The organism is Planococcus sp. ISL-110 (assembly GCF_018613575.1).
Taxonomy (GTDB): Bacteria; Bacillota; Bacilli; order Bacillales_A; family Planococcaceae; genus Planococcus.
This window is the reverse complement of the sequence record NZ_JAGGPX010000019.1, coordinates 1-52956: the sequence shown is the minus strand read 5'-3', so window position 1 is coordinate 52956 and position 52956 is coordinate 1. Positions and strand designations below refer to the sequence as shown.

The window sequence follows — 52956 nt, the reverse complement described above, 5'->3', positions numbered from 1 at the left end:
GCAGGTTGCCCACGTGTTACTCACCCGTCCGCCGCTAAACCAAATGGAGCAAGCTCCAATGGTTCCGCTCGACTTGCATGTATTAGGCACGCCGCCAGCGTTCGTCCTGAGCCAGGATCAAACTCTCCATTATAGAGAACATTTGACTGCTCTTAACTTGCTGGCGTATCGCCGTCCGAAGACGCGCGATTCGCTTTGATCTGCATAACGCTGATCAGTAAGTTGTGCGCGGGCCGCGTTCAACGGCCGTTGCTGTTTGTTGACGTTTTGCTGTTCAGTTTTCAAGGTTCAATTTGTCATACTATCATCTTCAATAGCGACTTTTCAATATTACCAGCTTCCTTTTAAGAAGTCAATAACTATTTCACTTCGATGTTCTTCGCATCTTTTATTATGAAAAACGCGACAAGAAATAGTATAGCATCTTCTCAAATTAGATACAAGCTCTTTTTATAAAAAAACCGATTTAAAGGACAAACCCCTTTAAATCGGTATTCTCTAAAGATACCTTATTCTTTTGGACGCATTTGTGGGAATAACAAAACATCTCTAATAGATGAGGAATTCGTTAACAACATAACTAAACGGTCAATACCGATTCCTAATCCTCCTGTTGGCGGTAATCCGTATTCCAATGCTTCAATAAAGTCTTCGTCCATTTCGTGAGCTTCATCATTTCCTTCGGCCTTCTCAATCAACTGAGCTTCAAAACGCTGCCTCTGATCAATCGGATCATTTAACTCCGTAAATGCATTGGCATGTTCCCGACGAACGATAAACAGTTCAAAGCGATCAGTAAACCGCTCGTCTTCAGGATTCTTCTTAGCTAAAGGAGAAATTTCAACTGGGTGTCCATAAATGAACGTTGGTTGAACTAATTGCTCTTCCACTATTTGTTCGAAGAACTCATTTAAAATATGTCCGGCTTCCATAGTAGGTTTCACATCAATGTTACGTTCTTTTGCTAAAGCATGCGCTTCTTCTTTTGTCATCAGCTTCCAGAAATCAATACCAGTATATTCTTTTACGGCATCAGCCATATGTAGTCGTTTCCAGCCTACCGCTAAGTCAATTTCATCTTCTCCGTATTGTACAGTGGTTGTGCCAAGGACTTCCTGCGCTATGTGTGCTACTAAGTTTTCAGTAAGCGCCATGATGTCATTATAATCTGCATAGGCTTCATACAGTTCCAGCATAGTGAATTCAGGGTTGTGGCGAGTCGATATCCCTTCATTGCGGAAGACGCGGCCGATTTCATAAACTTTCTCTAGGCCACCGACAATCAAACGCTTCAAATGAAGTTCAATTGCAATACGGATATACAACTCCATATCCAATGCATTGTGATGTGTAATAAACGGTTTTGCAGTGGCTCCGCCTGCAATTGAATGAAGCATCGGTGTTTCGACTTCTAAAAATCCTGCGTTATCCAAGTAACGGCGCATCGATTGAATGATCCGGCTGCGCAGAATGAATGTCTCTTTGCTGGCGTCGCTTGTCAACAAATCTAAATACCGTTGGCGATAACGCTGCTCTACGTCTTTTAAGCCATGGAACTTTTCAGGCAATGGACGCAACGCCTTTGTGAGAAACACCACTTCTTTTGCTTTAACCGAAAGTTCCCCTACGTTGGTTTTAAAAACCGTCCCTTTAATCCCGAGAATATCTCCCAAATCGACTGTATTATAAAATTCATAAGCCTCTTCGCCAATCGTATCTTTTCGGACATAGATTTGAATCTGTCCTTTAAGATCCTGGATGTGGGCAAAGCCTGCTTTTCCTTTTCCACGCTTCGTCATAACCCGTCCTGCAATAACGACTTCATAAGGAGTTTCTTCAAGTTCTTCTTTCGAAAGATCTCCATATTGCTCGATAATTTCCTGCGAAAGGTGTGTTCGTTCAAAGCGGCCGCCGAACGGATCCATTCCGTGGTCACGGAACGCTTGCATTTTTTCGCGTCTCACCAATAATTGGTCATTTAATTCTTCTGACATGTCCTACACTCCCTTTATCTATAAAAAGCCAATCTCATTCACGTATTTCTCTATTGTACACAATTTCTTACCACACTACATAAAAAAGCAGCCACAAATTTGTGACAGCTTGAGGTTGATAGCCGTTAGTGCGTGTCTTGGAGAAATTCTTTCATACTGCCATATGATCTCCATAAGCGAACGCCAATTGTTTCCAAAGCACCTGGGACTTCAAGATCTGGATTTACTTCTAGCAACGGAACCACAACAAAAGCCCGTTCATACATCCTAGGATGCGGAACAATAAGCTTCTCTGTTTTCAAATTGTCTTGATTGTATAGCAAAATATCAAGATCAATTGTCCGCGGGCCCCATCTGATGAGGCGCTTGCGATTTAAATTCTGTTCGATTTCCTGGCAGGTATCCAGTAACGCCAATGCCTCCAGTTCCGTTTCGAGCTGGACGACCATATTCAGGAAAGGGTCCTGATCTGTAAAGCCCACAGGATCTGTTTCATAGAGAGAAGAGATTCCGGTGACAGTGATGGCAGGATGTTCCGTCAGCTGTGAGACTGCCTGCTGCAGCATATCGAAACGGTCCCCCATGTTAGAGCCAAGTGATAAATAACTTTGGTTCATGCGAATGTTCCTCGCGTCAATTCAATAGCCACGGATTTGTAATGACCAGGGATCGGCGGATCTGGTTTGATCAGCTGCACACGGATTCCTTGCACCAAAGGAAAATCGGAAAGAATTCGGCCGGCCACACTTTCAGCTACAGCTTCCACCAACTTTTTCGGTTCGCCTTCTACGATCGACCGGCAGGCTTCGTAGACTTCTCCGTAATGCACCGTATGTTCCAGAGCATCCGTCTCTCCAGCCAGCTGCAAATCCACCGCCAATGAAACCGTCAGCCGAAATCGCTGGCCCAGCTTCGTTTCCTCAGGAAATACTCCATGGTAGCCATAAAATTCCATATCGTTCACGTGAATAAAATCCATTACTTTTCCTCCTTATATGGGCGCTTGCCTGTCAATGCATCCATCATGCGGACCGCGCGTACGGTTTCTTTTACATCATGAACCCGCACGATATGACAACCCTGGTTGACGCCGTAGCAAACCGTTGCAAGTGAACCTTCCAGGCGCTCATCGACAGTAGCGTCTAAAATCTTTCCGATAAAGGATTTTCTTGATGTACCAAGAAGAACCGGATAGCCTAATTCCGCCATCTGCCCAATCAATTGCATCGCTTCGAGATTTTGTGCTACGGATTTTGCAAATCCGACGCCCGGATCAAGCCAAATATTTTCTTGGCGTACGCCGGCATTCAAGGAAATTCTGATGCTATCAGTAAGGTCCTGCATCATATCCTCCTGAAAATTTGAGTATGACGCTTTGTTACGGTTATGCATCAAGATAATCGGCACATTCCACTTGGCTGCCACATCCGCAATTGCTGGATCGTATTTAGCCCCCCAAATATCATTGATAATATGGGCCCCTATAGCAATAGCTGCATCGGCTACCTGCGATTTATAAGTATCCACGGAAACCAGCACATCAAAATGCTGCCGCAAAGCTTCAATCACGGGAACGATTCTCCCGATTTCTTCATCGTCCGAGATCTGCACATAGCCGGGACGCGTAGACTCTCCCCCCACATCGATGATATCCGCACCATCCGAAATCATCTGTCGAGCATGAAATAACGCCTGTTCCACCCCATTATACTTGCCTCCATCAGAAAAAGAATCCGGCGTGACATTCAATATGCCCATGACCAGCGTTTTATCTTCAAAATTGATTTTCATGAAAATTCACCGTCCAAACTTTAAATAAATATCTATTTCCTGGGAAATAAAAGTGCGCCTTCATCTTACCGCAATTGACCCGTTTTGTTCCATAAAAAAAGAGCAGCCGCAAGGCATACTCTTCTTGGTGTTTAGTTGGATTCGTCGAATTGGTAAAGCGGTGTACTCAAATAGCGTTCTCCGTTGGACGGAATAATCGCCAGTACTTTTTTGCCTTTGCCAAGCTTTTTAGCAACTTGGAGAGCTGCATAAATCGCAGCACCTGAAGATACGCCTCCAAGAATGCCTTCTTCACGCGCGGCCTGTCGTGCTGTTGCATAGGATTGATCGTTGGTAACCTGGATAATTTCGCTGTAAATCTCGGTATTCAATACAGCAGGTACAAACCCTGCTCCAATGCCCTGGATTTTATGCGGTCCCGGCTTGCCTCCTGATAGGACAGGTGAGTCAGTAGGCTCTACTGCCACGATATGAATGCCAGGATACTTCTCCTTCAATACTTGGCCAGCGCCCGTAATCGTTCCGCCTGTACCGATTCCTGAAATAAACGCGTCCAATTGATCACCCATCGTTTCAACGATTTCCGGACCCGTCGTCAAACGATGTACTTCCGGGTTCGCTTCGTTATTGAACTGCTGAGGCATGAACCAGCCATTTTCAGCGGCTTTTTTCTCCGCAGTCTTGATGGCGCCATTAGGTCCGTTCATTCCATCTGCACCTGGCGTTAAAATCAATTCCGCTCCGTATGCGCGCAATAAGTTTCGGCGCTCCATACTCATTGTTTCAGGCATGACCAAAACCGATTTATAGCCTTTGGCTGCTGCAATCATCGCCAAACCAATTCCTGTGTTGCCGCTTGTCGGCTCAATGATGGTATCGCCTTCTTTTAGGTCTCCAGACTTTTCAGCCGCTTCGATCATGGCAAGTGCAATACGGTCTTTCACGCTGCTACCCGGATTGAAGTATTCCAATTTCAAATAAACATCCGCATCTTCAGGACCTGTCAACCGATTTAATTTCACAATCGGTGTTTGCCCAATCAATTCAGTAATCGAATTTCCTACACGTGCCATTTTTCAACACTCCTAATCCCTAGTGATTTTGTCGACTTTAGTAAAGCTAATGGTATCAATAATGAGGATCCTTTGTCAAATTGTATGAATTCATAAAAAATAGACGTTTCGTTACCGAAACGTCTATTGGGAACTTATTCTCCATAAAACCATTCAGCATCGAATTCCTGCCAAAATGCTTCCGGAGTGACCGCTTGCGGCAATTGTTTAAGAGCCAGTTCACGGTTGATATGGTCTGCTACGTCATCAAATGTAAATGTCTGGCCACTCACTTTTTCCGCGACGGAAATAATAGCGGTTCTACCATCTTCTAGCGCCAGCGGAATCGACCAGTCGCCGACTTCAACTCCTGCCACTGTCCTAGCGATATTAGCATCTACGCCGGGCTCACCGCTGGAAATATAGCCAATATCTCCACCGAGGTTGCCGGTCGCACTGTCGATCGAACGTTCGCGGGCAGTTGCCTCGAACGAAGAGCCTTTTTCAAGTTCGTCAATGGTTTCTTCCGCTTCTGCTGCTGAGTTCAGCACGATCATACGTGTCCGATAAGAGTCTTTTATATCATAGAGTGATTCGTTATCATCATAGAACGCCTTGATTTTACTATCTTCGATGACAATATCCTTAGTCAGTACTTTTTCAAGAATCAATTGGGCTTCTACTTTTTCACGCTGGCGTGTTTCATCTGCCGCGTATAATGTCGTTTCTGTAGTGTCTTGCGAAGAACGAAGCAGCGCCAGTTCCAAATCGATTTCTTTGTCGCTCACTTCAATCCCATAATCCTTTGCCGCTGTTGCCATCACTTTTTCATTGACCAGTTCGAGGAGCGCTTCGCGCCCATGCTGTTCTTCCATCGCAGCCAGCCACTCTTCCCGTGTGATGTCTTCTCCGCTGACAGAGGCAACTTCTTCTGCATTTCCCGCGTCGTTCGGAATCAGCCACGCAATAAACCATAGTAAGTTAGCCAGCAGTAAGATTCCAATGACTAATAGTACTGGCTTGGTCTTTAAATGCCTTTTCGGCTTGCCTATACCTGCCGGTGGCACAGGTCGCCGGTTGTTATGACTGGAGCTCATTGATAAACGACTCAAGTTCCTCTTTAGAATACTGATACGTCTGCAGGCAGAAATGGCATTGCGCTTCTGCCATCCCATCTTCATCGATCATGTCTTGAATCTCTTTTTTCCCAAGCCCCAGAATAGCTGTAGCAAAACGGTCTTTGGAACAATTGCATTCGAAATTTACCGGCATTTTATCAAGAATCTGGACATTTCCTTCTCCGAGTACCGCTTCAAGAATTTCTTCAGGCGACAGTCCGCGCTGAATCATTTTGGAAACAGGTTCGATATTGGACAGGCGCTCTTCGATTTTCGTGATGGTTTCATCATCTGTATCCGGCATCAATTGAATGATAAAGCCGCCAGCTGCCAAAATCGAGTTGTCTGTATCCACTAGAACGCCAAGTCCAACTGAAGAAGGAACCTGCTCGGATACTGCGAAATAATAAGTGAAGTCTTCAGCGATCTCTCCGGATACGATCGGCGTCTGGCCGGTGAAATTATCACGCATACCTAAGTCTTTGACAACCGACATCATACCGTCAGTGCCGACTGCACGGCTGACGTCCAATTTCCCTTGCTTATTCAAATCAAAATGAACCTGAGGGTTGGAGGCATATCCGCGGACGCCACCTTTTCCATTGCTGTCCACCAGCAAAGCACCAATTGGTCCGCCGCCTTCGAATTTAATCGTTACTTTATCGTCACCTTTCAGCATGGCGCCAAGCATGACGCCACCTGTCATGGCACGCCCTAAAGCTGCTGACGCTGTTGGCCACATCATATGCCGACGCTGCGCTTCCCCTACTGTTTTCGTGCTGTCTACTGCAAATGCACGGACACTCCCATTGAAACCGAGGCCGCGAACTAAATAATCTGACACATTTATCGTTCCTTTCTTTACGCTTGGTTGCGTTTGTAAATTAAATACAGTCCTTTTAAGGTCAAAAAAGGATCTACGTAATCAATAACTGTCGATTCGCGGGCAATCACAGAAGCCATGCCTCCAGTCGCAATGACTGTCGGCGTTTCCTTGCTCTGCTTTTTCATCCGCGCCACAATTCCTTCTGCCTGGCCTACATAACCGTAGACAATACCAGATTGCATCGCGGAAATGGTGTTTTTGCCAACCACCTGATCTGGTGTAGTGATTTCGATCCTTGGCAATTTCGAGGCTCTGGCATACAGTGCTTCTGTTGAAATGTTGATGCCTGGGGCGATGGCGCCTCCCATGTATTGCTGCTTTTCATCAATATAACAAAAAGTATTAGCAGTGCCAAAGTCCACGATGATCAAAGGAGAACCGTACTCATGAATCGCCGCGACTGCGTTGACAATACGGTCTGCACCCACTTCCCGGGGATTATCGTACTTGATATTGAGCCCGGTTTTGACACCAGGTCCGACAATCATCGGTTTTACTTGGAAATATTTTTGGCACATCCGTTCAAGTGCAGACATGATGGGCGGAACGACAGAAGACATAATGACACCATTTATGGAAGAAAAACTTAATTCGGCATCGTTCAAAAATGCTTTGATTTGCATCCCGTATTCATCTTCTGTTTTGTGGCGGAGAGTTTCCATGCGCCAATGATGTATTAACTGATCCTGGCTGTATACGCCCAGGACAATATTCGTATTTCCAGCATCCAATACTAAAATCATAATTTGCCCTCACTTATTGACGAATTTCCAACACATCATACCATAATTTTAGGAAAGCAAAAAGCTGGTTGCTTCTTCCCTCTTAAGGGAATGGGCAACCAGCTCATTATTTTGCTTATTTGCGTTTTTCTTCAATCGGATCTCCTACTGGAGTTGCTTCGCCTTCTTCTGATGGCAGGTCTCCCGCCGAAGGATCAGCTGGTGCTCCTATTGCATCTGGAACATCACTGTCTTTTTTCAAATCAGGTGCGTCTTCGTCTCCAAAGTCACCGTTCAATGTATCATACGAACGTTCAGGAAGCGTTCCATGTTCTTTCAAGTGAAGAATCTGGGCAGCATCCAAAGTTTCAACTTCAAGCAATGTATTTGCAATCAATTTCAGAAGGTTCTGGTGTTTAGTCAGAATCTCTTTCGTACGGATATACTGCTCTTTGATGATGCGTTGGACTTCCTGATCGATTTCAAAGGCAATCGCATCGGAATAGTTTTGCTCTGAGTTAAAGTCGCGGCCTAGGAAAACATTTCCGCCTTGCGCCGTACCGAATTGGACAGGTCCAATCTTATCACTCATCCCGTATTCCGTTACCATGCTGCGGGCAATAGCTGTTGCACGCTGGAAATCGTTATGGGCGCCGGTCGATACTTCACCAAATGAAAGATCTTCAGCCACACGTCCACCGAGTAATCCAGCAATTTTATCAAGCAATTCCGGTTTCGTCATAAAGTAGCGATCTTCTCTCGGCAGCATGACAGCATAGCCGCCAGCTTGGCCGCGAGGAACGATGGTTACTTTATGGACAATATCTGCATCATCTAATATTAAACCGATAACGGTATGGCCAGATTCGTGGAAAGCCACGATATTTCGTTCTTTTTTCGAAATGACACGATTTTTCTTAGCAGGACCCGCAATAACACGGTCAGATGCTTCATCAAGATCTGACATGTCGATTTTGAGTTTACTGCGACGGGCTGCAACAAGTGCCGCTTCGTTCAATAAGTTCTCCAAATCGGCGCCCGAGAATCCAGGTGTCCGCTGAGCGATGGCTTTCAAATCAACATTTTCGTCAAGTGGTTTATTGCGTGCATGTACTTTAAGCACTTCTTCACGGCCTTTAACATCCGGACGACCTACAGTAATCTGACGGTCAAAACGTCCTGGACGAAGCAAAGCGGGATCCAGAATATCCGGACGGTTAGTTGCTGCAATAATAATGACGCCTTCGTTTGCACCAAAGCCATCCATCTCAACCAATAGTTGGTTCAGTGTCTGCTCACGCTCATCGTGTCCACCGCCGAGACCGGCGCCACGCTGGCGGCCGACTGCGTCAATTTCATCGATGAAAATGATACAAGGTGCGTTTTTCTTGGCATTTTCAAACAAATCACGAACTCGGGAAGCCCCGACACCGACAAACATTTCAACAAAATCAGAACCACTGATTGAGAAGAAAGGAACGCCTGCTTCACCGGCAACAGCACGTGCCAATAAGGTTTTACCGGTACCCGGAGGTCCAACAAGTAAAATCCCTTTTGGAATGCGAGCGCCAATGTCTGCAAATCTGCGCGGATCTTTCAGGAAATCAACAACTTCTACAAGTTCCTGTTTCTCTTCATCTGCTCCAGCTACATCACCAAAGCGAACTTTTTGTTTTTGATCATCGTACAGCTTCGCTTTACTTTTACCGAAGTTCATCACACGGCCGCCTCCGCCGCCTTGTGACTGGTTAAGTAAGAAGAAGAAAAGGATGAAGATGATGATGAACGGAATGATGCCTGTGAAAAATGAAACCCAACCACTTGTTTGTGGAGCTTTCAAAAATTCAACCTGCACATCCTGCGAGCTGGCAACTTCATCAATTTGAGTTGTCAATGCTTCGTTTTCAAGAGGAATGTTCGTTACAAAAGACTGGTCTTCTTCATAGCCTTGCATTTTGCCTGTAACTTCGTAAACCATTGCCTCTGGCTGGATGGTTACTTCCGTAATTTCACCATTTTCCAGTGATTCTAAAAATTCGTTATATCCTATATTTTCAGTCGGCTGGTTGCTATTGTTGAAAGTTCCCAGAATCCCGATAATAACTAGGAAAATCAGTAAATAAAATATGGTGTATCGAAATATCCGATTCATCCCGCGCCTCCTCATAAAGTTGCCCTAAAACTATACTAAATACTACCATAGGAACATTTAAGCATACAACGAAAAGGCCTTATTCCCGCTGATAAATCCATAGACTGTGAACGATCGTTGTCTATTCTTCTTCCCCGCTGTAAACCGAAGGCTTCAGAATCCCGATATACGGCAAATTCCGGTATCTTTCTGCATAATCCAGTCCGTAGCCCACGACAAATGCATCCGGCACGATAAAACCGACATAATCAGCTTTCAGGTCCACTTTGCGTCCTGTCGGCTTGTCCAGCAACGTCACAATCTTGATCGATTTAGCTTTCCGGTATTTGAACAGATCCACTAAATAGCTGAGCGTCAACCCACTGTCGATGATGTCTTCGATGATCAGCAGGTCGCGCCCTTCGACACTGGCGTTCAAATCTTTGATGATTTTAACTTCTCCTGAAGAAACCGTGGCATTGCCATAGCTTGAAACATCCATGAAATCCATTTCAACAAAGCCATCAACGCGTTTCATCAAATCTCCCATGAAAGGCATAGCGCCTTTTAATACCCCGATAGCCAAGGGATATTTGCCTTTATAATCCTCTGTTAAGGTCGTTCCCAATTCACGTGCTTTTTCCTGGAGCCGTTCTTCACTGATCAATATTTCTTTAATGTCGTTCTGTAGCATGGTGGACCTCCTAATAATCCTTGTTTTGCACTCTATAAAAATTGTTCAATTAGTACCCAATTGTCTCCGTCGCGTTTTTGTAGACTGACCCTAGCAGATGGACGCAGGCCTGGCACTAATAAAAGTTCGTTTTTGTCAGTGGTGATGACAGGCCAACTCTCTCTCATAGGCACAGGGATTTTTTCATCAATCATCAAACGCGCCAATTTCTTCGGCTGAACCATTCCAGCAAGCTGAATCCGGTCACCTGGTTTTCTGCCCCTTAAAAAGAAACGTGAATCTTCTGGCGCATGAAAGTGCCAGACTAAAGCACCTTCATTTTTTTCCACCCCCGCTAAAGGGATCACTTTGTAACGGCGTCCATAGTAAATTGGCGTCCATTCAGCCCCCATGATGACAGGCGCTGTTGCAGCAATTGGTTCCGGCGATTGGCGATTAAGAGAAACCATGTCGTATTGGCGGGTCGCTATATAATTTTGCGGCAAATGTAAAAAAACGGTACCGGAAGAACTTTGCATCATTTCCTGCATTTGTTCTACCAGCTGTCTCGTTACTGGAACTTGCTTCGGATTATATAGATAGTTTAATAGTAGTAGAACCATTCTTTTTTGTAAAGCACGCGCTTCAACTCTGAAACTTTTGGCAGACAAAACAATTCCTTGCTCTTTCCTTTGGATCAGGTGCCGCAATTTCTCCTCAGCCAATTCTTGCAGAAATTGCTGATCCTGCTGCATATCTTCAGCCAAATCCACGAAATTTCGTGAGACCTCTCTGTTTTCGTCTTTGAGCAGCGGCAAAACCCGCTGGCGCAGCCGGTTTCGTGTATAAGCCGCTTCTCCGTTGCTTGAATCTTCCTGATGGGGAATTTTATGCAAATTGGCGTATGCTGCAATTTGTTCCTTATCCACCGCCAACTGGGGCCGGATCAATAAACCGCCTCCAAATGGTCGGCTGGCTTGAATTCCAAAAGCACCGTCCTGCAGACTGCCCCTCAACCCTGACATAAGGATAGTTTCGAGTTGGTCATCAGCATGATGGGCCGTGGCTATTTTGGGTGCACCGGTTTTTTCCATGATTTCAAGGAAATATGAATAACGTTCGGAACGGCACAGTTGCTGCTTGTTGCCGCCTTGTTCTTTCCAGATGTCAGGAATAGGGATGGCTCTGCTAAAGCAGTCCACTCCCCACTGTTTGGCTGTTGCTTCTGTAAACAGACGATCCTGCCGGGATTCCTCACCCCTCAGCATATGGTCGATATGGACTGCCGCTACTGAAATGCCAAGCTCAGCTTTTTTGGCATTCAAGAAATGAAGCAATACCATCGAATCGATTCCTCCTGAACAGCCGACCAGAACAAGGTCTCCAGAATCAAGCAATTGGTGCTTGTGGATATACTTCATCATTAGCTCCTGAAAGCTCTTCATTCATTTCACCCCGCTTGCCTATGTTCTTCCTACCAGGCTCTTTCAGAAGAATAGGATAAAAATATTTTCAAATAGCAATTGACAGGTCTGCCTTTCAATAGTATGCTGTTAAATGTTCGTTTAAACAAGGCGGCGTAGCTCAGCTGGCTAGAGCGTACGGTTCATACCCGTGAGGTCGGGGGTTCGATCCCCTCTGCCGCCATTACTCTTAAACTGAAGACTTTAACACCAAGCATCGTCCTATTAGGGGCGCTGCTTTTTTTGCTTTTTTTGCATAAAAATACCGAATAAGTCCAGCCGAATGTGATTAAAAAAAACGCTTCCCATGTGAGAAGCGTTTCAATAAAGATTTCCAGCTGCGTTGAAGCATTTCCCTATACTATTAAAACAGCTAGCAAGTTAGCCTCTTTTTGCTCCTCGGCCGCCGCGTTTCGATTCCGTAGCGCGCTTCAAGGTCGTCATGTTTTCTTCGCTGTCTTTAAGAAACTTCGCCATTTTCGTTTCAAAGTTTTCCTTTGGAGCGCGTTCAAATGAACGATTACTTGGGCGTGGGCGTTGTGGTCGTTCTGTGCCGCCGGGTGGTTGTGGCTTCGCTTTACGAATGGACAGACCGATCTTGCCGTCTGCTTCTACATTCATGACTTTAACTTCTACCATTTCGCCAACTTTTAGATGATCGTTGATATCTTTTACATAGTTGTCGGCGACTTCACTTATATGCACGAGGCCTGTTGCACCAGTTGGAAGCTGAACAAATGCTCCAAAGTTTGTAATACCTGTGACTTTACCTTCTAACTTGCTGCCTACTTCAATCGACATAAAAAAAATGCTCCTCCTTAAAAATTAAGATGACTCCAAAATACTGGGCCACACTGTCATTTTGCGGGACCTATCCCACTTTTTATTATAACCATCAAAAAAAGAGTGTCAACCGACTACTCTTCTTCTGCAGTTTTTTCTTCATCTTTTTTTTCGTCAGTCGGTGTGGTGAAAATGATTTCTCCTTCATCTGAAAGAAAATAATCTTTACGTGCCAATTTAGCCAAGTATTCTTCATCATTCAATAACAGGACCTGCTCTTCGAGCTGGCTTTGTTCCTTTTCGACTTCTTCAAGTTTTAGCAACGTCTCTTCGCGAAGCTGTTCTTTTTCAGAAATCGTCTGCGTCTGGGCATAAATGGTCGAACCAACCCAAATCGTCGCCATCAGGACTAGTACTCCAAACACCGTCAGTCTTCTGAGCAACCGTACTCGATGAGCCTTCTTGCGCTCCCCTTCCATTTCAACCGAACGGACATAGTCATTGCGAATTGAGGTGACTTCGCGATTTTCCGCCTTGTTGTCTCTCTTCAAACTCATGACCCGCTCTCCTTCCATACTAACTTTGTCATTATTATACATGAAAACCCTTGATATTATAAGCTTTTTGAATAATTCCCCCTATTTTCACTCCATTTCTTTAAATAAGCTGCTGAATCATTTTCTATTTATTAATAAAAATACTGTTGACTTAATTTTTATACAGACATATAATACTAATCATTATCTTTTAATGAATGTTACCATGGTTTTTTCGAATTTAAATTATTTAAGAGTTTATAAATATACAAAATTACTGAATAAAATGGGAGTGAAGAAAATGACAGGTTTATTGACGTTATCAAACGGAAAAGCTTTCAAAGGGCAGTGGCACGGTGAAGCTTCCGCACTTCAGGGAGAAGTCGTCTTTTTCACGGGCATGACCGGCTATGAAGAAGTTTTGACAGATCCTTCCTACAAAGGCCAAATCATCATATTCTCTTATCCGCTGATTGGGCAATACGGAATCCAGTCTCTTTATGCACAGTCTGACCGCATCCAGACTGCAGGCATCGTAGTTGCCGGATTGTACGAGGGTCCACTCGGGAAAGACGCAATTTCACTTGCCAAATTTGCCGCCAGCCATAAGATCCCTATTTTGAGTGGCGTGGATACGCGTTCAGTCATCCAAAACATCCGCGAATCCGGAACGATGCAATCGCAGCTGGCCCACACATCCCTCCCGGAATTGGCATGGGAACCCGTACAAACTTATTTCTTCCCGGCCACTACAACAATTGAGGACATCCAAACCGTAGGCTCCGGTTCTAACCACATCGGCTTGATCGATTTCCACTATAAATCTTCCATTTTAAAAGAACTGCTCGAATTGGATTGTAAAGTCAGCATCATTCCATACGCAACATCGACAGAAACGCTCGATTCACTGGGACTAGATGGCTTGCTTTTTTCAAACGGCCCTGGAGATCCGGAAGCCCTTAAGCATTTATTTTCTACCTATCGCGACTGGGCTGAACGCTACCCGAGTTTCGGCATCTGTCTCGGCCACCAGGTTCTCGCTTCAGCCTTTGGCGCCAAAACCACAAAACTGGCTTACGGTCATCGCGGCGCCAATCACCCTGTCATGAACCTGCGGACAAAACGGGTAAGCATGAGTTCGCAAAATCACAGCTATGTGGTTGAAAGCGCCAGTTTACTGGATACACCATTTTCTGTACTTTACGAAAACGTCAACGACGGCAGCATTGAAGGGCTCGTTCACAAGACCTTGCCTTTGACTACGGTCCAATTTCATCCGGAAGCGGCACCCGGCCCTGCTGATCATCTTGAACTGTTCCATCAATTTCTAGCGGCAACACAACAGAAAGAGAGAGTGAAAATACATGCCTAAGCAAGAACAAATCAAAAAAGTACTGGTCATCGGTTCAGGAGCCATCGTCATCGGCCAGGCAGCTGAATTCGATTATTCAGGCACGCAGGCATGTGTAGCTTTGAAAGAAGAAGGCATTCATGTAGTGCTGATCAACAACAACCCGGCGACCATCATGACCGATAAATCTGTTTCTGATCAAGTCTATTTTGAACCGATGACCTTGGAAAGCGTCACCGCCATCATCGAAAAAGAGCGTCCGGACGGCTTGCTTGCAACAGTCGGCGGACAAACCGGCCTGAATCTGGCGATGGCTTTATCTGATTCCGGCATTTTAGCACAATACAGCGTCGCGCTGCTTGGCACTGATATGAAAGCTATTAAACAAGCTGAAGACCGCGAACAATTCCGCTCCTTGATGAATGAGCTAAACGAACCGGTCCCAGACAGCGACATCATTTACTCGATTGAAGGAGCTTTGGAGTTTGCAGCTCTAGCCGGCTATCCCCTCATCGTTCGCCCTGCTTATACACTTGGCGGCTTTGGCGGCGGAATTGCCGAAGATGAAAAAACCTACATTAAGCTGGTAAAGCAAGGATTAAGCGCCAGTCCCATCAAGCAGTGCCTAGTGGAAATCAGCATTGCCGGCTACAAGGAAATCGAGTACGAGGTCATGCGTGATGCAGACGGAACCTGCATCACCATCTGCAATATGGAAAACTTGGATCCTGTCGGCGTACATACCGGCGACTCGATTGTTGTGGCACCAAGCCAGACTTTGAATGATAAAGATTACCATATGCTGCGCAGCTCTTCTATTCGCATCATTGAAGCGCTCGGCATTATTGGTGCCTGCAATGTCCAGTTCGCGCTGCACCCTGAAACGTCAGATTATTATCTGATCGAAGTCAATCCACGCGTCAGCCGTTCTTCGGCACTCGCTTCAAAAGCGACCGGTTACCCAATCGCCAAGATTGCTGCCAAGTTAGCAATCGGCTATAAATTGGCCGAACTGAAAAATCCGGTGACCGGCACTACATTTGCCAGCTTTGAACCGGCGTTGGATTACGTGGCTGTTAAAATTCCCCGTTGGCCATTCGATCAATTCCCACAGGCAGAGCGCAGACTGGGCACACAGATGAAAGCGACCGGTGAAGTCATGGCGATTGAACGGCGTATGGAAGCCGCGCTGCAAAAAGCAATTCGTTCACTTGAGTTGCCGATTGATGGCTTCCGTCTGACGGCACTTGCCGGTTTCTCTACAGAAAGCTTATGCCAATTGGCAATTGAAGCCGACGACCGCCGGCTGTTTGTTCTTTTTGAACTGCTTGTGCGGGGCAAGACCATTCAATTTCTGCACAGCATCACCGGCATCACCCCTTACTTCTTATCCGTTATGGCCAATATCGTTGCAGAGTGGAACGAGCTTCAGCAACTGGACTGGAATAGCATGACCCGCTCCCGCCTGCTGCAGGCCAAGACACTTGGCTTCAGCGATCAGCAATTGGCTGATCTTTGGAATGTCTCCTGCCCGGAGATTTGGGGACAACGCCGCATCTGGCAGGTGACGCCCGCTTACAGAATGATCGATACATGTGCCGCTGAATTCCGGTCGGATACCAATTATTTTTATTCCACATGGCAGGGCTCTTCCGATGTCAGCCGCCCTCACCACAAGAAAAAAGTGGCCGTTGTGGGATCCGGGCCGATTCGGATCGGACAGGGCATCGAGTTCGATTATTGCTGTGTACACAGTGTCATGGCAGCACAGAAACTCGGCTATGAAGCAATTATGATCAACAACAACCCGGAAACAGTCAGCACTGATTATGAAGTGGCTGACGCGCTGTATTTTGAACCGATGACACCGGAAGACATTCTCAATGTCCTGGATTTTGAAGGCATCAATCAAGTCATTCTCCAGTTCGGTGGGCAAACTTCGCTGAATGTTGCAGCTGCCCTTCAGGAAGCGGGCATTACGGTTCTTGGATCGACGGTAGACCTGCTGGATCAAATGGAAGACCGTGACCGTTTTTATGCGTTCCTGGAATCGATCGGCTTGCCGACCATTCCAGGCAAAACAGCGAGTGAACCATCCGCTGTCATACCGGCAGCCCGTCTACTCGGATTTCCGGTGCTACTGCGCCCGTCTTATGTCATCGGTGGACGCGGCATGATCGTTTTGCACAATGAAACGGAGCTTGGCGATTGGCTGCAGCAGACGACTATGGAATTTCCTGTACTGGTCGATCATTTTGTCACCGGCAAAGAAGTCGAGGCCGATATCCTGACCGACGGCGAAAACGTCTGGGTCTCCGCCATTTTTGAGCATGTTGAAGGAACCGGTGTCCACTCCGGTGACAGCATCTCCATTACGCCGCCGGTTTCCTTAACGGAACAGGCACTTCAGGAGCTCTCGAAAACCGCCAAGCATATCGCCAGAAACATAGCTTATACCGGCTTGTTCAATATCCAATTTGTCTACGAAGGCGATCAATTATTCGTTATGGAAATCAATCCACGGGCATCGCGGACAGCACCAATCAGCTCGAAAGTGACGGATGTGCCGCTCGTGCAGCATGCTACGGCGTTATTGCTGGGAGTTCCTTTCGAAGAGCTCCATATAGAAGAAAGCTATAATGGACAGCCGGAGTATACAGTTAAAGCACCGGTTTTCTCCCATATTAAATTGCCGGGACTGTCTCCTGTCCTGTCTCCTGAAATGATGTCGACAGGCGAAGTGATTGGCTCAAGCCCGGACCTGGAGATTGCATTGGCGAAAGCCTTAAGTGGTGCCTCTGTCCAATTGGCGGACCTTGCTTCCGGCGGAACTGTATTTGTTGCAGAGCAGTCAATTGACCAAGTGGATAGCGCTTTATGGGAAGCACACGGCTTCAGCATTGTCACTGAGCCACTTATGCCTTTTGATGAGTGGCTGAAAACAGAAACTAAAAAAGCATATATCGACTTTGCCCCGGACCCGGAAAGTACCAACGCGAAGCAGGCTGCTATTCACCGTCTCCATGTCTGGACACGCCCTGAAACAGTGGCTGCCTTTAACGGAACTTATTCATCCATTACCGCATTAGTGAAAGGAGTGCTTGCAAAATGACAATGGCGATCCCGTTTGCCCCCTCGATTATCCAGGAAGATTTCCTGTCCTTGAAAGATTACAGCACAGACGAAATCATGGATTTGCTCCACTTGGCAATTGAACTGAAAAAACCTGAAAATAAATATTTGCCACTCTTAAAAGGCAAGGTGCTGGGCATGATTTTCGAAAAATCCTCTACCCGTACCCGTGTTTCATTTGAAGCCGGAATGCTTCAGCTTGGCGGCAATGCCATGTTCCTGAGCTCTCAGGACACACAAATGGGACGTGGCGAAACTATTGCTGATACCGGACGTGTCCTGTCAGGATATCTCGATGGACTCATGATCCGCACATTCCATCAATCCGTTGTCCAGGAACTAGCGGACTTTAGTTCCATTCCGGTCATCAACGGATTGACCGATGACTATCATCCATGTCAGGTGCTGGCGGATCTGATGACCATTCTCGAGCATTTCGGCACGTTGAAAGGCAAGAAAATGGCATATATCGGAGACGGCAATAATATGGCCAACTCGTTGATGATCGGCGCTGCTAAAGTTGGCATGGATATCAGTATCGCATCGCCTGCCGCTTATGCGCCTACTCCAGAAATGGTAGCCTTGGCTAAAGACATCGCACAATATACGGGCTCGACCATTGACATTACCGAAAGCCCGGAACAAGCGGTTGCGGGAAGTGACATCATTTATACGGATGTCTGGGCCAGTATGGGACAGGAGCAGGAAACGATTGAACGCCTTCAGCATTTCCAGGGCTTCCAAGTGAACGAAGAACTCGTCAAACATGCCAATGAAGATTATATCTTTATGCATTGTCTGCCTGCCCACCGTGAAGAAGAAGTGACGACCGGTATTTTGGAAGGACCGCATTCGGTGATTTTCCAGGAATCGGAAAATCGGCTGCATGCGCAAAAAGCGGTGCTTGTTGCGTTGATGGGTGATAAATAAAAAGCGATAAAAAACGCCTTAGGAATCGATCGATTCCTAAGGCGTTTTTCTGTTTTACTTGTTCACGTATTCTTCCAGGGTCTTGCCGCTGTCTTTCACTTGTCCAGCTAATTCAGAGCCGAGGTAACGATAATGCCAAGGTTCGTGCATATAGCCAGTGACGGTTTCCTTGCCTTTAGGGTAGCGGAGAATAAAACCGTAGTTATGGGCGTTGGCCGCGAGCCATTTTCCTTCTTTGGTCGCTTCAAATGATTCCTTCAGCCATTTGGACTGGTCGCTGCCGCCAAAGTCGAAGGCAAGGCCTGTCTGGTGTTCGCTATGGCCGGGTTTTGCACTAAAGCGATTGGCTTCCGCTGCACCATGTTTGCTGACATAACTAGTGTATAGCTCTTTTTGGCGGTTATAGGAGCGGAATGTACTGAAAGCAGTCAGTTGGACCCCTTGTTTTTTCGCCTCTATCATCATGGCGTCAACCGCTTTTTGGGCAAGGATGCTAACACCAGGATTGTAACTGGATGGCAGGCTGTAATTTTTATTGACAATCAACACACCTGACACATAAGTCCCCGGTGTCTCAATGGAAGGTGCCGGATAAACTGAAGATTTGCCTGGTGTTTCTTTGGTCAAATAAGCCGAATTTACCCAGCCAGCTTTTGTACCGTATTCTACTTTATACCAATTGCCTTCTTTGCCAAGATACTCGACCGTTGCGCCTTCAGGGATCGAGGCAACAATCGGATTGCCTACTCCCGCTTTCGAACGCATGTTCAATTGGTCATTTGTCTTGTAAGTAACGGGTTTTTCAGGCTGCGCTGCAGGAAGAGGAAACTGTGCAGGAGCTAAAAGCCGTGCCATGAATCCCGCAAAATGCTGACGCTGCAAAGCTTCTTTTGGCTTGAATGCCCCGCCTGGAAAACCATTGGTGATGCCGGCTGTCGCCAACCGGCTTATGTATACATTCGCCCAATAAGCCGAACCGACATCTGTGAAGGAAATGCCTTTATTGGCTGTTAAATTGTAGGCTTCTGTCAGGATTTTGGCCATTTCTGCTCGGGTCAGGACAGCTTTGGCATCAAAGTACTTTATCCCTCTCTTGGATTTTTTTCCTTCAATAAACCCAAGTTCCACTGCTTTGGCGACTTCTTCATATCCGGGAGAACCGGATTTCAGGTCGGCGAAACCGGGATCGGGCGCAGCCGTTTTTTCGGATTCCATCTCACGCAAGATCATCCGCACTGCATCCAGCCGTGTGATGGTGGCTGCCGGTTTAAAACTGCCGCCCGGAAATCCTTTGATGACGCCCAATCCTGCCAGATAATCGATTTCCTTCTTAAAAGTGGTGACGTCCTGAAAAGAACTTGCCGCACTGGCCTGGCTCACGCCAATTGGCACAACTCCTTGCTGAGGCAGCAGTGAAGCAGCTATCAAAAGCGCCGCGGCCGATAATCCAAGCTTCTTGCCCATTAAAATTTTTGGCAATCCCATCATTTCCTTTCAATAAGTCCCTGTTCAGGACTTTATCTTTTGCTATTTTTTCATCATATAGAAAATAATCGGCTTTATCCATGGTGCATTTTGTTCAGAAAAACAAAAAAACCTGCTTAAGGCAGGTTTTGAAAACTTGTTATGCTTCATCATCAATAAACTCAGGTTCAACCTTTTCCAGCTTTTCTTCTTTCAGGATCGTGTACATATTGGCCGCTTCTTCTTTTTTCGCTACTTCTTTCAGCCTATCGATGCGCACCATAACAACTTTTTGGCCGAAACGGATTTGCAGCTCATCATTTTCTTTGATAACTGAGCTGGCTTTCGCTTTGTTGCCGTTTACGGTGATGCGGCCTTGGTCGGCAACTTGCTTCGCTAACGTACGGCGTTTAATAAGACGTGAAACTTTCAAAAATTTATCGAGGCGCATGGTCAGTCTTCCTTTCTTGCCAATAGTTTGGCCTGGTTCCAGAATCTATCCAGCTGCTCCAGCGTGTAATCGCTGAAGTTTCCAGTTCCCTGTTTTACCTGCTGTTCCACGTAACTGAAACGTGTTTGGAACTTCCGATTTGCCTGCATCATCGCTTCTTCTGGTGACAGGTCGAAGAAACGGGCAATATTCACCAAGGTGAACAACAAATCGCCAAGTTCATCCAATTGGCTGGCTTTGGAACCTTTCGCCACTTCGTGTTGAAACTCCTGCAATTCTTCATGGAATTTATCCCAAGCACCAGCAGCATCCGGCCAGCTGAATCCGACTTTCGCCGCTTTTTTCTGGTAATTGAACGACGTAGTCAAGGAAGAACTGAAACGGTCTTGGCCTTCTAATAAAGACTCAGAAGCCCGGTTTTCCTGTGCTTTGATTTCCTGCCAATTGGCGACAACCTGATCGGCATCTTCCGCCGTCACATCGCCGAATACATGGGGGTGGCGGCGAATCATTTTCGCACTGATGGATTCAAGCACATCCTCCAACTGGAAGTAGCCGTTATCCTGGCCAATTTGGGCATGCAGGAACACCTGCAGCAACACATCCCCCAATTCGTCCGCGATCGCTCGATCGTCACCTTCCTGAATCGCCTGAAGCAGCTCGTGTGCTTCCTCAATCAAAAATGGACTCAGCGACTCATGCGTCTGCTCGCGGTCCCACGGGCAACCTTCAGGGCTTCTCAGCTTCGCGATGATGCTGCGGAATGTCTGCCATTCCTTCAATCGTTGCGTTTGTTCCGCTGCCGGCGGCACATAGACGGTCGTCAAGTTGTTGACTTCTGCCGAGCGGTCCAATTCATGAAGCGGCACGGTACGCAGTACTTCGTCTTTAGAACCGGCAGCCGTGACGATGGTCACCGGGTAATCGTCCGGGTATTTTTCCATCAGCGTCAATTTGACTTCTGATGCACTGAAGCTGTCATAGACCTGGGCAATCAGCAGATGCTGTGTCATGTTTACTTGGTCGCTGGTCATTTCTGTACCATCCATTAATTGAAAGCCTTCAATTGGGTCGATGCGAAGCGCACCGAACAGCGAATCCAGGAAACTGTGTCCGCCTTCGATAGCCAAATGGCATAGCCCTTGCTTTTCGGCTCTAATCAAATTCTGCACGGTCTGCTCTGCCACCAAGGGGTGTCCCGGCACAGCATAAATGACCGATGCCTGAAGGGATAGATCAATCAGTGTTTCCGCAATTTCTTCATAAACCGGGCTGAAGCTGTCGTGCTTTTCATAAACGGCGTCAAAGCTCGTAAAAGTTACACCTTCCTGCGCCAGCTCTGCCAGTACCGGATGGTCTTCGGTCCGTACGTATAAATTGTCCGCAGCTTTCAGCTTTTTATAGACGCCGAGCGGCAATTGGTCTAAATCACCAGCACCAAGGCCGATTATGTGAATGGTATTCATCGCTTTTCACCTTTTTTCTTTGAATTTATTGCTAATTGCAATCCTGCCAGCTTGCGGCCGAACGGAATGATATACCATTCTTTTTCTGTGATGATGCGGCTTTTGCCAATCAGCGACATGAATACCAAAGCACCGAGCGGTATAGCGGTTGCCGTTGTGAGTGCAGCACCTAAGCGGCTGGACAAGCTGTCAAACAGATAGCTGTCAGCTAGAATCGACCAGCTCAGCACTACTGCTGACATCGCCGCAGCGGCTCCAAAAAGCCAACCGTAATAAGAAATCGGCGCAAACTGCAGCGGCCAGACTTTTTTGAAATACAACAATAACCCAGCCACAATCACCGCCAGGCCAACATTTCCCGCAATAGCCGCTCCCATTACTCCCCAAATAGGCAGCAACAGCAAATTGCTGACGACTTTCACCACCAAGCCTGAAACCAGCAACAAAGCCGGAACCCTCACCTTGCCAAGTCCATGAAGCATCGCCGTCATGATCAGCAGCAGCGACATCCAGACGATCTGCCAGCTGAAGATGATCAGTGCACCCGACTGTTCGCGCGTTTGGAACAGAGTTTCATTGACATAAGGCATGACGAAGGTCAGCCCTGCAGCAGCAGCGAATGCAAACAGGAACGATACACGGAACGCCAAGCGCGCATAAATTTCCGGTGGCCTTCCACCGTTTTTTTTAGAAGTCCGCGCCACCAGCGGAACAATTGCCAGGGTCAGCGAAGTGGCGATCAAAATGCCGAATTGTACCAGTGGCTGTCCGCGGTCATAGATCCCCTTCTGTTCCATGGCAGCAAGACGCGATATTCCACTTTCTTCCAGTAGGCGGAATACCGTAAACGAATCCACCAGCTGAAACAGCAGCAGGATCAAAGAACTCATGCTGACACTCAAGCTGACCGCGGTCATCTCCTTAATGATTGGCCAGGTTCGCATTTGTGAAGGCTGTTTCAGGAAATCCGAATGACTGCGGAAATAGACCAGCAACAGGACAACTGCTCCTAGCCCTCCGATCACTGCGCCAAGCATCGCCATCTGGCCTGCGGCGTACAATGACAAACCGCTCGAAATGACAATCCAAGTACCGATTAAAATGATCGATACACGAAACCCCTGCTCCATTACCTGGGCATAGGCAACTGGCACCATGTCATTTCGCGACTGGAAATAGCCTTTCAGTATAGCCAGCGGTGCCATCAGCAACACTGAAAACGCGCCGACTTTCAGCAAGCGATCCAATTGCGCATCGCCCATCCAGCCTGCCAGCAGTTCCGCGCCGAAAAACAGCAGCACAAATCCCGAAATGGAGATAGCAGCCACATACATGAATGCGACGCGCAAAATCGTCCCGTGCTCCTGCCTGCCGGTATCCGCCAACAATTTTGAAACCGCTACTGCAAAGCCATAGGATGTCCAGATGCCGAAAATGGCGACAAACGGATACACTTGCTGGTAAATGTAGAAGCCTTTGTCTCCAACGAGGTTCTGGAAAGGCACCCGGTAGACCGCACTGAGCAGCTTAACGATAAATCCTGCAATCGTCAGCAGGACCGCGCCTTTCATAAATGATTTCATTGTGCCTTCATTGTTCACCAGACCCACTCATCTCTTACTTATAGTAACTTTGTGTGTTAAAAAAGAATTTCGCATTGATTAGTAAACTTGAAGTTGAAAAAATCGCTCCAGACGGACGCTTTCCGGCAGAAAGCGAGTCGGGCTGTGCCTGACTCGTTTGCGACGAAGCCCTGAGCCTCCTCGGGCTTACGCCCTGTGGGGTCTCCTTTATATCGCTTCGCTGTTCCCACAGGAGTCGCCGCCTAACACTCTTTCTTCTAAGTGTCATTTAAACATCAATGAATGAGAATTTTTTTACTTAACCACTAGGATATGGAGCAAACCAGTAAAGACTCCCAAGGGAGCAGTGCAGCGACATACAAAAAATCCCCTCGAGCATGGCCCGAGTTAGTTCGGCGCAAGCCCTTGGCAGTTGGCACCGTGTCTTTCTGGAGCACCAGCTGCATGACCCATATCCTGCGGGATCGAAAGCGAAGCTGGTTTATGGAATATCCAAAGCAAGCCAGTACTATTGTAAATAACTAATTCATTTCAACTAACCGATTTTTCTTCACGAAGCGATTCCGGCAGTAGTTTGATCATGCCTTCCAATACATCGAACGGATGCAGTTTTTTGGTTTTATTTTCATCGATGGACATGACTAGTTGCTGGCCGGCCATGCTGAACCCGACAGCGCGGCCGTAGGCGGCAGATTCCTCCACCACTTTGCCGCCGTTGATGCTGGTTGTGCCTTTTTCACTCAATTTGACGGTCACGACTTTGCCGTGTTGCTTGATCGATTCCACTCCTACTTGGCGCGCCCATACTTTCATGCGGGCAATGCGCAGCAAAAGGTCAGTTTCATTCGGCATGTCCCCGAAACGGTCGATCAATTCATCCTGCAGCTCGGTCATTTCCTCTTCCGTACCCACGCCTTTGACGCGCTTGTACATTTGGATCTTCTGGTAGCCGTCACTGACATAAGAATCTGGAATATAGGCATCAACATCGAGTGAAATTTCAATTTCCGGAACCACTTCTTTTTTGACCCCTGACTGGCGTTCGTCGATTGCCTCCTGGAGCATCTGTGAATAAAGATCAAAGCCGACAGAGTCAATAAAGCCGTGCTGCTGTGAACCTAGCAGATTGCCTGCCCCGCGAATCGTCAAATCACGCATGGCGATTTTGAAGCCGGAACCAAGCTCAGTGAATTCCTTGATGGCCATCAGGCGTTTTTCTGCCACATCGGTCAGCACTTTGTCGCGCTGATACATGAAGTACGCATAAGCCACACGGCTCGACCGACCGACACGCCCGCGCAATTGATAAAGCTGCGACAAGCCCATACGGTCGGCGTTGTAAACAATCAAGGTGTTGACGTTCGGAATATCAATGCCGGTTTCGATGATGGTCGTCGTCACCAAGACATCATAATCGCCGTCAAGGAAGCTCAAGATGACCGATTCCAGTTCGGTTTCATTCATTTGTCCGTGAGCATAGCCGACGCGTGCTTCGGGTACCAATGCTTGAATTTCTTCTACTTTCCGGGTCATGTCATCCACACGGTTATACAAATAAAACACTTGCCCGCCGCGCGCCATTTCACGTTCAATAGCTTCGCGTACGAGCGCACCATTATGCTCCATAACATAGCTTTGCACGGGGAAACGATTGGCTGGCGGTGTTTCAATGACAGACAAGTCGCGCACACCGATCATCGACATATGAAGCGTCCGTGGAATTGGTGTTGCCGTCAGCGTCAGAACATCTACGTTAGTCTTCATTTGCTTGATCTTTTCCTTATGGGTTACACCAAAGCGCTGTTCTTCATCGATGATCAATAACCCAAGATCTTTGTACTGCATATCTTTCGATAAAATACGGTGTGTACCGACAACCACATCAACCGAACCATTCTTCAGGCCTTTGACGGTTTCGGTCTGTTGCTTTTTCGAGCGGAAACGGCTCATCAAGCCGACCGTGATCGGATAATCCTTGAACCGCTCGCTCATCGTTTCAAAATGCTGTTGCGCCAATATCGTCGTTGGCACGAGAAATGCCACTTGTTTGCCGTCCAATACCGCTTTAAATGCCGCGCGGATGGCGACTTCTGTTTTGCCATAGCCGACATCGCCACAGATCAGGCGGTCCATCGGCCGTTCGTTTTCCATGTCTCGCTTGACTTCATTGATCGAGCGCAATTGATCGACGGTTTCTTCATAAGGGAACTCCGCTTCAAATTGGCGCTGCATGTCCTGCTCTTCGGAAAAAGCAAAGCCTCTTAACGCTTCCCGCTCTGCATAAAGCTTGATCAAGTCATCTGCAATGTCCTGGACTGCTGCCGATACTTTCGTGCGGGTCTTCTTCCACTCCGCGCCGCCCATCTTATGCAGCTTGGGTTCTTTTTCTTCAGATGCGATGTATTTTTGGATCAAGTCGATTTTATCGACCGGTACGAATAATTTATCATCTGCTTTGTAGACAATGTGGAGGTAATCTTTATGGACCCCTCCACTTTCCAGGGTTTCGATGCCTACAAAACGGCCGATGCCGTGATGGATGTGCACAATGTAATCGCCCGGTTTGATTTCGGAATAGCTCTTAATACGCTCTGCATTTGTCAGTTTTTGAGCACGTGTTTTCTTCTTCGGCTGCTGCTTGAACAACTCCGAATCCGTAATGACGGCCAAACGCTGCAGTGGCATTTCAAACCCTGTCGACAATTCCCCGTCAACCAAATAGATTTTTCCGCCTTGAATTTCCGTCAAAGGCGAGGCAATCTCTGCTTCCATATCGTAATCCGCTAAAACGGCACGCACTTTTTGAAGGCGTTCGTCGCCTTGAGCCACAATAAAAATCTGGAACTTCCCTAAGATCCAGCGCTCCATTTCGGCTTTCAGGAGATGCATTTGTCCATGGAAAGATTGCATCGGCTTACACGAAAAGACGATGGACTTTTTGACCGATACCATCGGGAATGTCCGGACGAATAAAGACAGGAACGTCACTTTCTGCTGAAGCCTCGCCATCATTTCACGGAAAGTATAGGTTAACGGGACATCATGAAGAAACTTCCCTTCTTCCAACAACGAAACAATCCAATCGCCTTCTTCGCGTTCCAGTGTATCCGTCATTTCCTGGATTCGTCCCAGTTCATCAAAAAAGACCAGTCCATTGCCCGGGAAATAATCGCTTAAAGACGCTGATTGGGTCTCGATCATTGAAGCATATTTTGCCAGTTGCTCCGGTATCTCGCCTTGTTTCAACAAATCGATATCGTGCTGGATATGCTGGAGCATCAAAGCTTTCGTATCGTCAGTTTTGATTTTTTTCAAACTGGCTGCAAGTTGGGTTTCGAGCTTTTTCGCCAGCCCGATGCGCTGGTCTTTCGACAGCACCAACTCACTTGCCGGAAGGATGCACAGCGATTGGACTTTCTCGAGCGAACGCTGATCATCGGCTGAAAATAGCCGCAATGAATCCACTTCGGTATCGAACAACTCGATGCGTACTGGATGTTCAAAGTTCAGCGGATAAATATCCAAAATTCCTCCGCGAAGCGCAAACTCTCCCGGAGTGGTCACCATTGGCGTACGGGAATAGCCCATTGCCACCAATTTCAACAGCCATTCGCCTGTATCAAGTTCTTCGCCTTCTGCGATGCGCAACGTGGCATAATCCCATTGCTCTTTCGCCGGCAAGAGCTTGCGCATTCCTGCCACCGGCGTAATGTAAATCCCTTTGCCGACACTCTTCATATGATCAAGCGTATCGATGCGGTGAGCCCGCAATTCAGGACCTGAAAAAGATACCTCTGCAGCAATCAATTCTTCCGCTGGATAAAGGTGGACCTGCTGTTCGCCGACCAGACGCACCAAGTCATCGTATACACGCTGCGCGTGCAATAAGTTTGGCGTCACGATCAATAAAGGGGCTTCCGCTTCGGACCAGATTGTTTGATAGAAAATCGGCCGCGCGCTGCCGGATAAACCGGAAATCAACTGATGATCCTGCCCTTTCTTCAAATCGGCTATAAAGTTTTGTGTATGGGTATCCTCCGAAAAGGTCTGTAAAATATGATTCATCCAACTTCCTCCTTTCAAAAAAACACAGGAAACAGAAAAAAGCTCTGAACGCTAAATGCGTCAAAGCGGTTATGCTCCATTAAATTGATTCATTACTTCGAGATAGGATTTGGACAGCCAAGTTTCGCAAGCTGTTGCACTCTTTTTGATAGCATCCGCCACTTCCGGCACCTCTTCTTTCGAGAAGCGCTGCAGCACGTAATCCGGTACCTTCATGCCTGCTGGTGGACGGCTAATGCCGATACGCAGCCGATTGAATTCCTGGGTACCTAAATGCTGAATCAATGACTTGATGCCATTATGGCCACCGGCACTGCCTTTTTGGCGCAACCGCAATTGTCCAGCAGGCAAATCCAGATCATCGTATATGACAATGATGTCTTTTAGCTCGATGCCATAGTAATCCATCAGTGCACTGACACTCTCGCCCGACAAATTCATGTAAGTCAACGGCTTTAGCAGCATCACTTTGCCTTCAGGACGATGGCTAATGGAATACATCCCTTTAAATTTTGCCTGCGTCAACGGCGCATTCCATTGGCTTGCCAAATAATCGACCACTTTAAAGCCGATATTGTGGCGTGTGTCTTCATATGCTTTGCCCGGGTTTCCCAAGCCGATAATCAGTTTCATACCCATCTTCCTTTGCTTTTTCACTGCCTTCTATTTTACCATAATTAATCCTGAAACAAAAAAATAGGGACTGTCTCTCGACAGCCCCTATTTTTCATTCACATTTACGCTTCTTTTTTTTCTTCTTCAGAATCTTCGCTGCCAACCACTTCTGGTTCTGCATCTTCATCAGATACAGTTTCAAGCTCGTCCAATTCTTCCTGTGTACGTGGAGCTGTTGCAGAAACAAGGATAAATTCGTCTTCAGCCAAGATTTCATAAGAGACAGTTCCGCGGATATCGCCGACAGTGATTGTTTCGCCAATCGCCAGTTCAGTAGTATCCACTTCCAATGCATCCGGAATATCAGAAGGTTTCACGCGGATAGATACTTCGTGGTTCGGCTGAGTGATAAAGCCGCCTTCTTTTTCGCCTACTGATTCGCCGATCAAGTGAACAGTTACAGCCACTTCTAGCTCATCAGACATGTTGATCGCTAAAAAGTCGACATGCTTAAAGCTGCCTTTTAAAGCGTCCATTTGATAATCACTCAATACAACGTTTGTGCTTTTGCCATCAATTTCAAGGCTGATTACGCCGTTACGTCCAGATTCACGCAAAGTTTTAATCAATTCGATTTCAGATACAGTTACCGGTGTCGTTTCAGTTTTAAAGCCGTAAACTACGCCTGGTACATGTCCTTTCGAACGAAGTTCAGTTAATGCAGAATTCTTATTGCTGCTTTCTCTTTTTTGTGCGGTCATTTTTACAGTCATTACTTTCAGCCTCCAGTTATATTAAAAAGTACATAATTCACGATAGGTACATAAACAGTATATACCCTTTTCTTACAATAATGAAACCTAGAGTATAAAAAGTGTTGCCCAGGATCAATCAAAAAGAGTGCTGACAGATTTTTGCTCATGGACACGGACGATTGTTTCGGCCAATAAGCGTGCAACAGACAATTGCTTGATCTTAGGAGATTTCTTTTCTTCCGGCAATGCAATCGAGTTGGTGATGATCAATTCCTTGATAACCGAGTCGTTGATGCGTTGTACGGCGGGACCTGACAAGACAGGATGGGTACAGCATGCATAGACTTCTTTCGCACCGCTTTCGATCAAGGCGCTGGCCGCAATTGAAATCGTTCCTGCAGTATCAATGATGTCATCGATGATGATGGCTGTTTTGCCTTCCACATTACCGACAATGTTCATGACTTCCGCGACATTCGGGCGAGGACGGCGCTTGTCGATGATCGCAATCGGTGCTTTCAAGCGATCTGCCATTTTGCGCGCACGTGTAACTCCGCCATGATCCGGCGAAACGATGATGACATTTTCCAGATCAATGCCACTTTCATTCAGGAAATAGTCGGATAGCAAAGGTACAGCTACCAAATGGTCAATCAAAATATCAAAGAATCCTTGGATTTGAGGAGCATGCAAATCAAGAACAATAACGCGTGTAGCTCCGGCAGTTTCCAAAAGATTCGCTACTAATTTTGCGGTAATCGGTTCACGTGAACGGGCTTTACGGTCCTGGCGTGCATAACCGTAGTAGGGAATCACGACATTGACTGTGCGGGCAGAAGCACGTTTGACGGCATCGATCATGATCAATAGCTCCATCAAGTTTTCATTGACTGGCTGAGAAGTCGACTGCACGATAAATACATCATAACCGCGAATACTTTCTTCAATATTGATCTGGATTTCACCATCGCTGAAATGTGTAACCGAACTTTTTCCAAGTGGAATGCCTGCGTGTTCTGAAATTTCTTCAGCCAGTGCCTGGTTCGAATTCAGTGAAAAGATTTTCAATTTCGAGTTTGCATTTTGATAGCCCATTAGGTGTGAACCCTCCTATTTTTTACCGTTCAATTTGTTTGCATAGCCTTCTTTATTTTCCTGGCGCGCACGAGCAATCGCCAATGAACCCTTTGGTACATCTTTTGAAATCGTCGAGCCTGCCGCCACATAAGATCCTTGGCCTACCGTGACCGGTGCAATCAGATTTGAGTTGCAGCCGATAAAGGTGTTGTCTTCAATGATGGTCTGGAATTTATTTTTGCCATCGTAATTAACCGTGATGGTACCACAGCCGATATTAACACCTGTACCGACATGAGCGTCACCAATATAGCTTAAGTGGGAAACTTTGCTGTCATTTCCGACTTCCGATTTTTTCACTTCGACAAAGTTGCCGATTTTCACGTCATTACCCAAAACGGTTTCCGGACGGATATGTGCAAATGGCCCCACAGCTGTATCCGTTCCGATGCTGCTATCATGGATCTCTGAACTGCGGATTGTCGTACGGTCCCCGATTACGCTGTTGACGATATGGCTGTTTGAAGAAATGATGCAGTCTTCTCCAATTTTCGTATCCCCATCAATCGTGACGTTCGGGTGGATGATAGTATCGGCTCCGATTTCAGCTTGTGCGCTGATATAGGCAGTAGCTGGATCGATGATCGAAACACCGGCTCTCATGTGCTTTTCAGCAATCCGTTTGCGCATGGTACTTTCCGCTTGGCTCAATGCCACACGGTCATTCACACCCAGTGTTTCGTCAAAGCTGTCTGTTGCATAAGCAGCAACGATTTCTCCCTGCTTTTGAAGGATTTCAATAACGTCAGGCAAATAGTATTCACCTTGGACATTGTCATTGGAAACCAGTTTTAACGCTTCAAACAAGGCTTCGTTATCGAAGCAGTAAGTGCCTGTATTGATTTCCTTGACTTGCTGCTCTTCCGGAGATGCGTCTTTTTGCTCGACGATCTTTTCGACGATGCCAGCACTGTTGCGAAGAATCCGTCCGTAGCCTGCCGGGTTATCGGCGATTGCTGTCAGGATTGTCGCTTTTGCCTGAGTTTCTTCATGCTGGTCAAGCAATGCCTGCATCGTTTCCGGGCGGATCAACGGTGTATCCCCGCAAACAACCAAAGTCGTTCCCGCAAGACCTTCAATCAATGAAGCTGTCTGCTGCACTGCATGAGCTGTTCCCAACTGTTCCGCTTGCAGCGCGTATTCGCTTTTCTCGCCCAGTTGCTGCTGAACTTTTTCAGCGCCATGCCCGACAACGGTCACGATCTTTTCAACGCCAAGCTTCTCGACGTTGCCTGTGACGTGCTCAACCATCGGCATGCCACAGACTGGATGAAGCACTTTGTACAATTTCGACTTCATGCGCGTGCCCTGGCCGGCCGCTAAAATTACTGCATATGTATTTGCCATTCCTTGCCCCTCCATTCATGAGCTGATAAGTAGCCCATTTCGCCAATCTTATCGGCCATTTATTTATGTCACTTGTGAAATCCAGTTTTTAAACTGGCTATGTCAATTAAAAAAATTCACTTTTCCTTATTGACTATAGCGGAAAAACCTTGATTTTTCAAGGTTTCAAGGCATGACAATACCATGACAAAAAAAGTCAAATAAAAAAAGAGCCCATTTGATATCGAAGGCCCCTTGATTCAGCTCCATTAAACGCTGGCATTTTCCAATACCGACTCGTTTTCACTTTGCTCATATGCAGTTAAGACAGCTTCTTGAAGTTTGGTGCGTGCGCTTGAATTGATCGGATGTGCAATATCCCGAAATTCTCCATCTGGTGTTCTTTTGCTTGGCATCGCAACAAACAAGCCTTCATTTCCATCAATCACACGAATATCATGAATGACAAACTCGTTATCCAGTGTGATGGAAGCGATTGCCCTCATTCTGCCATCAGTTTGTACACGTCGTAATCTCACATCTGTTACTTCCATTCTCTCATCGCCCTTCTCTCAGCTGCTATTTTAAACCCTAATTATGGGTATTCGCTAAAAAGGACTAATCTCCTTCATAATTCACAAAACTTATTAGAAAATTTGCTTAATAAAATAAAAAACTGCAGTCCTACTCAATTTTAGCGAGCAGGCCTGCAGTTCTCTATTTAACATCTGATGTTAGTTGTTCACTTTTGCAATGACTTCGATTTCCACTTTTACGTCTTTTGGCAAACGTGCCACTTCAACGGTCGAACGCGCCGGTTTGTGATCGCCAAAATAAGTTGCGTAAATCTCGTTCAATTCCGCAAAATCATTCATATCTTTAATGAAAACTGTGGCCTTAATGACTTCGCCAAGAGACGAACCCGCTTCGGCAAGAACAGCTTTCAGGTTTAAAAATACTTGATGTGTCTGGTCAGAGATGGTGCCTTCAACCAATTCTCCTGTCGCTGTCAATGGAATTTGACCTGAACTGTAGAGAATTCCTCCGGAAACCACACCTTGTGAGTATGGCCCGATCGCCGCTGCCGCTTTGTCTGTCGCTACATAATTCATATTAAACTCCTCCATTTTCAAAGTAATTTCCTTCTTCCAATGCGATGGTCCGTTCTTTTTCACTGACTTCATGCAATTTGACGAGGGACAGATACTTTTCTACGAGCCGTTCATCCGAATGTTCCGCTTCTACAAGCACAGCCACACCCGCTAAGGTGCATTCAAACTCTTCCAGCAGATTTTTCATGCCGTTCATCGTCCCACCGACTTTCATGAAGTCATCGGTGATGAGCACGCGCTGGCCGCTCTTCATGCTGCGTTTTGACAGCACCATCGTTTGGATCCGTCGAGAAGACCCTGAGACATAATTGATGCTTACTGTAGAGCCTTCTGTGACTTTGCTGTCTCTGCGGACAATAACCACAGGCACATTCAAATGCCGGGCAATCGCATGGGCGATCGGGATGCCTTTAGTGGCCACCGTCATGATGACATCAATTTTTTCTTTGGCAAACGCCGTGGCAAATACTTTGCCGACACGGTTCATCATCTCCGGATTGCCCAGTACATCAGTCATATATAAATAACCGCCCGGCAACAGACGGTCAGAGTGGCTCAACTCTTCCATGAGATCCGCCATAATGGCCTTGATTTCATGAGCTTGGAGCTTAGGAATATATTTAACGCCGCCCGCTGCCCCTGGGACAGTCATCAGCAGACCAATCCCTTTTTCTTCGAAGGTTTCTTTGACAATCCCCAAATCCTCACTGATAGAAGACTTGGCCGATTGGTACAACTCCGAAAAATAAGTCAGCGGAATCAATTTATGCGGGTGTTCCAATAAAAAATGTGTCATATCGACAAGCCGTTCACTGCGCTTCCACTTCAATACTACCCTCTCCTAAACACGAATGATTTATAGAAAACTTACCATAAATGTCCGTATTTAGGCAAGTGGCTCCCGTTCGCCAATCAAGCGTACCGCATAAACTTCTGAACAAAAGCCACGCAGGCCATTGTATATGCGCGGAATGCGTGCTTCCTGATGCACCAAACCGAAAACCGTCGGCCCACTGCCGCTCATCAGAACAGCATCTGCGCCGAATTTTTTCATCTGTTCTTTAATCTGTTCAACTTCCGGATACAACTTTAAAGTGACGCTCTCAAGTGCATTGCCCAAGTTATCACACATTGCTTCATAATCGCCGGCGTGGAGCGCTTGGATCATTTCCTCCGTATTTGGATGCTGAGCTGTTCGAACGTCGAATGCACCATAGACGTCGGCTGTTGAAACACCGATTGTCGGTTTTGCTAAAATGACCCAGCAATTTGGCGGAGTCGGCAATTCCTGGATAATTTCACCACGCCCTTTTGCTAAGGCTGTGCCTCCATAGACACAAAAGGAAACATCTGATCCGATTTTAGCACCCAGTTCAGCCAGCTCATCAAGTGACAGGTTTAACTGCCAAAGTTTGTTCAATCCTTTTAATGTCGCTGCCGCATCACTGCTGCCTCCAGCCAAGCCAGCAGCAACCGGAATTCTTTTATCGAGCGAGATGATGACACCGGTCTTAATATTGAAGGTGTCTTTGATCAATTGCGCCGCCTGATAGGCAAGGTTGCGGGAATCGTTCGGAACAAAGCGATCTGCAGACTGAATATGTATGCCTTTGGATGTCCCCATCAATCCAATGCGGTCCGACAAATCCACCGTTGTCATGATCATTTCGATTTCGTGGTAATTATCTGGACGTTTATGTAAAACATCTAATGTTAAGTTGATCTTGGCAGGCGCTTTTACGTAGAGCATCCCACTGCCTCCTTTATATTCTAATGAAGACTATTTTAACATACCGCTGGGCAATGGAAAGCAAAGTCCCGGCAGAAACAAAAAAACTCGCCTTCCGCTTGGATAAGCAGTAGCAAGTTTTGAAGTAACATATAAATATAATTCAATTATTTCACAACAAGTGCATCTTCAGTTCCTTCGTACACGGTAATTTCTACCGCCTCAGTTAAGATGTCTGCGTAGCTGTAAGACACGCGTTCAAATGCATGCTCTTCTTGATCTAGCTCAATCACGAACACGGAGTGATACGTTTCGCGCAGGATTCCGGCACGTTCAACCGTTTTCTTGCGACCTCCGTTTGCCTTTAAAAGCAATCGTTTTCCTAAATGTAGGTCTAACGACTTTTTAATATCCGCCAAAGTTTTGGGCATTTTGTCTACACCTCACTATAGACAAAATTCTACCATAATATGATGGAATAGTCAAGCAAATTTATAATTTTATCAGCGACTATCCGGTGCTGTCAATATTTATTTACTCGAAATATCTTTAATCTGAAAAAACATGTGCCGAAATTGTAACAGTATACCGATTTTACTGGAAATAAGCGTATAATTTGTCGGCCAGCAGACCGAATTCCTTGATCGTCAAAGTTTCTCCACGCCGTATCGGATCTATTTCCGCTTCTTCCAGCGCTTTCAGGATCAGTTCTTTTTTCTCTTTTCCTAAAGGCATGGCCACTTGAAGGTTGTTTAAAATAGTTTTTCTTCGTTGGACGAACGACCCTCTCGTAACGCTAAAGAAGAAGTCTTCGTCAATGACTTCAACTTCCGGCACTTCCCGTTTGGTCATGCGGATAACAGCGGAATCGACATTCGGCTGTGGGAGAAAGACTGATTTCGGAACAGTCAACGCCATTTCGGCCTGTGTGTAGTACTGGATAGCGATGGACAGTGAGCCATAGGCCTTTGTCCCAGGTTTTGCTGTAATGCGCTCAGCCACCTCTTTTTGCAGCATGACGACCATGCCGCGAATCGGCAGTTTTTCCAGCAACAGCTTTAAAATGATGGGAGTCGTGACGTAATAAGGCAGATTGGCTACGACGACGATATCTTCGTAATCGGCCAATTCGCTGTCGATGGCCGCCTGGACATCGGTTTTCAAAATATCAGCATGGACAATGGAAATATTGTCGTACGGCGACAATGTATCGGCCAGTACCGGCAAGAGACGCTGGTCAATTTCAAAAGCCAGCACTTTTCCTGCTTCTCTTGCTAGATGTTCAGTTAACGCGCCAATTCCCGGACCGATTTCGATGACAGCAGACTTTTTCGTCAACTTTGCCTGCCCGACAATTTTACGTAAAATATTGGGGTCGATCAAAAAGTTCTGTCCTAGGCTCTTCTTCACTTTCAAATCGTATTTCGCCATGATCTGCTGGGTCCGGATAGGTGTAGCTATATCTTTCGTCATTGGTTTTCCTCCTGAGTTAACGCTTGTACCGCTTTGATAAACTGGTCTTTGGATATACCGAACATATAGAGCCGCTTCTGAAGCTGCTTGCCGTTGGTATAGCCGATCTGCAGATCATTGCCGATTTGGATGCGGCGCTGCTTGGCTTGTGGATGAGCAACAAGCCCTGCATCGATCAAATCTTCCATGGTGATCTCTACAGCGCGTTCTTCCTGCAACGGCGTATAGACCGCTTGCAAGGCTTCACGGATGTCTTCATCACGGGCATGCTCAATTCCTAAGCCTTTGCCGTTTTTGGCAATTGTTTTTTCTTTGGCTAAAAATGCATGCTTGGCTTGAGGCACGTGTTCTTCAATAATAGCACGGATCCGCCGCCCGGGATAATCGGGATCTGTAAAAACAATGACGCCCCGTTTCTGCTGGGCATGAGCAATCCGCTGCAGCGTCTCCGGCGTTATAGCTGAACCGTTCGTTTCGATTGTATCGGCATTGACTGCACGCTTAATTGCTACTGTATCGTCTTTTCCTTCAACTACTATAATTTCATTTATTTTCATTTATGCGGTTCCTCTTTTCAAGCTTGTTATTTATCCCGCTTTAACGGTCTGATTGGATCAACTAACAATAATGGGGATGAAGAAAATCCCAACTGATTGAAGTTTCTCTTTATTCTACACGTTTGCGGGTAGACATGTAAAAAGCTTTCCCGGGAAATATCCCAGGAAAGCCTATAGTGGAATTTACTGTAGATTAGTTAAGAATTCTAACTTTTACTTGTTTGCGTCCGAATGACAAAGCATCGGATTTATTAGCCATGAACAAATCAATTTTGTTGCCTTTGATTGCTCCACCGGTGTCGCCTGCAATAGCGTTTCCGTATCCTTCAACCCATACTTTAGAACCTAATGGAATGACGCTAGGGTCTACTGCAATTACTTTAAGGCCTGGATTGGCGTGCAAGTTGATGCCTGTAGCGGTGATGCCTGAACAGCCTGTGCAGCTTGCTGTATAAGCTGTTGCTGACACGTAAAACTCTTTGCCGCCTGTTGGTTCTGCTTCTGCCGGCGCTGCCTTGGCGGGTTCCGCTTTCGCTGGTGCTGGTGCTTTTTTAGCTGAAGCTGTTTTGACAGTTGCTTTTTCCTGTTGAGGTGCTGTCTGTTTCGCAGGCTCCGCTTTTGCTGCTGGAGCTGCTGCTTTTGCTTGAGTGCCGCGTGAGACGCTTGCTACAACCGTTTTTGTCCCGACCGCTGTTACTTGTTTAGTTGGCTCTTTTACCACTTTTTCGTTTTTAAGGTTACGCTTTACTTCTTTGCCGTTTTCCTTAACCACTTCGTAAGTTTTCTTAACTAAGCCATTTGTTCCTTTTTGGACAACTTTTTCACTGCCTTTAAGAAGCGAGTTGTCTTTTTTCGTTTCTACCGCATATTTTACAGAATCCTCGACTACATCGGTGACCTTTTCGACGCGAACCACTTTGACTTCTGAATTCGGAAGGACCAATTCGTCCATTTCGTTCTCCACTCTATCAAGTTTGCCCACAGAAATTTCATGTTGCTTTAAAAGGTCAGCGACCGTAGTCGAAGTAGACCATACTTTCTTTTCTTCAAGGCCATCCTGAATGGTAACCTCGTATGCTTTTTCCACCGAGATCGTTGTTTCTTCATCCACTTGCTCTTCTAATGCCGGTGATACTTTATCGTGTTTCGTAAGCTCGATATTCGCTTTTGCCAAAATTTCTGACACGGTGTTTTCAGTCGTCCAAGCCGAAGTGGCTTCTCCATCAACTGTTACATTGTATTGTTCTGCTGCATCCCATTCAAAAGAAAAATCTTCATTAATGGCTGTTTCTTCGGAATGGCTCAAAAAATCATGTTGTCCAGGTTCGATTTCCTGCTCCTCCAAAAATGCTCCGACTGTTTCTGCATGCGTTCTTACTTCTTCCTGTTCACCATTCGCTGTTACAGATACCGTGTTTTTTGTGCCTTCGTATATAGCAAAGGTCAAAACCGCCGCGAACAACAGTACGGTCGCGATTGTTACCGCCAATGATTTACCTTTGAATAATTTTGATGATTTGGTATTATTTGCTTCATTTGACAAAAATAACTCCTCCTTCTTCACTTGAGTGATTATATGGGCTCATGTTTCACGTGTCAACGGATCTGAATTTCTTAATTTCCCTTTTTTTGAGAAAACTTATAAAACTTTTCAGCGTTCTGAGTGGTTGCTTTCGCGACTTCTTCTATTGAAATTCCTTTTAACCGCGCAATTTCTTCTGCCACCAATGGCACATAAGATGGTTCATTTCGTTTTCCCCGGTACGGATGAGGTGCTAAATAAGGAGCATCTGTTTCGATCATCAGATGATCGAGTGAAATCAACTCGGCGACTTCTTTCGGCTTTTTAGCATTTTTGAATGTTACTGGGCCTCCAAGAGAAATCATAAAGTTCATTTCTATACTTTTACGGGCCGTTTCAACACTGCCACTAAAGCAATGCATGACACCGCCTATTTCTTTCGCGTTTTCTTCTTTCAGGATTTTAAGGACATCTTCCGTTGCTTCCCGGTTATGGATGATAATTGGCAGTTTCACTTTTTTAGCCAATCGAATCTGCTTGCGGAAAACTTCCTGCTGCACTTCTTTTGGCGACTTGTCCCAGTGGTAATCCAACCCGGTTTCCCCGATTCCGACTACTTTCGGATGAGCTGACAGCTCTTCAATCCATTTCAGGTCTTCCTCAGTACAATCGATGGCATCAACTGGATGCCAACCAACCACCGCGAAGATGAATTCATAGGTTTCGGCCAATTCTATGGCCCGTTCGATCGTTTTTCGGTCGAAGCCGATGACTACCATTTTCTCCACATGGTTTTCTCGTGCACGCTCAATGACTTGTGTCAGGTCCTCATCATATTGGTCTGCATTTAAATGTACATGGGTATCGATAAACATCAATCATTCTCCTCACATTAAGCTTTATTCTAATGGTTCCACCTGTATCTTTCTTCACAGCAACATTACAATTAGGTAACAAAACATGTTAGTTCCGTGTCAAAATCATTAATCTAGCTGTAATCTTGGGTCATAAAACCCACAAAAACAAAAAAAGACCCACTTATCAAAGTGGGTCAAAACAGGTCTTTTCTAGTAGTCTTATTTTATTTTCGAGCCATTCGGGAGCTTTTCAGCAACCGATGCCAACGTCAAGTATCCGTCTCTTTCACCGGCTAAAATCATTCCTTGAGAAAGCTCGCCCCGCAGTTTCACTGGCTTTAAGTTAGCCACAACGACCACTTTTTTGCCGACCAGTTCTGCTGGTTTGTAATGTTCTGCAATACCGGACACCACTTGCCGCTGCTCATAGCCCATGTCCAGCTGAAGTTTCAGCAGCTTCGATGTTTTTGGAACAGCTTCACAGTCTGTCACTGTCGCTACACGCAAATCCACTTTCGCAAAATCCTCAATCGCAATTTCCGGAACATCCGGAACTTCCACAACCGCGGGCTCTTCTGCAGCTGGTGCCGCAGTTCCACGCATTTGATCACGGATATACGCAACTTCCGGTTCCACCTCTAAGCGTGGGAAGATCGGTGTTCCTTTAGACACCACTTGAGTGCCTGCAGGAATTTGGCTAAAGTTCTGCAAAGTATCCCAGGCCAGAAAATCTTCTGGCAGTCCCAGCTGATCGATGATTTGCTTAGGTGCGTTCGGCAGGAATGGCTGCAGCATAACCGCAGTCATACGAAGGCTTTCCGCCAAATGGGCCATAACAGAAGCCAATTGCTCTTTGGCAGCTTCGTCTTTTGCCAATACCCATGGCTGTGTTTCATCAATGTATTTATTGGTTCTCGAAATCAATGTCCATACTTCGCTTAAGACAATGCTGAATTGCATTCTCTCCATATGCTGCTCGTAGACTTTCACCGTCTGTGCGGCTACCCGCTGCAGAGGTCCGTCGAATTCCGTTTGCAACCCATTGATTTGCGGCACTGCGCCATCAAAGTATTTATTGATCATCGACACCGTGCGGTTCAATAAATTCCCAAGATCGTTGGCCAAATCGAAATTGGTCCGCTCGACAAACGATTCCGGCGAAAAGACGCCATCAGAGCCAAATGGCAATTCCCGCAACAGGAAGTACCGTGTCGCATCCAAACCGTAGCGCTCTACGAGCATTTCCGGATAAACGACATTGCCTTTGGATTTCGACATTTTGCCGTCTTTCATCATGATAAAGCCGTGAGCGAAAACTTTCTTTGGCAATGGCAGATCCAAAGCCATCAGGAAAATCGGCCAGTAGATTGTGTGGAAACGGACGATGTCTTTGCCGACCACATGGACATCAGCCGGCCAGTATCTATTGAATAAGGTCTCGTCGTCTGAACCGTAGCCGAGTGACGTGATGTAATTCGACAAAGCATCAACCCATACGTAAATGACATGCTTTGGATCTCCAGGAACCGGAATTCCCCAATCAAAAGAAGTCCGTGAAACCGACAGGTCCTCTAACCCTGGTTTGATGAAATTATTGATCATTTCGTTTTTGCGCGATTCCGGCTCAATAAATTCCACATTGTTTTCATAGTACTCGAGAAGGCGGCCTGCATATTTTTTCATATTGAAGAAATACGATTCTTCCTTTACTTTATGGACTGGGCGCCCGCAATCCGGACAGTTGCCGTTATCCAACTGGTTTTCCGTGAAGAACGATTCGCAAGGTGTACAGTACCAGCCTTCGTATTCGCCTTTATAAATATCGCCATTGTCGAGGAAGGTTTTGAAAATCCGTTCAACCCCTTCTTTATGACGATTTTCTGTGGTCCGGATAAAATCATCGTAGGTAATATCCATCGTCGACCAAACTTGTTTAGCGGCTGCGGCCATGTCGTCCACAAACTCTTGTGGTTCTTTGCCCGCTTCTTTCGCTTTTTCTTCAATTTTTTGGCCGTGTTCGTCCATTCCAGTCAAAAACCGGACATCAAATCCACGCAAACGCTTATAGCGGACCATTGCATCAGAAGCGACCGTCGTATAGGCCGTTCCAATATGGAATTTTCCGCTTGGATAATAGATCGGGGTAGTTAAATAAAAGGTCTCTTTGTTAGCAGTCACGAAAAATTCCTCCAGTTTTTTGGTATAGTTCTTATTTTAACGAAGTCCCCTATTTTGTACAATCTTTCAATTCGACAAAGGGATTTTAAGTAAAAATTCGACATTATTTAGTCAAGTCTATAGTGATTTTTTTTGCTTTTTGTATAACTTTGTCAAAATAATGACGTTCTCAACCAGAAATCAAAAAAAATTAGCACGAGATATAAAATTTCATTATGATTTCGATAGTTTTTTATTGACCAAATTGCCAGTAGTTGGTATGATTTATGACAGGAAGTGGTAAATGTCGAATTTTGGCGAATGCATCCGATAAAATAAAAGGGGGACTATTATTATGAAATCGACAGGTATTGTTCGGAAAGTGGATGAATTAGGACGTGTGGTAATTCCGATTGAATTACGACGTACTTTGGGAATAGCAGAGAAAGACGCATTGGAAATTTACGTGGACGACGACAAAATTATCTTGAAAAAGTATTTACCTAACATGACTTGTGCAGTAACAGGCGAAGTATCAGACGAAAACATGAAATTGGTTGGCGGCAAATTGATCTTGAGTTCTGAAGGCGCAGAAATGCTGGTAAAAGAAATTCAAAACAACTTAAAGAAGTAAGATAAAAAACCAGGACGCCCATGCATCCTGGTTTTTTATGTTCAAGAAACCTGGTATTTCAACTATTGTTGAATCTTTACACGGGCGCTTCCGCTTTTCTCATTGTCCAGACTCCAGCGCCCAGGTACTAGGGTCATAAGCCACGCTGGCTGTGCGGCAAAGAGCGCCGCTTCGCCAGCGCGGCTTATGCCCGTCGGACCTACACGGGCGCTTCCGCTTTTCTCATTGTCCAGACTCCAGCAGCCAGCCCCTCGAGTCGCTTCAGCCTTACCGGCAATGGCAAAGACCGCCATTACTGGTAAGGCTTCCAGCGCTTGTTGGGGCTAAACGGCTGCTTCCGCTTTTCTAGGTATGATAAGCTTGGTAGACTTCGCGTTTGGACAACTGGCGTTCGATTGCTGCTTCTTTGATGGCTTCCTTGGATGTCAGGTTTTTGCTTTCATCAGCTGGTCTACGTGATCTTCGATGGATAAATCTTCCCACCATTTCACATTTTCTACTAGTTTCGGATTGGCATTGCCTTCCAGTACCAGGCAAAACTCGCCGCGAATTTCATTTTCTTCGGCCCACACTACTGCTTCTGCAACCGTCCCTCTTAGGAATTCCTCGAATTTCTTGGTCACTTCCCGCGCCAATGTGATCTTCCGTTCATCCCCTACTGCCTTTTGAATGCTTTTCAAGCTTTCCTTAAGCCGGTGGGGAGCTTCGTAAAAGATAAGGGTTTCTTCTTTCTGGCTTAGAAGCTCCAGCTCTGCCTGACGGTCTTTTTTATTGCGCGATAGGAATCCGTAAAACAAGAAAGGCTGCGGCGAAATTCCCGATGCAATCAGCGCACTGAGTGCCGCATTGGCTCCAGGTATCGGCACGACGGGATAGCCTTCGGCAACCGCACGTTTGACGATGTCTTCTCCAGGGTCGGAAATACAAGGCATGCCTGCATCACTGACCAAAGCAACTGACTTGCCTTCTTCCAGGTACGACAAAATCTTGAAGCCTCCCCTTTCCTGATTGTGTTCATGGTAACTGACCAATTTGGTCTGGATATCAAAATAATTGCAGAGATTTTTCGTGTTGCGCGTATCTTCGGCTGCAATAATATCCACTTCTTTTAAAATACGCAAAGCGCGTATTGTCATATCTTCCAAGTTGCCGATGGGTGTTGCCACCAAATACAAGGTAGCTGTCTTGTGCTGAAAACTTTTTTGGGACTTCATTTGCCGCTCTCCTTTCCTTCAGCAATATAACGGATTTTTTGGATCTTTGTTAATTGCTTGAAGGCGTATTCCGCTTTCATCGCTGCCGTTTTCGTGTCATAGCACTCGTGATGAATCAGTTTGGACGGTCCTTTGGCGCGTGTGTATTTCGCGCCTTTTCCGGCGTTGTGCGCAGCCAGCCGTTTTTCAAGATCGTTGGTGTAACCCGCATAATACGACTGATCGGCGCATTCCAGAACATAAAAATAATGGTCATTTGCTGCCATATAATAAGCCCCGCACTTCTTCGGTGTATTCCCCGTCTTCTCCGTAAACAATCAACGGCGGCAGGATCTTTAAATCAGGTTTGCCGTCTTTGATGCCTTCAATCAATAAGGTATTGGCCTCTTTTCCTGCTTTCGGATAAACCAGGCGGATCCGTTTTGGTTCCAGCCGGTTTGCACGCATCGCTGCGATCAAATCGATTAAGCGGCCGGAACGATGGACAAACGCCGCTTTTCCGCCTTGCTTCAGCAATTGGCTCGCTGAAATGACCGCTTCATCCAGTGTCAGGTGCAGTTCGTGCCGCGCAATCGCCATGTGCTCACTGATATTTTTGTCACTCATCTCATGTGCCGGAAAGTAAGGCGGATTGCAGGTGACCACATCGTATTTTTCAAAACCTAGCTGTGCCGGCATATTCTTGACATCGCCTTCAATAATATCAATCTGCTGCTCAAGGCCATTGTATTCTACGCTGCGCCGTGCCATATAAGCAAGCCGCTCCTGCAGCTCCACGCCAATGATTCGGGATTCTGTCCGGGCACTCAGAAACAACGGAATCGCCCCATTGCCTGTGCACAGGTCCACGATGGTCCCCCGCTTCAGCGGAACATAGGCGAAACGGGCCAACAGGACTGCGTCCAGCGAAAATGAAAACACCGACGGACTTTGAATGATCCGCAGGTCTTCCGCCAATAAATAATCAAGTCTTTCATCATCCACTAACATCTGTTCACCTCCCAGCATAACAAAAGGCTGCCGCCACACGGAGTGTCGGAAGCCTTTCTCTTTATCGCCTTACAGGCAGCCGCTTTGCTGCTCTTCTTTTTTAATTCTGTTTATTCAGGAATGACAAACAGAACAGGCAATCATCGCCTTTTCTGGAACTGCCGAAATGTACATTGCAGACATGGTAGCCTTCATGATACAAACGGGCTAAGTTATCGTAGCCTTCACCGATATCCATCACAGCTTTTTTCAATTTCACAGGATCCACAGCTGCCACTTCCGGAACTGCTTTATGAAATTCATCCAAACGTGTACGCAAATGATGATTCTCCAATTGCAGCGCATGGTGTTCTTCCATCGTCCGGGCTACAACCGCTTTTAATTCACTGAATTGTTCCTGCATGGATTGGAGCTGCTGTTCAAACTCCATGACCGTGTCCAAAAAATTCTTTTCCTTCACCTAAACCACCTCACGCTCTCGTTCCTTGGCCCATTATCTCATCTAATGTATATTCAAGTGTCTGTTCCTGCTCAGATAAGCGGACTTTTAACACTCGCTCCAAAATGTTCATGCCCACAACGCGGCCATCGCCATCCGGCGTCACTACACGTGTTCCGACATCCGGCATTTCCTTTTTCGCTGTTTCATATTCGTCATTCTCGTATTTTAAGCAGCACATCAATCGGCCGCATAAACCAGAGATTTTCGAAGGATTCAACGACAGGTTTTGATCTTTCGCCATTTTGATCGAGACCGGCTCAAAATCACCTAAAAATGTCGAACAGCAGAGCATCCGGCCACAAGGACCGATTCCGCCGAGCATTTTGGCTTCATCACGAACACCGATTTGGCGAAGTTCGATGCGTGTACGGAAAATGGCAGCCAAGTCTTTGACCAAGTTCCGGAAATCCACACGACCTTCTGCCGTAAAGTAAAAAATGACTTTATTGCGATCGAAGGTGTATTCAACATCCACCAGCTTCATATCCAATCGATGCTCTCCAATTTTGTCGGTGCCCAATTCAAAAGCTCGGCTTGCTTCTAAGCGATTTTCTTCCATCTGTTGGCGATCACGCTCAGTCGTCACTCTTACAACCTGCTTTAAAGGCAGAACCACATCGTTTTCCCCAACGGTTTTTGTCGGTACGACCACTTTGCCGTATTCTACGCCTCTGGCCGTTTCCACAATGACGTAATCGTCCCTTTCGATTCCTAATTCACCTGGATCGAAATAATATATTTTACCCGCTTTTTTAAAGCGGACCCCTATCACATTATACAATTGCTACCCCTCCTGCAGATTCAGCATTAACTGCTCCATCAACAGCGTTCGGTTCATATTGCGCGGCAATTGTTGTTTGGCCTGTAAGACAGCCTGCAACTGCTTGGACAATACCGTAAAAGAACGCTGGAGAGCCATCCGCTTCCAAGTTTCTTCCATGTCTGGATATGTTCGTGCAGTTTCAAGACCTGCTTTTACCGAAGCGATGTCCCGATATGCAAATAATAACATGTCCAGGCCTCTTTCGGCATCTTCTTTTTCTTTAAATAATGGCAGCCATTCAGCTTGAAGCATCAAAAGAGCCTCATGGACATTGCTGTCAGCCACTTCCACCAGTTTCAGCACCGTTTTTCTGGCTTGTGCAAATTGTTCATCCTGGCTCAAAGCAACCGCTTCTTCTTCGCTTTGGGTCAGCATACTGACAGTGGCAGCCATGGATTCAGTCATGCCATCTGCCATCAATTTATCCATCAGCTTTGGCCGTGACAGTGGCCGGAACGACACCAATTGGCAGCGCGAACGGATCGTGCTCATAAGCGCATTAAGCCGCTCAGTCAACAGGATTGCCGTTACACTAAACTCCGGCTCTTCCAAGAATTTCAGCAGGGCATTGGCAGATGAATTGTTCATACGGTCTGCCTGCTCAATTACGTATATTTTGCGGCCTGTATTCAGCCCGGTTTTATTCAACTTGAAAATCAACTCACGGATTTGCTCAATTTTAACATTTTGGCCATCCGGTTCAATGAAAATAACGTTCGTGTGGTTGCCGGAATTATAAAGTTGGCAGCTCCGACATGTTTCACATGGAACATTTTTCACAGGCAATTCACACAGCAGAAGCTTGACGAAGAAATGGGTGATTTCCTTTTTCCCCGAGCCGGCAGGACCCTCAAACAAGTATGCATGTGCCAACCGATCTTTTTCATAGGCCCCCTGAAGGCGTTTCATCACCACCGGCTGCATTTCCAAAAATTCATCCGTTGTTTTTTGCATAATTTCCACCTTCAGACTTTGTAAAAAATCCCGTGTTCCGAATGGAGCACGGGTATTATTTATGGTACTGGTTGACAGCAAGGCTGTCATTTATTGTAGGGAGCCTGTTTGTTCGCTTTGGATTAAAAATGATGGAACTGTTCGATCGGGAGGACAAAAATGGTCGCTCCGCCTACTTCAACTTCAACTGGATACGGAATATACGAGTCAGCGTTGCCGCCCATCGGTGATACAGGTGCTACCATCTGTTCACGAGATCTGCAGTTTTCACGAATCAAGTCCAACAATTTCGGTATAAGGTCATCTTCTATACCGATTAAAAAGGTCGTATTCCCTGAGCGCAAAAACCCTCCTGTACTGGCAAGTTTTGTAGCCCGGAAATCATTTTTCGTTAACGCGTTGGATAATCGGTTACTATCTTGGTCCTGTACAACTGCTACTACGAGTTTCATCAGCACTCACTCCTTTTTGTCTTTCTTCTATATAAGTATAACATGAACAAAGATATACGCTGCATATCTTTCCAGCTCTTTACCGAAAAAACAGCTGATCCTAAGAAGGATCAACTGCCGCTTGCCGTTCTTCTATAAATCGTACAATCGTTTCCAGTGCATCTGCAAAAACGGCATCCAACTCATTCTCTGCATTGATCAGGCGAATACGCTCCGGATTCTGGCTTAACAGCAAGAGATAGCCTTCTCTTACTTTATAATGGAACTTTATTGATTCTACATCCAAACGGTTGATCTCCCGGTCTAGATCCTTTTCAATCCGTGCTAATCCGACTTTCGGACTAACATCGAAATAGAGAGTCAGGTCCGGCATGTAATCATTAATGGCAAATTTATTGATGGTAAAAATCTCTTCCATCCCAAGCCCTCGTGCGTAGCCCTGATAAGCCAGGCTGGAATCGATGTAACGGTCGCACAGGACGATGCTTCCTGCCTCGAGTGCTGGAATAATTTTCTCAACCAAATGCTGTCTTCTTGCCGCAGCATACAACAAAGCTTCTGTCCGTGCATCCATCGCAGTATTTTCCCGGTCCAGGATCACATTGCGGATTTGTTCGGCAATGTCGATTCCGCCCGGCTCCCGCGTGCAAACAACAGAAAACCCTTTTTCCTGTAGCTCATCTGCCAGCATTTTCAGGACCGTTGACTTGCCCGACCCTTCTCCGCCTTCCAGATTGATTAAATAGCTCATTTTGCTGCTCACCTTATTCCATAAAATTAATCATATTCTACTGTTCTAAACTCTTTATACTATACACGAAACGGCCCCTGTTTTAAAGTGACCAACAAAAAAACCGTCCGTCCCCTACGGAATGAACGGCTGCCTTATTATTCCTCGTCTTCCGCCACTTGATAGGCCCTGCGGAACAGCTCCATTTGGCTGTCTATTGCCGGCTCATCATTTTTGCGTGGCACGTAATGGTACTCCCCAGCAGCATTCTGTTGCCTCGCTTTGACATTATCGGCAAGCCCCAGCTCCAATATGCTCTTGACTTGTTCTTTGATGTCCTCATCGACGATTGGGAATAAGATCTCAATACGATTGTTCAAATTCCGGGTCATCATATCCGCCGAAGACAAAAAAATCTTGCCTTTGCCATTGTGATTGAAGAAGTAGACACGGCTATGCTCCAGCAGGCTGCCAACGATGCTGCGCACCTGAATGTTTTCACTGACCCCTGAAATTCCAGGGCGCAGACAGCAAATTCCTCTGACGATTAAATCCACTTTCACTCCAGCATTTGACGCTTCGTACAATTTCATAATAATGATTTTATCTGTCAGTGAATTCATTTTCGCAATAATCCGTCCATTTCCCTGCTTTTTCTGGAACCGGATTTCGGCATTGATCAAATCAATGATATCGGTACGGATTGTAAAAGGCGCCACCGATAAATAATGGAACTCCGGCTTTTCCGTATAACCGCTCAAATAGTTGAAAAAGTTGGTGGCATCGATGCCAAAATGCCTTTTAGAAGTGAACAAACTCATATCTGTATAGATTTTGGCTGTCTGGTCATTATAATTGCCGGTGCCCAAATGGACAAAGCGTTCAATCTTGTTCTCTTTTTTCCGAACCACCAAGGTGATTTTACTGTGTGTTTTCAGGTGTGTCATCCCATAAATAACATGGCATCCAGCCTTCTCTAACTCTCTTGCCCATTGCACATTGTTTTCTTCGTCAAAGCGGGCTTTCAATTCCACCAGCACCGTTACTTGCTTGCCATTTTCTGCTGCTCTTTTCAAGGCTTTGATAACCGGCGAATCACCGCTGACACGATAAAGAGTCTGTTTGATGGCCAGAACATCAGGATCGTCAGCCGCTTCTGAGATAAACTGGACAACCGGCTCAAACGATTCGTACGGATGATGGAGAAAGACATCCTGCTCACTGACCTTTTGAAAGATATCCTTGCCCGTCTGCATACCTGCTGGCAATTGCGATACTTTCCCTTCAAAGACCAAGTGCTCCCAAATTGGCGCCATTTTTTTATAAAAATTGAAAAAGGCCGTCAAGTCCAAAAATCCTTCAATTGTATAGACGTCTTTTTTGTGGACCTCCAGCTCATCAGTCAAGTAATCCAAAATAGCCGGGTCGAATCCAGGCTGCTGGATTTCCAGACGGACAGCTGCTCCCCATTTCCGTTTGCGGAGTTCTTCTTCAATCTCCTTCAGCAAGTCACGAGCCCCTTCTTCATGGATGGTCATGTCGGCATTGCGGGTAATCCGGAATACAGATGCCGAAATCACCTTGAAGCCGTGAAAAAGCTTGCGGATAAAGAAGCTGATGACGTCTTCCAACAAAATAAGCTTGTGGCTGCCTTTCTTTGAATCCAGGCGGACAAATCGATCCAGGACTGCAGGAACCTGTACGATGGCAATTTTCTGCCCTTCTTCCATCTGGTCCTCCTCATCTTCCAGTACCACCGCTAAATTGATGCTTTTATTCAACAGCATTGGAAAAGGCCGGTATGCATCGATGGCCATCGGCGTCAGTACAGGAAAAATATGATCTTCAAAATTCTTTTCCATTACATCCAATTGATCCGCACTCAAGTCTGTCATCTTTACAAATTCCATATGCTCTTTTTGAAGCTTCGGCAATAAATTATTTTGCAGGGTCTCGTACTGCAGGTCCACCAATCGATGGGTCTTCATCGCAATTTCATTTAATTGCTGCTTCGGGGTCATTCCGGCTTTGTTTTCGGGTTTTGTAAACCCGACTTTCACCTGATCCTGCAGCCCTGCTACACGGACCATGAAAAACTCATCCAGATTAGAGCTGAAAATCGCCAAAAACTTGAATCGTTCCAATAAAGGATTTCGTTTATCCAGTGCTTCCTGCAAGACACGTTCATTAAAAGCAAGCCAGCTCAATTCGCGGTTATTGTAATAAGCAGGCTCCCTGAGTTCTGCATTCTTCTTTTTCAATGTCTCCAATTTCGACTCCACCTTTTACTTATAATCCATTCTATTATCGTATCATTATCCATCCGTTAAAAGAGCGGGATACAGTCTTCAAAATGTTAATTATTTGTAAAATTTAAAATCAATCGTTTTCTTCAGTTGCTTTTCCAAATGTTTTTTCTGTTTTTCCACCTGATATTGCTCAGGCTTCCAATCTTCACGGCATTGAATAGAAAAAATAAGCTTGTCACCTTTTTCTTCCAATTCAATAGTCTCCACAATGTCACGTTTCGTCGCATTCAAGCTATATGCCAGCTTAATGATGGCTCCGAGCAGACTGTATTTAGCCAATTCATCTTTGCTGAACCACGTTTCGTAAAGAGCGACATTGCGCTTAAAGATTTCTTTGTTTTTAAACGAAGCCATTAATGCCACAATGATACGTTCTTTATGCAGCAGGCCGTCAATGGTACGGTTGCCCAACAAATAAAATGTATGCTGGTGGCTCGACTCTGAATCAATATAGCTTCCTAAGTTATAAAGGGCACTGCTCAGCTTCAAACGCTGATAATCCTCTTCCTCCAGCGAAAGCAGGCCTACCTCTTCCAACTTTTTTGAAATCAGCAATGCGCTGTTGGTGACATGGAAGGCGTGGGTCAGATTGATGTCATAGTCGATGGCCAGTTCGTGAAAACTTTCTTCCACGACATTGGGGAATACCGATAAATCGAAATCCTTGGTCGTTTCTTCATAGAAAACACCATCTCTCAATCCTTTTCGACTGAGAGCAAACTGTTTCGTATCAATCAACTCCATTAAGTAACGAAAAACTTCAACAGCTGGAATGATGATATCCGCCCGGTCCTTCGACAATCCTTCAAGCCGTTGCAGCTCCGAGAACTCCAGAGATTTCAATAAATCATTCATCTCTTCTACATCGTGCTTGCTCATCATGTACTGATGAACTCCGGACAAAGGATACTCGATATGCTCTTGGTGGATTTGCGCCATATTCCGCGCACTCCCCCCGATGCCGATCAAGGGCAGACGTTTATCGGCTAGCCACTCCAGTTGATTAAACTGTTCTTTCAAAAATGACCGCAAATCGCGCAATTCACCTTTTGTTGGTGTATTGCCTTGGATAAACTGCTGCTTTAAAGACAATGCACCGAACGGGAAACTGTAAAAATAAATCAGCTGGCGATCATTGAAATACGTAATTTCTGTACTGCCTCCCCCAATATCGACCGTGATGCCACTGGTGAATGGAGTTGAATTGACGACTGCCAGGTAACCATAGTTCGCCTCTTCAAATTCGGACAGGATGCGGATCGTAAAATCTGTCTCACTTTCGACCGCTGTCATTATTTCATCCTGATTTTCCGCTTGTCGAACGGCTGCTGTCGCTACACATTTAATCGCTTTCAGTTGATGATGGCGGGTGACTTCCTGGAAACTCTTTAAGGTCTGGACCAGTATATCGATTCCTTCCGGTTCCAAAACATTTTCATCGTTTAAGTAATTGCGGAGTCGAGCAACCGCCTTGACGTTTTCACTTTCTGTAAAACGCCCACTTTTGTCCCGTGTATAGATAACCAAACGGATGGTATTCGAACCGATATCAATGATTGCATATTTTTCTTGCTCCATGAAAATCCCCCACATTCTTTCCCATTTAAATGATGTTACAGTATACCCTCTTTAGGGGTTACTTATTCTCTGGTGTGCCTTGTTGGAGTACCGGCAATTGCTTGGACTCCAGCCGATGATCACCCTGGATCTGCGCTTCTGAAGCCAAGTAATTCATGAGCTCTTCCACTTTATTCAATGTCCACTTTTCACCGGCCACCATCAGCGGAATGCCCGGCGGATACGGAGTCACCATTCCGGCTGCAATCCGTCCAATGATTTGTGTGTAAGAGATCCATTCCTGATCAGCCAAATCGATTTCTTCAAAAGACAGTTCAGGAACCGTCACATCAAGCTGTTGTTGCACCGCAAGTTTGGCCTCTTGCCTTGCTTCTCCTTCAAGCCCCAATACCGCTTCTTTTAACCGGCTGCGAATTTCCGCAAACGGATATACATGCCATTGCTTCAGTAGAGGCATGATCAGCAGCACTTGGAAAAGGTCCGCCAGTTCCACCTCAATCCCCGCTTGTTCCAACTGCTGTTTTAGCTGATAACCACTGTGATGATCGACCCTCAACATGATTTTCAGTGGGTCATCGGATTCCACCACAGTCAAATGCGGAATCATTCGCAGACTGCTGAGAAAACGGTCACGCTTCTCAATGAACATCCGAATATCTGGCTGCGAATAATTTTGGAGATAAGACCTTGCATCATCCAAAGAAGCCAGGATCAAATACGATGGGCTGCTCGATTGAAACATTTGCAAATATTTCCGGATTTTTTTTACGTCTACCCGTACACTACCGATGTGCAAAAAAGACCCCATTGTCATCGCAGGCAAGGTTTTGTGCGCCGACTGCACCACCACATCTGCCCCGAGAGCCAAAGACGAAACCGGAAACGGCGATCCTGCCTGGAAATGGGCTCCATGCGCTTCATCCACCAAAACTGCCATGTCTTTTTCGTGGCATAAAGCAATGATGGCCTGGAGTTCATGGGAAACCATACCGTAATAATTAGGATAAGTAAGCACCACTGCTTTGGCTTCCGGATATGCTTCTATTGCTGCTTCTACTGCCTTGAAGGAGACTCCAGCAGCTGTCATGGATCTGTCATCCCATTGCGGCGACACGTAAACGGGACGAACACGAGCAAGCTCCAGCGCATGGAAAATCGACTTATGCGAATTGCGCTGAACGATCACCACATCCCCTTCTTTACAGGCTGCGTGGATCATTGCCAAGTTCCCCACAGTGGAACCATTGACCAATAAAAAGCTTTCCTTTGCCCCATAAGCTTCCGCCAACAAAAGTTGTGCATCTTTAATCGCTTCTTCCGGATAATGAAGATCATCCAAACCTGTCAGTTCAGTCAAATCATAATGAAGTGCCGATTGGATTTCTTTCGGCAACCCTGATAAAATTCCGTGTTTATGCCCCGGCACATGAAAAGAAATAGGCTGTCTGTTTTGATGCTGTATTAATGCATCCACTATCGGACGTCGTTGCGTCATGAATTTCCATCCTCACATTGATTGATTACTCCCATTATAGCAACTTCAGCTGAGAGCAGCGTTTTTGAAACGGAAACAAATTGCTGATTCCAAACTATCAATTGAATTTCTTTTGAAAATAAAAAACAAGCCGTTACCGGAATCGGTAACGACCTGTTTTAATGTGCCTAGCGACGTCTTACTCTCACAGGGGGAAACCCCCAACTACCATCAGCGCAAAAGAGCTTAACTGCCGTGTTCGGGATGGGAACGGGTGTGGCCTCTTTGCCATCATCACTAGACTATTTGGTTGAGTGCTTGTTCACTCAAAAAGAATCATTAGTACAAAAAAATAAAAAACAGACCAGCGACGTCCTACTCTCACAGGGGGAGACCCCCAACTACCATCGGCGCAAAAGAGCTTAACTGCCGTGTTCGGGATGGGAACGGGTGTGGCCTCTTTGC

General features: G+C 46.1%; 46 protein-coding genes, 1 tRNA gene, 3 rRNA genes and 1 pseudogene. 5 read left to right on the top strand and 46 right to left on the bottom strand.

Annotation, left to right across the window (positions count from 1 at the left end):
* The 12 genes from J7I83_RS13470 to tilS form a co-directional block, all read right to left on the bottom strand.
* Positions 1–133 (bottom strand): 16S ribosomal RNA (locus J7I83_RS13470); the annotation flags it as partial.
* 376 nt (positions 134–509) lie between these two features.
* On the bottom strand, positions 510–1994 hold the full coding sequence (gene lysS, locus J7I83_RS13465; protein WP_215101558.1) for a lysine--tRNA ligase: 1485 nt from the start codon (positions 1992–1994) through the stop codon (positions 510–512).
* Positions 1995–2119: 125 nt separating this feature from the next.
* Positions 2120–2611: a 2-amino-4-hydroxy-6-hydroxymethyldihydropteridine diphosphokinase gene (gene folK / locus J7I83_RS13460; RefSeq protein ID WP_215101556.1), complete on the bottom strand. Its 492-nt coding sequence runs from the start codon at positions 2609–2611 to the stop codon at positions 2120–2122.
* Positions 2608–2973, bottom strand: a complete 366-nt coding sequence (folB, locus tag J7I83_RS13455) for a dihydroneopterin aldolase (protein ID WP_215101554.1) — start codon at positions 2971–2973, stop codon at positions 2608–2610. Before folB ends, folK begins: the two co-directional genes overlap by 4 nt.
* A complete protein-coding gene (folP, locus tag J7I83_RS13450; protein ID WP_215101552.1) occupies positions 2973–3785 on the bottom strand; it encodes a dihydropteroate synthase in 813 nt (270 codons plus the stop codon). The genes folB and folP overlap by 1 nt, the downstream gene beginning before the upstream one ends.
* 131 nt (positions 3786–3916) lie before the next feature.
* On the bottom strand, positions 3917–4858 hold the full coding sequence (gene cysK, locus J7I83_RS13445; RefSeq protein WP_215101550.1) for a cysteine synthase A: 942 nt from the start codon (positions 4856–4858) through the stop codon (positions 3917–3919).
* Positions 4859–4992: 134 nt separating this feature from the next.
* The gene (locus tag J7I83_RS13440) at positions 4993–5934 is read right to left on the bottom strand and encodes a peptidyl-prolyl cis-trans isomerase (RefSeq protein ID WP_215101548.1); all 942 of its coding nucleotides are present in this window, start codon (positions 5932–5934) and stop codon (positions 4993–4995) included.
* Positions 5918–6799 carry an Hsp33 family molecular chaperone HslO gene (gene hslO, locus J7I83_RS13435; RefSeq protein WP_215101546.1) on the bottom strand — a complete coding sequence of 294 codons (882 nt, stop codon included), beginning with the start codon at positions 6797–6799 and terminating at the stop codon, positions 5918–5920. The genes J7I83_RS13440 and hslO overlap by 17 nt, the downstream gene beginning before the upstream one ends.
* Before the next feature lie 17 nt (positions 6800–6816).
* A complete protein-coding gene (locus J7I83_RS13430; protein ID WP_215101544.1) occupies positions 6817–7584 on the bottom strand; it encodes a type III pantothenate kinase in 768 nt (255 codons plus the stop codon).
* Between the two features lie 115 nt (positions 7585–7699).
* Complete coding sequence (gene ftsH, locus J7I83_RS13425) at positions 7700–9715, bottom strand: ATP-dependent zinc metalloprotease FtsH (RefSeq protein WP_215101542.1); 2016 nt, start codon at positions 9713–9715, stop codon at positions 7700–7702.
* A gap of 121 nt (positions 9716–9836) precedes the next feature.
* Complete coding sequence (gene hpt / locus J7I83_RS13420; RefSeq protein ID WP_215101541.1) at positions 9837–10388, bottom strand: hypoxanthine phosphoribosyltransferase; 552 nt, start codon at positions 10386–10388, stop codon at positions 9837–9839.
* A 32-nt stretch (positions 10389–10420) separates the two neighbouring features.
* Positions 10421–11788 carry a tRNA lysidine(34) synthetase TilS gene (tilS, locus tag J7I83_RS13415; RefSeq protein ID WP_251047649.1) on the bottom strand — a complete coding sequence of 456 codons (1368 nt, stop codon included), beginning with the start codon at positions 11786–11788 and terminating at the stop codon, positions 10421–10423.
* A 152-nt stretch (positions 11789–11940) separates the two neighbouring features.
* Here tilS and J7I83_RS13410 point away from each other — a divergent pair.
* Positions 11941–12014: transfer RNA gene (locus tag J7I83_RS13410), tRNA-Met, on the top strand.
* A 197-nt stretch (positions 12015–12211) separates the two neighbouring features.
* Here the strand turns inward: J7I83_RS13410 and J7I83_RS13405 are convergent.
* Both J7I83_RS13405 and J7I83_RS13400 read right to left on the bottom strand, forming a co-directional pair.
* The gene (locus J7I83_RS13405; RefSeq protein ID WP_065536328.1) at positions 12212–12631 is read right to left on the bottom strand and encodes a S1 domain-containing RNA-binding protein; all 420 of its coding nucleotides are present in this window, start codon (positions 12629–12631) and stop codon (positions 12212–12214) included.
* 116 nt (positions 12632–12747) lie between these two features.
* Complete coding sequence (locus tag J7I83_RS13400; RefSeq protein ID WP_215101539.1) at positions 12748–13170, bottom strand: FtsB family cell division protein; 423 nt, start codon at positions 13168–13170, stop codon at positions 12748–12750.
* A 280-nt stretch (positions 13171–13450) separates the two neighbouring features.
* Between J7I83_RS13400 and J7I83_RS13395 the strand changes: the two genes are divergently transcribed.
* The 3 genes from J7I83_RS13395 to argF are packed head-to-tail and all read left to right on the top strand — an operon-like array spanning position 13451 to position 18562.
* Positions 13451–14521: a carbamoyl phosphate synthase small subunit gene (locus tag J7I83_RS13395; RefSeq protein WP_215101538.1), complete on the top strand. Its 1071-nt coding sequence runs from the start codon at positions 13451–13453 to the stop codon at positions 14519–14521.
* Positions 14514–17612, top strand: a complete 3099-nt coding sequence (locus J7I83_RS13390) for a carbamoyl-phosphate synthase (glutamine-hydrolyzing) large subunit (RefSeq protein WP_215101537.1) — start codon at positions 14514–14516, stop codon at positions 17610–17612. The genes J7I83_RS13395 and J7I83_RS13390 overlap by 8 nt, the downstream gene beginning before the upstream one ends.
* Positions 17609–18562, top strand: a complete 954-nt coding sequence (gene argF, locus J7I83_RS13385; RefSeq protein ID WP_215101536.1) for an ornithine carbamoyltransferase — start codon at positions 17609–17611, stop codon at positions 18560–18562. Before J7I83_RS13390 ends, argF begins: the two co-directional genes overlap by 4 nt.
* A gap of 54 nt (positions 18563–18616) precedes the next feature.
* On the opposite strand, the gene J7I83_RS13380 is transcribed toward argF, so the two are convergent.
* The 19 genes from J7I83_RS13380 to metG form a co-directional block, all read right to left on the bottom strand.
* Positions 18617–20047 carry a D-alanyl-D-alanine carboxypeptidase family protein gene (locus J7I83_RS13380; RefSeq protein ID WP_215101534.1) on the bottom strand — a complete coding sequence of 477 codons (1431 nt, stop codon included), beginning with the start codon at positions 20045–20047 and terminating at the stop codon, positions 18617–18619.
* A 139-nt stretch (positions 20048–20186) separates the two neighbouring features.
* Positions 20187–20477 carry an RNA-binding S4 domain-containing protein gene (locus tag J7I83_RS13375; RefSeq protein WP_215101532.1) on the bottom strand — a complete coding sequence of 97 codons (291 nt, stop codon included), beginning with the start codon at positions 20475–20477 and terminating at the stop codon, positions 20187–20189.
* 2 nt (positions 20478–20479) lie between these two features.
* Positions 20480–21943 carry a bifunctional methyltransferase/pyrophosphohydrolase YabN gene (yabN, locus tag J7I83_RS13370; RefSeq protein ID WP_215101530.1) on the bottom strand — a complete coding sequence of 488 codons (1464 nt, stop codon included), beginning with the start codon at positions 21941–21943 and terminating at the stop codon, positions 20480–20482.
* The gene (locus J7I83_RS13365; protein WP_215101528.1) at positions 21940–23544 is read right to left on the bottom strand and encodes a putative polysaccharide biosynthesis protein; all 1605 of its coding nucleotides are present in this window, start codon (positions 23542–23544) and stop codon (positions 21940–21942) included. Before J7I83_RS13365 ends, yabN begins: the two co-directional genes overlap by 4 nt.
* Before the next feature lie 513 nt (positions 23545–24057).
* Complete coding sequence (mfd, locus tag J7I83_RS13360; protein ID WP_215101526.1) at positions 24058–27591, bottom strand: transcription-repair coupling factor; 3534 nt, start codon at positions 27589–27591, stop codon at positions 24058–24060.
* A 69-nt stretch (positions 27592–27660) separates the two neighbouring features.
* Positions 27661–28224: an aminoacyl-tRNA hydrolase gene (gene pth / locus J7I83_RS13355; RefSeq protein WP_215101524.1), complete on the bottom strand. Its 564-nt coding sequence runs from the start codon at positions 28222–28224 to the stop codon at positions 27661–27663.
* A 104-nt stretch (positions 28225–28328) separates the two neighbouring features.
* On the bottom strand, positions 28329–28979 hold the full coding sequence (locus tag J7I83_RS13350; protein ID WP_215101522.1) for a 50S ribosomal protein L25/general stress protein Ctc: 651 nt from the start codon (positions 28977–28979) through the stop codon (positions 28329–28331).
* Between the two features lie 114 nt (positions 28980–29093).
* Positions 29094–30056, bottom strand: a complete 963-nt coding sequence (locus tag J7I83_RS13345; RefSeq protein WP_215101520.1) for a ribose-phosphate diphosphokinase — start codon at positions 30054–30056, stop codon at positions 29094–29096.
* 15 nt (positions 30057–30071) lie between these two features.
* Complete coding sequence (gene glmU / locus J7I83_RS13340) at positions 30072–31445, bottom strand: bifunctional UDP-N-acetylglucosamine diphosphorylase/glucosamine-1-phosphate N-acetyltransferase GlmU (protein ID WP_215101518.1); 1374 nt, start codon at positions 31443–31445, stop codon at positions 30072–30074.
* A 248-nt stretch (positions 31446–31693) separates the two neighbouring features.
* Positions 31694–31978 carry a septation regulator SpoVG gene (gene spoVG / locus J7I83_RS13335; RefSeq protein ID WP_146559519.1) on the bottom strand — a complete coding sequence of 95 codons (285 nt, stop codon included), beginning with the start codon at positions 31976–31978 and terminating at the stop codon, positions 31694–31696.
* Between the two features lie 180 nt (positions 31979–32158).
* Positions 32159–32536 (bottom strand): RidA family protein, encoded by a 378-nt coding sequence (locus J7I83_RS13330; protein WP_215101516.1) that lies wholly within the window; start codon positions 32534–32536, stop codon positions 32159–32161.
* A gap of 1 nt (position 32537) precedes the next feature.
* Positions 32538–33365: a pur operon repressor gene (purR, locus tag J7I83_RS13325; protein WP_215101514.1), complete on the bottom strand. Its 828-nt coding sequence runs from the start codon at positions 33363–33365 to the stop codon at positions 32538–32540.
* 57 nt (positions 33366–33422) lie between these two features.
* Entirely contained in the window at positions 33423–34286 is an 864-nt protein-coding gene (ispE, locus tag J7I83_RS13320) for a 4-(cytidine 5'-diphospho)-2-C-methyl-D-erythritol kinase (RefSeq protein WP_215101512.1), read from the bottom strand.
* Between the two features lie 146 nt (positions 34287–34432).
* Complete coding sequence (gene veg, locus J7I83_RS13315; RefSeq protein WP_006830753.1) at positions 34433–34696, bottom strand: biofilm formation stimulator Veg; 264 nt, start codon at positions 34694–34696, stop codon at positions 34433–34435.
* Between the two features lie 163 nt (positions 34697–34859).
* The gene (gene rsmA / locus J7I83_RS13310; RefSeq protein WP_215101510.1) at positions 34860–35738 is read right to left on the bottom strand and encodes a 16S rRNA (adenine(1518)-N(6)/adenine(1519)-N(6))-dimethyltransferase RsmA; all 879 of its coding nucleotides are present in this window, start codon (positions 35736–35738) and stop codon (positions 34860–34862) included.
* Positions 35735–36295 carry a ribonuclease M5 gene (rnmV, locus tag J7I83_RS13305; protein ID WP_215101508.1) on the bottom strand — a complete coding sequence of 187 codons (561 nt, stop codon included), beginning with the start codon at positions 36293–36295 and terminating at the stop codon, positions 35735–35737. Before rnmV ends, rsmA begins: the two co-directional genes overlap by 4 nt.
* 193 nt (positions 36296–36488) lie before the next feature.
* On the bottom strand, positions 36489–37838 hold the full coding sequence (locus J7I83_RS13300; RefSeq protein ID WP_215101506.1) for a G5 and 3D domain-containing protein: 1350 nt from the start codon (positions 37836–37838) through the stop codon (positions 36489–36491).
* A gap of 71 nt (positions 37839–37909) precedes the next feature.
* Positions 37910–38692, bottom strand: a complete 783-nt coding sequence (locus tag J7I83_RS13295; RefSeq protein WP_215101504.1) for a TatD family hydrolase — start codon at positions 38690–38692, stop codon at positions 37910–37912.
* A 201-nt stretch (positions 38693–38893) separates the two neighbouring features.
* Positions 38894–40852 (bottom strand): methionine--tRNA ligase, encoded by a 1959-nt coding sequence (metG, locus tag J7I83_RS13290; protein WP_215101502.1) that lies wholly within the window; start codon positions 40850–40852, stop codon positions 38894–38896.
* Between the two features lie 334 nt (positions 40853–41186).
* Between metG and J7I83_RS13285 the strand changes: the two genes are divergently transcribed.
* Positions 41187–41465 (top strand): transition state genes transcriptional regulator AbrB, encoded by a 279-nt coding sequence (locus tag J7I83_RS13285; protein WP_049695095.1) that lies wholly within the window; start codon positions 41187–41189, stop codon positions 41463–41465.
* A gap of 345 nt (positions 41466–41810) precedes the next feature.
* Here J7I83_RS13285 and rsmI read toward each other — a convergent pair.
* The 13 genes and pseudogenes from rsmI to rrf (J7I83_RS13220) all read right to left on the bottom strand — a co-directional run.
* Positions 41811–42679 (bottom strand): annotated as a pseudogene (rsmI, locus tag J7I83_RS13280) (16S rRNA (cytidine(1402)-2'-O)-methyltransferase).
* Complete coding sequence (locus J7I83_RS13275) at positions 42676–42945, bottom strand: GIY-YIG nuclease family protein (RefSeq protein WP_215101500.1); 270 nt, start codon at positions 42943–42945, stop codon at positions 42676–42678. Before J7I83_RS13275 ends, rsmI begins: the two are co-directional and overlap by 4 nt.
* Complete coding sequence (locus J7I83_RS13270) at positions 42932–43669, bottom strand: tRNA1(Val) (adenine(37)-N6)-methyltransferase (protein WP_215101498.1); 738 nt, start codon at positions 43667–43669, stop codon at positions 42932–42934. The genes J7I83_RS13275 and J7I83_RS13270 overlap by 14 nt, the downstream gene beginning before the upstream one ends.
* A 100-nt stretch (positions 43670–43769) precedes the next feature.
* Positions 43770–44129, bottom strand: coding sequence for a DNA replication initiation control protein YabA (gene yabA, locus J7I83_RS13265; protein ID WP_142830599.1), 360 nt, complete (start codon positions 44127–44129; stop codon positions 43770–43772).
* A gap of 10 nt (positions 44130–44139) precedes the next feature.
* Entirely contained in the window at positions 44140–44952 is an 813-nt protein-coding gene (locus J7I83_RS13260) for a PSP1 domain-containing protein (RefSeq protein WP_215101496.1), read from the bottom strand.
* 3 nt (positions 44953–44955) lie between these two features.
* Positions 44956–45948 (bottom strand): DNA polymerase III subunit delta', encoded by a 993-nt coding sequence (gene holB / locus J7I83_RS13255; protein WP_215101495.1) that lies wholly within the window; start codon positions 45946–45948, stop codon positions 44956–44958.
* A gap of 122 nt (positions 45949–46070) precedes the next feature.
* Entirely contained in the window at positions 46071–46400 is a 330-nt protein-coding gene (locus J7I83_RS13250; RefSeq protein WP_215101494.1) for a cyclic-di-AMP receptor, read from the bottom strand.
* Positions 46401–46500: 100 nt separating this feature from the next.
* The gene (gene tmk / locus J7I83_RS13245; RefSeq protein ID WP_215101493.1) at positions 46501–47151 is read right to left on the bottom strand and encodes a dTMP kinase; all 651 of its coding nucleotides are present in this window, start codon (positions 47149–47151) and stop codon (positions 46501–46503) included.
* A gap of 137 nt (positions 47152–47288) precedes the next feature.
* A complete protein-coding gene (locus J7I83_RS13240; RefSeq protein WP_215101492.1) occupies positions 47289–49400 on the bottom strand; it encodes an RNA degradosome polyphosphate kinase in 2112 nt (703 codons plus the stop codon).
* Positions 49401–49490: 90 nt separating this feature from the next.
* The gene (ppx, locus tag J7I83_RS13235; RefSeq protein ID WP_215101491.1) at positions 49491–51017 is read right to left on the bottom strand and encodes an exopolyphosphatase; all 1527 of its coding nucleotides are present in this window, start codon (positions 51015–51017) and stop codon (positions 49491–49493) included.
* A gap of 58 nt (positions 51018–51075) precedes the next feature.
* Positions 51076–52512, bottom strand: coding sequence for an aminotransferase class I/II-fold pyridoxal phosphate-dependent enzyme (locus J7I83_RS13230; RefSeq protein WP_215101489.1), 1437 nt, complete (start codon positions 52510–52512; stop codon positions 51076–51078).
* Between the two features lie 165 nt (positions 52513–52677).
* A 5S ribosomal RNA gene (gene rrf / locus J7I83_RS13225) occupies positions 52678–52793 on the bottom strand.
* A 60-nt stretch (positions 52794–52853) separates the two neighbouring features.
* Positions 52854–52956 (bottom strand): 5S ribosomal RNA (gene rrf, locus J7I83_RS13220); the annotation flags it as partial.

Bases quoted from the DNA above. Each gene is read 5' to 3' on its own strand.
- lysS (WP_215101558.1), bottom strand. From the start codon at position 1,994: ATGTCAGAAGAATTAAATGACCAATTATTGGTGAGACGCGAAAAAATG.
- folK (WP_215101556.1), bottom strand. From the start codon at position 2,611: ATGAACCAAAGTTATTTATCACTTGGCTCTAACATGGGGGACCGTTTC.
- folB (WP_215101554.1), bottom strand. From the start codon at position 2,973: ATGGATTTTATTCACGTGAACGATATGGAATTTTATGGCTACCATGGA.
- folP (WP_215101552.1), bottom strand. From the start codon at position 3,785: ATGAAAATCAATTTTGAAGATAAAACGCTGGTCATGGGCATATTGAAT.
- cysK (WP_215101550.1), bottom strand. From the start codon at position 4,858: ATGGCACGTGTAGGAAATTCGATTACTGAATTGATTGGGCAAACACCG.
- J7I83_RS13440 (WP_215101548.1), bottom strand. From the start codon at position 5,934: ATGAGCTCCAGTCATAACAACCGGCGACCTGTGCCACCGGCAGGTATA.
- J7I83_RS13430 (WP_215101544.1), bottom strand. From the start codon at position 7,584: ATGATTTTAGTATTGGATGCTGGAAATACGAATATTGTCCTGGGCGTA.
- ftsH (WP_215101542.1), bottom strand. From the start codon at position 9,715: ATGAATCGGATATTTCGATACACCATATTTTATTTACTGATTTTCCTA.
- hpt (WP_215101541.1), bottom strand. From the start codon at position 10,388: ATGCTACAGAACGACATTAAAGAAATATTGATCAGTGAAGAACGGCTC.
- tilS (WP_251047649.1), bottom strand. From the start codon at position 11,788: ATGAAGTATATCCACAAGCACCAATTGCTTGATTCTGGAGACCTTGTT.
- J7I83_RS13405 (WP_065536328.1), bottom strand. From the start codon at position 12,631: ATGTCGATTGAAGTAGGCAGCAAGTTAGAAGGTAAAGTCACAGGTATT.
- J7I83_RS13400 (WP_215101539.1), bottom strand. From the start codon at position 13,170: ATGAGTTTGAAGAGAGACAACAAGGCGGAAAATCGCGAAGTCACCTCA.
- J7I83_RS13395 (WP_215101538.1), top strand. From the start codon at position 13,451: ATGACAGGTTTATTGACGTTATCAAACGGAAAAGCTTTCAAAGGGCAG.
- J7I83_RS13390 (WP_215101537.1), top strand. From the start codon at position 14,514: ATGCCTAAGCAAGAACAAATCAAAAAAGTACTGGTCATCGGTTCAGGA.
- argF (WP_215101536.1), top strand. From the start codon at position 17,609: ATGACAATGGCGATCCCGTTTGCCCCCTCGATTATCCAGGAAGATTTC.
- J7I83_RS13380 (WP_215101534.1), bottom strand. From the start codon at position 20,047: ATGGGATTGCCAAAAATTTTAATGGGCAAGAAGCTTGGATTATCGGCC.
- J7I83_RS13375 (WP_215101532.1), bottom strand. From the start codon at position 20,477: ATGCGCCTCGATAAATTTTTGAAAGTTTCACGTCTTATTAAACGCCGT.
- yabN (WP_215101530.1), bottom strand. From the start codon at position 21,943: ATGAATACCATTCACATAATCGGCCTTGGTGCTGGTGATTTAGACCAA.
- mfd (WP_215101526.1), bottom strand. From the start codon at position 27,591: ATGAATCATATTTTACAGACCTTTTCGGAGGATACCCATACACAAAAC.
- pth (WP_215101524.1), bottom strand. From the start codon at position 28,224: ATGAAACTGATTATCGGCTTGGGAAACCCGGGCAAAGCATATGAAGAC.
- J7I83_RS13350 (WP_215101522.1), bottom strand. From the start codon at position 28,979: ATGACTGTAAAAATGACCGCACAAAAAAGAGAAAGCAGCAATAAGAAT.
- J7I83_RS13345 (WP_215101520.1), bottom strand. From the start codon at position 30,056: ATGGGCTATCAAAATGCAAACTCGAAATTGAAAATCTTTTCACTGAAT.
- glmU (WP_215101518.1), bottom strand. From the start codon at position 31,445: ATGGCAAATACATATGCAGTAATTTTAGCGGCCGGCCAGGGCACGCGC.
- spoVG (WP_146559519.1), bottom strand. From the start codon at position 31,978: ATGGAAGTAACAGATGTGAGATTACGACGTGTACAAACTGATGGCAGA.
- J7I83_RS13330 (WP_215101516.1), bottom strand. From the start codon at position 32,536: ATGAATTATGTAGCGACAGACAAAGCGGCAGCGGCGATCGGGCCATAC.
- ispE (WP_215101512.1), bottom strand. From the start codon at position 34,286: ATGCTCTACGTAAAAGCGCCTGCCAAGATCAACTTAACATTAGATGTT.
- veg (WP_006830753.1), bottom strand. From the start codon at position 34,696: ATGCCCAAAACTTTGGCGGATATTAAAAAGTCGTTAGACCTACATTTA.
- rsmA (WP_215101510.1), bottom strand. From the start codon at position 35,738: ATGACGAAAGATATAGCTACACCTATCCGGACCCAGCAGATCATGGCG.
- rnmV (WP_215101508.1), bottom strand. From the start codon at position 36,295: ATGAAAATAAATGAAATTATAGTAGTTGAAGGAAAAGACGATACAGTA.
- J7I83_RS13295 (WP_215101504.1), bottom strand. From the start codon at position 38,692: ATGTTTATCGATACCCATGTACATTTAAATGCAGACCAATATGATGAG.
- J7I83_RS13285 (WP_049695095.1), top strand. From the start codon at position 41,187: ATGAAATCGACAGGTATTGTTCGGAAAGTGGATGAATTAGGACGTGTG.
- J7I83_RS13275 (WP_215101500.1), bottom strand. From the start codon at position 42,945: ATGGCAGCAAATGACCATTATTTTTATGTTCTGGAATGCGCCGATCAG.
- J7I83_RS13270 (WP_215101498.1), bottom strand. From the start codon at position 43,669: ATGTTAGTGGATGATGAAAGACTTGATTATTTATTGGCGGAAGACCTG.
- holB (WP_215101495.1), bottom strand. From the start codon at position 45,948: ATGCAAAAAACAACGGATGAATTTTTGGAAATGCAGCCGGTGGTGATG.
- J7I83_RS13250 (WP_215101494.1), bottom strand. From the start codon at position 46,400: ATGAAACTCGTAGTAGCAGTTGTACAGGACCAAGATAGTAACCGATTA.
- tmk (WP_215101493.1), bottom strand. From the start codon at position 47,151: ATGAGCTATTTAATCAATCTGGAAGGCGGAGAAGGGTCGGGCAAGTCA.
- ppx (WP_215101491.1), bottom strand. From the start codon at position 51,017: ATGGAGCAAGAAAAATATGCAATCATTGATATCGGTTCGAATACCATC.
- J7I83_RS13230 (WP_215101489.1), bottom strand. From the start codon at position 52,512: ATGACGCAACGACGTCCGATAGTGGATGCATTAATACAGCATCAAAAC.